Raw genomic sequence first — 54659 nt, forward strand, 5'->3', positions numbered from 1 at the left:
CTCGCCACCATGCACAAGCAGCAAGCCAATCTCTTCCACGCACTCACCCTGACTTTCCAAGGGAAGACTCCTCAGCCTCGGTTCGCCTGAACCACGTCCCACCCAAAATGGGGACCTGAGCAGTTACCATTTCTCAAGGGCACGTCGCTGACCTGGCGATAGGTCTCTGTCAGCCAACGCTGGCCGACCCGGCGGCGAACGATGACGGTGCGCACGTCGCCTGTGCGTGCCAGATCGTTCACCCACTCATACAACAACGAGTGCGAAGTGGGTTTGCAGACCAGAATGAACTCGAATCCACGCGCCAGCAGATCGCGGCAATACGGCTCATGGCAGTACAGATCGTCACCGAGAATCGTGACGTCCCAGGCCGCATAGCGCGCCCCCTCTCGCTCCAGCCAACGCCTCGAGGCGTTGATTTCACCGTCTTGTTTCTCATCACCGTCCTGGGGAACGATGAACTCCGGAGGTCAGGGGATGACTTTGTCTCGTCCGGGACAGACCAGAACCGGCTTAATCGCCGTGTGGGAATAAGGGGGGCAGTCCCCATGAGCACGCGTTGAGCATCTCGTACAGTGGAGATTTCGCGAGGAAAAATGCTCCACTCCATCGAGCGCCAGCAGCAGGCGCTGCCCCGTCGCCCGGTAGCGATCCATGATCCCCGCCTGTTGCAAGCCGTCAAAAATGAAGGGGAACAACGGGTAGGCTGACGATGGCGCCACCGCGTCCAGGAGGCTACGAATGGGATTGTCACAGGGAATCCGATACACCCCGAACAGCGTTGGCGCGTTGCTTTTTCCGAGTGTTTCCTGCATCGTCCGCGGGAAGTCCAGGAAGGAAGGGCTCTGCATGAAAAAAACCGAAAACGCACTCAGCGCTGCATCGCTCAAGCTGTACGGGGTGTTCTTTCCCCGTCGCCGATCCTCAAATCCATCAAACGTGGCCCGGATCTGCCCCGCCACCGCGCTGCCCGTTAGAACCGACAGGCTCTTTGAATCGCCATAGCGTCCTCTCCATAGCGTCCTCTCATAGCGTCCTCTTCCAAAGCTTCAAACCGCACCATTTAGCGGATCCGCTTCAAAATGAGAACTGCTGAAGCCCCGAAGTTTTCCAGCATCTGCATTGCCAACCGTACTCTCTCCACAGAATCTGTGGATAAGCATGCCACTAGCCTGTTGGTGAAACGGCCAAGTGCTTATCCAGGAAGATGTTTTTTGCCTGCCGGGAAAGCGGGCAGCGCGCAGGCCAGTGACGATCGCTCCGCATCGGCCAACGGGGGAGGCCCTGCCTGCCACATTGGCTGCGCAAGACGCCGACTGCCCTGTAGAATTCCCACATGTCAGACCTTCTCTCCAACAGCGCCGACCTGCCCACACCGCTGCCGGCCATTCCCGTTTCCCTGCTCAATCGCCTCGCCCGCGAGCGACTCGAAGCGGTTTTTCCCCTCTGCTGGGTGGCTGGAGAGGTATCCAACCTCAGCCACGCATCTTCCGGACATGTCTACTTCTCGCTCAAGGACAGCGTCGCGCAGGTCCGTTGTGTCATGTTCCGCAGCCGTGCGCAACTGCTCGGTTGGCGATTGGAGAACGGTCAGCACATCGAAGCGCGCGTGCTGGTGACGCTCTACGAGGCTCGCGGCGATTTCCAGCTCAACGTCGAAGCGGCTCGTCGCGCTGGTGTCGGCAACCTCTACGAACAATTTCTTCGCCTCAAGGACAAGCTGGCGCGCGAAGGCCTGTTCGACAGCACCGTCAAGCGCCCCCTGCCAGCGTTCCCACGCTGCATCGGCATCGTCACCTCGCTGCAGGCGGCGGCGCTGCGCGATGTCCTGAGCACGCTCAAACGCCGCGCCGGCCAGGTCGGCATCGTCATCTACCCGACACCGGTACAGGGTGACGGCGCGGCCGTCCAGATCGCCGCAGCCATACGCTGTGCTGGCGAGCGTCGGGAATGCGAGGTGCTGATCGTCTGTCGAGGGGGAGGCAGTATCGAAGACCTCTGGGCCTTCAACGACGAGGCCGTGGCACGGGCGATGCGTGCCTGCCCGCTGCCGGTGATCAGCGGGGTCGGTCATGAAACAGACTTCACCATTGCCGATTTTGCTGCTGATCAACGTGCGCCAACCCCCACCGCTGCCGCCGAGCTGGCGGCACCCGAACAGCTCGCACTGCTCGCCCACCTCGCCACCTGTCGACTTGCCCTGCGCCGCCAGATCAATCAGAACCTCGACCAGCGAGGCCAGCACCTGGACTGGCTTGCGCACCGACTGCAGCGCCCGTCGCAGTACCTGGCCCGCCACCGGGACAATCTGCAGCAGTTGCAGCGCCGTCTCGGCACCGGCCTGCTGCAGGCCAGCATGCAGGCACGGGCGACGCTGGCCTGCATTACCCGTCGCCTGCTCTTGATCCGCCCTGATCTGGCACGCCCAGCCGGCCACCTCGAAGCGCTGGCAACGCGGATGCGCAGCGCCTGGCAGGTGACCGTGCAGGCCAACTGCGCCGACCTCACCCGCCTGGCGGCCGGTCTCGCACACCTCAATCCGGCGGCGGTACTCGACCGCGGTTACTGCGTTGTCAGCAACGGACAGGGACAGATCGTTCGCGAGAGCAAAATCCTGGAACCTGGGCAGCAGATCGCTGTCTTCTTCCACCGTGGACGCGCCGAGGCGGCGGTACTGACCGTTTCCGAAGACGATGGCATGGCTCTCGCAGCACCGGCCATTGCCAGCGCCACCAGCCCCGACTAGAATCCGGCAGCCAGGCAGAATGCAGAAAGAAACTTTCGCGACAGGTTGACACGTCGTCCTTATTTCGCCCCATAACGAGCCTTACGGAGAACATCCATGGAACATCAGTTACCGCCACTCCCCTTTGCCATCGACGCCCTTGCTCCGCACATGTCGCAGGAAACCCTGGAATACCACTACGGCAAGCACCACCAGGCCTACGTGACCAACCTCAACAACCTCATCAAGGGGAGTGAATACGAGGCACTCGACCTCGAAGCGATCGTCAGGAAGGCCCCGGCAGGCGGAATTTACAATAACTCGGCGCAGGTCTGGAACCACACCTTTTTCTGGAATTGCCTGACACCCAATGGCGGCGGTGCACCGACTGGCGCCCTGGCCGCCGCCATTGACGCCAAATGGGGTTCCTTCGCGGATTTCGCGAAGGCCTTCCAGGCTTCCGCCGTTGGCAACTTCGGGTCGGGCTGGACCTGGCTGGTCAGAAAAACCGATGGCTCGGTGGACATCGTCAACATGGGCGCAGCCGGCACGCCGCTGACTACCGGCGACCAGGCCCTGCTGTGTGTCGACGTCTGGGAGCATGCCTACTACATCGACTATCGCAACCTGCGCCCGAAGTTCGTTGAAACCTTTCTCGGCAGCCTCGCCAACTGGCGCTTCGCCGAGCAAAACTTCGCCAGCTAGTCACCATGGTGTCGCGGTCGTACTGACATTGGCGCCACGCCGCAGCGTCGGAGAAGCCGCGACTTGGAAGTGGTGAATACATCTGCTGTGCGGCCGATCTGCAGCATTGCTCGCTCACTCCTCGCCTATCTACTGGTTAGAACGCGCGGATCATCTGGACACGCATATGAAGCGACTGATCCTTCTCGTAATTGTCGCCGTCATTGGTTGGCAAGGGTACGTCAAGTACCAGCATTCGCGGATCAACACGCTAGCCGATCAGAGCACGATGGACAGTACACAAGGCAGGGCAGGGTTTTCGCACAGCGACGCTACCGCCCACAGCGAGGCTACCGCCTCATCCCAGTTCAAATGCGACGGCCGGACCCATTGTGCTCAGATGACCTCATGTGCGGAGGCGACTTATTTCTTGAGGAATTGCCCTGGCACAAAGATGGACGGAAACAATGATGGTATTCCGTGTGAAAAACAGTGGTGTAGATGAGCATCAGTAGCCGCTTGTTGGGCTGAGGAACGAAGCCCAACAAGCGGCGCTGATCCCAGGGACAGGGTACCGCAGAGCCGCCGGTACCCCCTTCATCATATCGGGCTGGGGCTGACCGTGACACGATGACACGTGCTACCGCCATTCGTGGAAATCCCCTTATGCAGGCATCAAGCCATCGCTGCAAGCTGTTTTTTCAGAGACGCTTGCGGCCGGTGATCATTGCGCGCACCAGATTTTCCCGGTGCAAAAGACTTTCCCAAACAACGCCGATCAAGTGGCCGGCGATCAGCAGCAGCGTGCCGTTGGTGGCCACTTCATGGGCTTCCTTGATGGCGTCGATCAGGTCGTCACTGCTCCCGGTGAACCCTCCCGCCAGCGGTCCCAGCCCCTTGTCGGCGCCGTACAGCGCCAGGCCGGTGACGACGGTCGCCGTCAAGGCCAGCAGCATGGCGACGATCATCGCCCCGCCGGCGGGGTTGTGTCCGAGGTGACGTGGGGCACGCAGCGTCAGCACCCCATAAAGATAAGCGAGGATTTCGCCGGGGCGATGGACGAAGTCGCTGAAGCGGGCATAACGCGGGCCGACGAAGCCCCAGAGCAGCCGAAACAGCAACAGTCCAGCAAGCACATAGCCCGCCCAGACATGCACGATCTGCAGCAACTCGCCGTCCAATCGGTCCTGGAGACCTTCGAACGGCTCCCCTTCCGAAAGATAAGCCGTGCAGAAACTGAGCAGCAGCGTCCAGTGGAACAGGCGAAGCAGCGGGTCCCAGACAGGGATTTCAGTCAAATCGGTTGGCGTGCTCATGAGGTCGTGTGAACGGCTTCTGACAGCGCTTTCCTGCCGGCAGCAGGAAAGCGCGCGAGTGGATCGGAGAAAACTGACGAAGAGCGACTGCTTACTTGCTTTCTTCGGCAACCAGAGTGCCGGTCTTGATTTCGTAGTGGACTTCCCACTTCTTGCCGTCGTTGCCGTTGATCTTGACTTCCCAAGTCTTCTTGCCCTTCTTGGTGTCTTCATAGGCCTTGGTCACCGTGCCTGGGTGCGCTCTGAGAGCCATTTCGACCGCCTGTTCCTTGCTGATTTCCTGCATCGGGGCAGTGGTGGCGACCGGTGCCGTGGCCGCCGGGGCGGCGGTCTTGCTGTCGGCGGCGAACGTGCTGCCGGCAAGGCTGCTGGCGATGACCAACAGGGCGGCGGCGGTGAATACTCTGGGCTTGTTCATCTGATCGGTCCTTCATGGAAAGTGAAGATTGGTGAAAATGGTGAAAAGTTTCGGTCTGCGATCCCGGTGCTTTGAACGGCACCGCAAACACGGACGCCATCCTATGGCGACATCCTTAATCCAATCTTAGGACCGCTTGTTGAGCTGGCACTCGCCGATCAGCCGGCAGACGCCAGCGGACAACGCCCGGCAAAATCACCCGGCAACCCCGAGGCGGGCGCGCAGTTCGTCCAGTTCCTCGAGCAGGTCCGCCATCAGCGCAGCCAGTTCGGGAACGGCATCGAAGTCGCGTTCGAGTTGCCGCATGCGCCGCGCGCGCAGCAGGCTGTGGCTGGAAAAGCACCATACGCCGGCAACGCTCTCGGCGTGTGGAAACAGCCCGTCCTCGATGTGGCGCAGCAGCCAGCCGGGTTCGACGGTACAGGCTGCCGCCAGTTGTTCGAGGGTCAGCCAGCTACTGTCCATCAGGCTGCCGATCAGGATTTCCTCGTCTCGCATGGCTCAGTTCCTTCCTTGCTGGCGCGGATCGAAAGCGAGTTCCCGTGCCATGGTTTCGTAGAGTGCGCGCGCCCTGGCCGTATCGGCAGGGGGCAGCACCACTTGGATGTCGAGCAGCAGATCACCCGCTTGTGCGCCCGGAATGCCCTTGCCGCGCACCCGCAATTGCCGGCCGCTTTGCGCGCCTTCGGGGATGCGTACCCTGAGGCTGCCCTGCGGCAGGTCTACCGTCACCACCGTGCCCAGGGCGGCCTCCCAGGGCGCCACCGGCAGCGTCAGATGCAGGTCACGGCCCTGTACGCGAAAACGCGGGTGCGGCCTGAAGCGCACTTCCAGCATCAGATCCCCGGCCGGCGCGCCACCGATCCCCGGTGCGCCCTGCCCGACCAGGCGAATCACCTGACCGGCATGCACGCCTTGCGGGATCTTGACGTTCAGCGTGCGGTTCTCCAGCACGACGCGGCCTTGTGCGTCGATGCGCGGCGCGCGCAGCGAAATCTGCCGGGTTGCTCCGGAAAAGGCATCTTCGAGATCGAGCAGTACCTTGGCGTGATGATCCTCGCCGCGTGCCTGGAAGTGCCCACGCTGACCGGTATTGAAAGCGTGTGCAGTGCGCGTACGACCGAACAGTTCGGCAAAGAAGTCGGAGAAATCACCTGCCTCGCCGGGCGAAAATCCCCGCCCCGAGAACTCGAAGCCGGCATCCCAATCGGGCGGCGGCTGAAACTCCTGGCCCGGTTGGTAGCCACGTCCCAACTGATCGTAGGCGGCACGTCTTTCCGGGTCCGAGAGTACCGCGTTCGCCTCGTTGAGTTCCTGCATGCGTGTTTCGGCATTCACTTCCTTGGAAACGTCCGGGTGATACTTGCGCGCCAGTTTTCGGAAGGCCTTCTTGATCTCCTCCGCAGTGGCGTCGCGCGGAACCCCGAGAATCTGGTAGTAGTCCTTGAATTCCATAGATGATCCTCAATCGACAGGAGTGATCGTACAACGGCGACCCATCCTGCTGAAGCGCGGCGAACCAGGAAACGGCATATCGATATTGAAGTCTGTCGAACCGCCCCCAATTGTGCAATGCAGCGCCAGTGGTGGCGCTCTCGCCCATTCATTATATGGAGGATTCAACATGATCCATCGCTCTCTGTTTCCCCGCGACGTGTTTGCGGAACTGGATCGGCTGCAGCGTGAGATGCAGCAGGGTTTTCGTCTTTCTCCGAGCATTCGCGGCATCGCCCGCGGCGGGTTCCCGGCGATGAACGTCGGGGGCACGCCGCAATCCGTTGAAATCTATGCCTTCGCGCCCGGCATCGACGCAGCCAGTCTCGACGTCCAGATCGAGAAAGGCATGCTCATCATCGCCGGCGAGCGCCAGCGGCAAGTTCCCGGCACAGACGCCACGGTGCATATCGACGAGCGTTTCGAGGGTCGCTTCCGGCGCGTGGTGACGCTACCCGATGACATCGATCCCAACCTCGTCGACGCGAAGTACACCGACGGCGTGCTGCGCATCAGCATCGCCCGCAAGCAGTCTGCGCTACCACGCCGGATCACCATTCAATAAGGAGAATCGAAGATGTCCGACAACAGCCAAGTCACGAAACCGAGCCCCAGCGATGAAGCGACCCTGCTCCCGCCGGTCGACGTCATCGAGGACGCTTCGGGAATCACCCTGTATGCCGATCTGCCTGGAGTGCCCAGGGACAAGCTTCATCTGCAGGTGGAAGCCGACACCCTGACGATCGAGGGTGGGATCGACCTGGAAATGCCCGGCGGCATCGAGGCCAGTCACGCCGAAGTCAGCCTGTCCCGCTACCGGCGGGTATTTACCCTGTCGAAGGAACTCGACCCCAACAAGGTCAGCGCCGAGTTCAGAAACGGCGTACTGAAGCTCTCGATTCCCAAGGCAGAGCACGCACAGCCGCGTAAAGTCGAGGTCAGGTTGGCATAAGGGTGAGGTCTTCCCGGGTCATCACTCCACCAGCCTGAGTGAGCGCGGTTGACGACATCCACGTCTTTCAGACCGCACAGGACTCCCAGGTCGGGTCAGCGCAGCGCACCCGACCTGTTTTTCGTCGACCCGACAGGCGCAACGCCGAACGTGCCGGTGACCTGAAGGAGTAGAATTCGCTCCGTGACCACCCTGCTCGTCCTGACCAGTCTGCCCGACCGACCTGCTGCCGAAGCGTTGGCGAACGCTCTCGTCGAGGCGCGGCTGGCGGCCTGCGTGAACATTCTGGCGCCATGCCGGTCGGTCTATCGCTGGCAGGGAACCATCGAGGCGACCGACGAAGTGCCGCTGCTGATCAAGACCAGCAGCGAACGCTACCCGGCACTCGAAATGGCGATTCGCAGCCACCACCCCTACACGCTGCCGGAAGTGATCGCGCTGCCCGTGGTGCAGGGGCTGCCGGCGTACCTCGCCTGGGTGGACAGCGAAACGCGCGCCCCCGACTGAGTGCTGCACGACTCCCGCCATGACCCGCAGGCTGCTCCTCTCACCGTTCTTTTTCGTGCTCACCCTTCTGTTGAGCACGCTGGCAGCCGCCGACGAGTTTCTCGACCCGGCCGTCGCCTTCCAGCCAAGCGCACGCGCGATCGACGGACAAAACATCGAAGTGCGCTTCGCAATCGCCAGGGACTACTATCTCTACCGCGACAAGTTCCGTTTCGTTGCCGAGCCGTCGACGGTTCAGCTCGGCACGGCGATTCTGCCGCCGGGCAAGGAGAAACACGACGAAACCTTCGGCAGGGTCGAGGTGTATTACGATCAGGCGGTCATCCGCCTGCCGGTCGAGCGCAACCCTTCGGGACCACTGCCGCTGATCCTCAAGGTGACTTCGCAGGGCTGTGCCGATGCCGGCATCTGCTATCCGCCGCAGCAGCAGCAGCTCAGCCTGCAACTGCCCGATCAGGCCACTGCGCCGGCAGGACCGCCGCCGGCGACCCTGCCGAGCCAGGGTGTGGCCACCGACGAGTCGGGACGCATCGCGCAGTTGTTCAGGAACGCCGGCTTCTGGGTGCTGTTCGGCAGCTTTTTCGGCTTTGGGCTGCTGCTGTCGCTGACCCCCTGTGTCTTCCCGATGATTCCGATTCTTTCCGGGATCATCGTCGGCTCGGGCCGCGACGGGCATGGCGTGTCGCACGCGCGTGCCTTCCTGCTATCGCTGGCCTACGTCATCGGCATGGCGGTCAGCTACGCCGCGGCCGGGGTCGCGGCCGGGCTGACCGGCACACTGCTGGCGGCAGCGTTGCAGAACCCCTGGGTGCTGGGCGGCTTTGCCGCGATCTTTGTGCTGCTGTCGCTGTCGATGTTCGGCTTCTACGAGCTGCAACTGCCCACCGTTCTGCAAAGCAAGGTCTCGGAAGAAGCCAGACACCTGCATGGCGGCTCGCTGCCCGGCGTCGCGGCGATGGGCGCGCTGTCGGCAATCATCGTCGGCCCCTGCGTCGCTGCACCGCTGGCGGGCGCTCTGCTGTACATCGGCCAGACCGGTGACGCCGCGCTCGGCGGAGCAGCGCTGTTCGCGATGGGCCTCGGCATGGGCGTGCCGCTGCTCGTCGTCGGCATGTCGGCCGGTACGCTGCTGCCGAAGTCCGGCGCGTGGATGGAAGCGATCAAGAAAACCTTTGGCGTGATCCTGCTGGCCACCGCAGTCTGGCTCGTTTCACCCGTGCTTCCGGCGGTCGTGCAGATGCTGGCCTGGGCCCTGCTGCTGATCGTTCCGGCGATCTACCTGCACGCGCTCGACCCCCTGCCAGCGCACGCCAAAGGCTGGCAGCGTTTCTGGAAAGGCATTGGCATTGTCATGCTGCTGTTCGGTGCAGCGATGCTGCTCGGCACACTGGCCGGCTCGCGCGACCCGCTGCAACCCTTGTCGGTATTGCGCGGTAACGCGGCAAGTGGCGAAACCAGGCCATTGGCGTTCACGCGCGTGCGCTCACTGACCGAACTCGAAACCCGTATTGCGGCGGCTGGCCGGCCGGTGCTGCTCGACTTCTATGCCGACTGGTGCGTATCCTGCAAGGAGATGGAACGTTTCACCTTTGCCGATGCGCGCGTCCAGGCGAGGCTTGCGGGCTGGACCTTGCTGCAGGTCGACGTGACGGCCAACTCCGAGGCCGACCAGGCACTACTGCAACGCTTCAAGCTCTACGGTCCACCCGGACTGATCTTTTTCGACCGGCATGGCCGGGAGATCGAAGGCGTTCGCGTCGTCGGCTTCCAGAACGCCGAGGAATTTCTCGGCCTGCTCTCACGTTTGGGCTAACGGTCATGACTTTTCCAGGCACCCCGGACCATCAAGGTCATGGCTGTTTCCCTTCTCCCAAGAGTGGAGAGGAGAGGTTCGTGAGTGGCTGACGCGATTTTCACAGCCCATCGCTGATGCGGCGTCGATATTCACCTTCCTGATCAAGGGATGGACTCTCACCCTCAACCAGCCTCGAGTCGTCGGCGCAGCTTTTCGAGCTGTTTGCGTACGCCGTCGCCAACGGCAATCTGCGGGTTGGAATAGCCGTCGTTCTTGCCGGCCTGTTGCTCGCGCTCGTCGATCAGCGTTCGCGCGGCGGCATGCGCCTGCTCGAACGAACGCGTTGCGTGACGCAGCTGTTCATCGTACACGGCCTTGCCGAAGTAGGTCAGCTCCGACTTGCGGCCACAGCCGTACGAGGTGTGTTCAGCGTCGGCGGCGGTCATCACGAGGGTGCCGTCGCCCTGCAGCGGCTGGATCCAGCTTCCCGAATAGCAGGCCGAGACCGACACCACGCGATGACGTACGCCGGCCTCGTCGAGCCAGGTCTTGAGCAGTTGTGGCGTCACCGCGTCGACGCTCATCGGCCAGAAGTTCGCCGATAACTCGCCGTCCTGGGCACCATGCGAGGTGAGGTGGATAAAGAGAATGTCCTCGTTCCTGTCCATCAGCCGCGCGATGTGCCGGATCGCCCGTTGCAGGTTCAGTGGCGTCGCCCATGGCCATTCGGTACTGGTGTGGACGTGGTTGATGAGTTGCAGCGTGCGTCCCGCGGCGTCGAAGCGCTGCTCCAGCACGTCGGCAACGAGCGCGCTTTCGCGACGGAAGACGTCTTCGTGCGCGTAGGGTGCGAAGGTCAGGACATAGATCTCGATCACGCCCTTGCGTTGCGGCTGAAGTGCTTGCAAGCGTTCGCCGAGCAACTGCGGTTGTCGCTCCATCAGTTCCTGTGTCAGGCGGAGTCGTGCCAGGCGTTGATCCGATGCCGTGGCTGAGGCATCGGCAATCCACATCGTATCGCGTTCGCCTTCGCTTTCGGCAATGGCCAGCGCGAGCAGGATCGTCGCTAGGAGCAGCGATTGCCCCTTGCGCCGGGCGCCACGCCACAGGGTCAGCGTCTGCGCCAGGCCCAGCCAGATCCAGGTGCCGGTCCATAACGCCCAATGTGCCGACGGCATCAGCGAGGCTCCCCCGTCGCCGCTGTGTGCGACGGCGGCCCAGGCGAGGCCGAAGAGGGCCGACAGCCAAGCCCCTTGCGCCATCAGCAGGCAGAAAAGGTGCGCGGCGCTGGGCGCAACGGTGGCGGCGACAGCTTCCGTCCGATGCAGCAGCGCATAACAGACCCAGGCCGTGGCCGCCGGGAGCAGCCATCCGGTCAACAACGGTGACCAGTTGAAACTCGCCGGCCCGACGATCCACAGGCGTTGCACTCCCAGCGTCAGCAGAACGCCGAATGCCAGCAGAACGAGAATGGCCAGCGGGTGCGCATGCAGTCGCTGCCAGCGGGGTTGGAGCAGCAGCGCGGAGCGCATTCCCTCGTGCAGCCAGCGAATGACCGAGACGCCTGGCGGAGCGACGGGTACCGCAGGGGCAGCCAAGGTGGCGTGCGCAAGGGGGTCGGTGTCAGAAAAGAGGAGGCCGTCGTGCATGACCGGCTGCCGGTTGGCGGCTACGTCACAGGCTTCGGAGGGGGAGGACGAAGCCTTCGTAGCGGGGTCGGGTGGTTCGATGGACGCTGGCATGGCTTCTCCCGGAGAGGGCGCAGACGGTCACCTTGGTGAGCTCGCCTCGCGAATAAGCACAGAACATCCCAAGGCACCCCAGAAAGTATACGGGGCGCCCTCAACCAAGGTCAATCCGCGAATTGGCCCATAGGTTAAACTTGCCGCATGCCGTGGTGACACCACCTTCCTTGCTGTCCCTGTCGCCGCACCAGACCTGACGAAGCCCGCGACTGATTTTCGACCTCCTGCCATGCAAAGACTCCTTGCCCTCATCGGCCCCCTGCCATTCATCGCCCTCGCCATGGTTGCGGCAGGTCTCTCTCTCGGGGTTGCTGTGTGGCTGTTTGGCGAGGTTTTCTCACCCTCTCTGCTGACTTGCGCGTCGGCTTGGCGTTATCCGCTGACGGGTCTGGCGCTGGCGGCCAGTTATTTCGCCTACGGCCTGACGCTGCTGATGGTCGCGCCGCTGCTCAATTTTTTGCTCGGCGGGCGGCTGCAACCCTATCGCGGCCCGGCGGTCTCCCTGACCGCGTTGCGCTGGTATGTGCATTGCACGCTGACGCTGGTGGTTCGTTATTCGTTCCTGGAATTCGTGACACCCTCACCTTTCGCACAACTCTACTATCGGCTGATGGGAATGAAGATCGGGCGCAACGTGACCATCAATTCGACCGCCATCGCCGACCCGTCACTGATCGAAATGGCCGACGGAGTGACCATCGGCGGCTCGGCAAGCATCATGGCGCATTATGCGCAGGGCGGCTATCTGGTGATTGCGCCGGTCAGGCTCGGCGCCGGCGCGACCATCGGGCTGCGCGCGATAGTCATGGGCGGCGTCGAGGTCGGCGAAAAGGCCAAAATTCTGGCCGGTTCTTTCGTCCTGCCCAACACCCGCATTCCAGCCGGCGAGACCTGGGCCGGGATTCCCGCCCAGCGTGTCGAGCTGGAGCGCGACGCGGCGGCCGGCAACGGTGCGAACTGAACGTGCTCACCGACCTGCCTGCCTGGGAAACCATCGCGCTGCGGTTGCTGGCGATCGCTGGCAGCCTGCTGGCCTGGTTCTTCACCCAGCGCCTGATCGGCGCCCGCGATCTCGATGGTGCAGGCATCCACGACCAACTGCACCGGCTTACGGCTCGCGGCAACGCCTGGCTGCACGAACATCCGAGTGCGGCCAGGGCAGCCTTGATCGGCAGCTCGCTGGGAATCGATGCAGTGACCCTGTTCGTCCTCGGCTACGCCGTTCTCGGCCCGAGTTTCACTCCTTTCTGGGGCTTGCTGTGCCTGTTCGCCCTGCGCCAGTTGAGTCAGGCAGTGGTCGCGCTGCCGCCACCGCCGGGAATCATCTGGCGCGACCCAGGGTTTCCCTCGCTCTTCGTCACCTACGCGGTCGGCAACGATTTCTTTTTTTCCGGGCATACCGCGCTGGCCGTCTACGGGGCCATCCAGATCGCCACCCTGAACATTCCGGTACTGACTTTTTGCGGAATAGGGCTGGCTCTGCTGCAAATGCTCCTGGTGATCGTGCTGCGCGCGCACTGGACTCTCGACGTGCTGGCGGGACTGTTCGCCGCGCTGATGGTCGGCGTCGCCTTCTGGCCGGGTCTGGCAGCGTGAGGCGGCTGGAATATCCGCTGCCGTCAATGACCCGTGAAGGTCGTCGCGACGGATCACGAACCTCTCCTGGCCCGCTCGCAGGCAAAGCGTCGAGGAATGAAGGAAACAGCCCTGCCCTTGATCACCGGAGGTGTCTGACAAAGCCATGACCGTTGAGTTACCATGGGTCTGCCGATACCAACGGACAACCTCCCGCACAGGAGCATGACGTCTTGCCATACGACAGCCCGCGACTGACCCGGAACAACTTCGATCTACTGCGGCTGTTGTTCGCGGCCACCGTTTGTCTGGTGCACGCTTACGATCTTTCCGGGTACCCGCAACTCGCCTGGCTTGCCCGCGTCTTGTCTCCGGCATCGGCGCTGAAGGGGTTTTTCGTGGTCAGCGGTTTTCTGGTGTTCATGAGCTTTGAACGCTCGTCATCGCTGGCGTCTTATGCGCGCAAGCGCATACGGCGAATCTACCCGGCCTATTTCACCGTCGTCATGCTTTGCGCAGTCGCCCTGCCTGCAGTCGGTTCGCAAGGGATAGAGGGCTATTTTTCCCTGGCCTGGGGCAAATATGTTCTGGCCAACCTCTTCTTCCTGAACTTCCTGCAACCAGGCCTGCCCGGCGTTTTTGAATCCAACCCTCTGGCAGCGGTCAACGGCGCGCTGTGGACGCTCAAGATCGAGGTGATGTTCTACCTGATGGTGCCTTTCTTTGTCTTCCTTTTTCGGCGATTTGCGCGTCTGCCCGTCCTCGTATTGACCTATGGCCTGTCGCTTGCCTATGTCGGTTTGCTGGCCACTGCCGCGGAGCGCACCGGTTCCGGAATCTACCTGGAACTGGCTCGCCAATTGCCGGGGCAACTCTCGTATTTCATGGCGGGGGCTTTCCTCTATTACTTTCTGCCGCTGTTTGAGCGCTACCCGGTCTGGTTTCTCCTTGCCGCAGCCCTGGTGCTTGCGGTCAATACGATTTTTCCCTTACCACTCCTTGAACCCCTGGCGCTTGCCACGGTGGTCGTTTTCTTCGCGCTGTTCCTGTACGTGGGAAATTTCGCCAAGTACGGTGATTTCTCGTATGGCGTCTACATCATCCATTTTCCGGTCATCCAGCTGCTGGTACAGGGCGACTGGCTGCGTGACCGCCCCGGCTGGTTCCTGGCCACCCTGATTCTCCTGACGGGCATGGGCGCCCTGGCCATGTGGCACTTGGTTGAAAAACGCTTTCTGTTGCGCAGCAGCCATTACCTCGCTGGCGATTCGCTCGCTGCCACCGCAGCGAGCGACCCGACACCCGACCAGGGCGCGCCCGTTCGCTAGCGGTCAGGGCATGCAGCATTTCCAGCGTTCGGCAATGATCGGGGCGAAGGCCGAGAAACGCTCTTCCGGAAGGTAAATGAAGAGCCGCTTGAGGAGATCGAGGGCGCTGCCATTGATTCAGTATTCGATCGTGGCGTCGTGAAGCGTTCGCGGCGCTCCCGCAGTTCCGAATGCTCTGGCAGGGAGTGGTCATCCTGAGGGCCCGGCCCAATCGATCATGATCGGATCGTCGAGCGAGACCGCAGCATGAGCAAGGCAGGATGGTTGCATGCAGAAATTCTCTCCGGGCACTGTTCAAAATCGTCGACCTCCCTCCCTTTGCTTGCGAAAGCGTGGATTGGCGAGCCGCAAGGTTGCCTTTCACATGAGCGTGGCAGTCGCTCGGTCGAGTGCCGGGAAGCCACCGCTGGTCAGAAAGTTCTCGAACGCGGCGGCGGCTAGCGGCCGGCTGAATAGAAAACCCTGCATGTCATCGCACTCCAGACCGCTGAGCATTTGCCGCTGGGCTTCGGTTTCAACGCCTTCGGCCAGAATGCGCAAGTCGAAGCTGCTCGCGATGCAGGCAATGGCGTGAATGATCGAGGTTGAACTTTGCTTGTCGGGGTTCAGGTCGCGGACGAAGGACTGGTCGATCTTGATGCTGTTGATCGGAAAACGGCGCAAATAGTTGAGCGACGAGTAGCGGGTCCCGAAATCATCGATCGAAACCCGCAGCCCGCAGTTGCGCAATTGCTTCACCGTGCTGATGTTTTTCTCGGCGTCGTGCATCAGCAGGGTCTCGGTAATCTCGATGTCGAGCGCCGCCGCAGGAATCGCGTAGGTGTCGAGACGCCGCATGATCCGCTCGGGCAGGTCGCCGCGTTCAAGTTCTTTCGGCGAGAGGTTGATCGCCAGTTGCAGACGGGTGAATCCTTTGCTGCGCCAGGACGCCAACTGGCAAAGTGCCCGGTCGATGACCCATTCGCCGAGGGCAACGATCATTCCGGTATCTTCGGCCAGGGGAATGAAGGTGTCCGGCATCATCAGGCCATGGCGCGGGTGATGCCAGCGGATCAAGGCTTCCATTCCGATGGTTCGCCGCTGGCTGAAGCTGACTTGTGGCTGATAATGGAGTTCGAATTGATCGCCGCTTTCCAGCGCCTGCCGCAGGTCGCCCTCCAGCGTGAGGCGCATGCTGTGGCCGCTGTGCATCTCTGGCGCATAGTGCAGGTAGCCGTTCTTGCCGCGTCCCTTGATCTGGTACATGGCGATATCCGCATTGCGCAGAAGCACCTCGGGGGTTTCGCCGTTGTCGGGGTAGAGGGCGATGCCGATGCTGACGGTGGTAAAGAAATCCAGACCGGCCACCTTGAAGGGTCGCTTGAGTTCGGCCAGCATCTTGGCAGCGATGACCGTAGCATCCTCGCCATTCCCCAGATCGGGCAGCAGCACGGTGAATTCGTCGCCCCCCTGGCGAGCCAGGGTATCTCCCGAGCGCAGGCAGCTGCGACTGCGCTCGGCAAAACACTTGAGCAGCTCATCGCCTTCGTGATGGCCATAGGTGTCATTGACCAGCTTGAAACGGTCGATGTCGATGAACATCACCCCCACCCGCTTGTTCTTCCGTTTCGCCTGCTTCAGGGCAACCCCCAGTCGATCCTTGAACAGGATCCGGTTGGGAAGACCGGTCAACAGGTCGTGAAAGGCCTGAAAAGCGATCGTTTCCTCGGCTTTCTTGCGGTCGGTGATGTCCCGTGCCACGCCCGAAGTCCCCCTGAATTGCCGGTCGGTCGGCTCCCCATTGGCAGTATAGATGCCCTGTGCGCTGAGGATAGTCACGATGGTCCGGTTTTCGAAATGGCGCACTCCCCGGGTTTTCGTCTGCAGCCGGATTTCGACGTTGGTGCTTGCACGGTCACCGATTCGCCGTTCGTTGAAAACAAAGCGGGCATGTTCCAGATCGTCCGGGTAAACGATCGTCGAGTAATGCTTGCCCAGGAGTTCTTCACGGGTGTAGCCGAGCATGGCCTGCACGCGGCCGTTGACGAAAATGAAGAGGCCGTCCTTGTCGAGCGTATAGATGAAATCCGGGGACTGTTCCACCAGAAAGCGATGCAAACGTTCGGACTGTTCGAGGCGAACCGTCATCAGGGCGTGTTCCCGCTCGATCCGACGGCGATGCAGGACGCGGGCTACGGTGTCGATGAGTTCCTGGGGATCGCCATGCTTGCGGATGAATTCAAAAGCGCCGTGGCGCATGGCACGGATGGCCGAGTCGATCGACTCGTCGCCACTGAAGACGACCACCGCCGTCGGCACATGCTGGTGCAGCATCCATTCCATGATGTCCAGCCCATTGATGTCGGGCAGATTGAGATCGAGGATCAGGACATCGACGTCGCGCTCCTCAAGACGATGGCAGGCTTCTTGGCCGGTGCCGCACTCCTCGATGAGGCGCCCCTCGCCAGCAAGCAGGTGCCGGTAGACTGCCCGGATCCGATCCTCGTCGTCGACGATCAGGATTTTGCAGGGGGTCTCCTGGATGTCCAGACTTTGTGGCGAAAAGTCGAAATTTGCGATGGCCTTCATGGTTGCTCCCGAGAGGTGTCCGGCGACGAGACGGTCTTCTGCTGTAGCTGGCCACCGCCCAGAGAGGGCGTGCGCTCCGGGATGGGCAACAGCAAGGCGATCATGGTTCCGAAACCTGGCTTGCTGCGGCAGATCACGGGGATTCCCAGGCGCTGTGCCAGTGCGCCGACGATCGACAGCCCGATACCGCGGCTGCCTCTGCTGCGGACGTCGGCTGGGTGATGCAGCGGGCGCATCGCTTCTTCGCTGATGCCAGGCCCGTTGTCCTCGATTTTCAGCTCGGCGAAGTGCCGCCCCTGATGCTGAATGTCGTCAGTCAGCGAAATCCTGCAGCGTTGCCCTCGGGCAAGGGCTTCGGAGGCATTTTTCCACAGGTTGAGGAGAATCTGTTTGAGGCTATTGCGATCGCAGGCAATCCGGACGGTCTGTGCTGGCAGGAGCGTTTCGACGACAATGCCCCGCGAATCGAAAAGCACCTCGCGATAGAGCAGCAGCAGTTCGCGCAGCAACTTGCCGAGGTCGACCGTGTGCTCATCAGCCTGCACCTCGGGAGTATCGCGCATGCGTCGCACGATGCCGGCCACTCGTTCGATTTCTTCGTTCAGGATGTTCAGTTCGTGGCGAACCTCGGCTGCCTGCGGCAGCTTGGCGCTCAGGATTCTGAGATAGCTCTTGATGATGGTCAGCGGGTTGCCCGCTTCGTGCACGATGTGCCTGGCCTGGCGAGTAAAACGCTCGGCAACCGCGTCCTCGATCTGGGCTCGGACATCCTGGGCTGCGCGCCAACTTTCCAGACTGCTGCCGGCAATTCGTCCGAAGTTCGCCAGACCAGGCAAACGGCGACCCAACCGGGCGAACTGGCCTGCACTCAGGCCGGCCACCATGACGCCGACCGTTCCTCCACGCCCGATCATCGGAATGCACAACAGGCCGTTGCTCGCAAAAGCCCGGGCAAACTGCAGGTCCATCAGGGACTTCGCCGCTGGCGGATCACGATCGTACGACGACCGGATCTGCTTGCTGAGCGCCGCCGCTGCCGCCAGGCTTCGCTGTTCCTCGGGAAGAATGCTGACCTGACTGAAAACAGGCGCTTGTTCGGCGATGCCCTGGCCTGTCAACCGGCCGTCCAGCGGATCGCAGAGTAAAAAGGCGAGGTGGTTCAGGTCAAACAGGATGCGCGCCGACGCACGCAAGCCGGAAAACACTTCGGCCGCGCTATCGAGCGCGAACAGATCCTCTTGCAAGGGTTGCATCAGGGCCTGGTTGCCGATGATGTGAGCAATCTGGCTATGGGTATCGGGCACGGATCGGGGGTCCATGCCGAGTACGCGCGGCAGGCTGGTGCTCCTGCCACCGGCCTGCCGTTCCTGGAGCGTCATGCCGAGGGCCTCGGCAAGCATGCACATTCGTTGTGCTGCCTGAGCACGCAAGGTACTCAGGAGGCTACTGCTGGCGTTGCCAAACATCTGCTCGGCGAGTTGCCCGAGTTCCTCGCTCACCTCGTCGTCGCAAGCCAGCGCGTGTGCCAGCCACACCACCTGGGTCAGATGCGTGCCGGTCAGCATCTGCTCGGCCGGCTGGTGGTGAAAGAGGATGCCATCGGCAAACGATGAATCCAGATGCCACTGATCGGCGAGCCAGGTGCCGATTTCGCCATGGTCGACACCAAAGCGTTCTTTTTCCATTTCTGACAAAGCGCTTTCATCGGGACAGGTCGCAAGGAGCTTCAGATAGGGCTCGCCCAGGGCCGAAAGCAGAATGAGTTCCCCGACATCATGCAGCAGGCCCGCCAGATAAGCTTCGTCCGGTTGCTGATAGCGGGTGGCGACCGCCAGGCTGCGGGACAACTCGGCAACCAACAGCGAGTGGGTCCAGAACCCTGACAGATCGACCGCCCGCGTAGCGGTTCGTTCGTCAAACAGACTCTGAACCGACAGGCAGGTCGCGATCGAACGAACCAGACGGGTGCCGAGTGCCAGCAGGCAGCTCTCGATGCTGCGCAGGGGATTGCCGCGCCGGAGCGCGGATGAGTTGGCCGCGGTCAGGACGCGGGTGCACAAGCCGGGATCCTGCTCGACCAGGCTGGCCAGTTCGGCCATGGTCGTGCCGTCATCGTCGACCATCTGCAGGAGTCGCAACAGTATCTGTGGCGGCGATGGCGCACGCCCCGACTCCATGGCATGGCGAATCGGTTCCGGCAAGCTATACATCGTGGTAATGGCCGCAGGGGATCACTAATCGAGCTTCTTGAGATAGTCCTTGGTAAACACCTTGTCCGGCAGATCCCGAAGCTTCATGCTTCCATATTCGAGGACGGACTGTTCGCCGCCGCGCAGAGCATCTTCCATGACCAGTCGGGTGGGCCGTTTTCTCCCTTCCATGGCCTTGAAGTTCTCGTATTTGCAGGTCTTCAGCAGACGGTTGGAAAGTGAATAGAATTCCGCCTTGAACGGCCAGAAGTCCTTGTCCCGGACCCAGTAGAGGACCCGCTGGTAGGTGACGCTGCGGTCGACACCGGTCAGTTCGAGAACATGATATTCCTCGTTGCCGATTTTCTCGCGCCGTAGCAGCCGGGGATTGTAGTCGGCAGCGAAATTGGCACGCGCCAGATCGCCGTTGGCGACCTGACCGGTCAGCCTTTGCGAGAGGGAGAGCCGAATCGGTTGCGAAACGTCGGGCATGAATACCCAGAGGTCCCGACCTTTCATCAACAGGATCTGGCCACGTTCGGACGCCGGTTCGGTGACCATCACGACGCTGTTGGTGTTGCCCTTGGAAAGCACCCGGTACTTGCGTACCTCGGCGCCCTGTCCGCTGCCGGTGGTCGTGATGCTGACGTCCACCTGGAAGCCTTCGGTCGGGAAACGAACCTGGTCGGCCTTTTCAACGATCAGCCGGGCTTCGGCATCGTCGCCCGCGGCCGGCAAAACGGACTCCGCCGCCCGCACCGGCATGGCGCTGGCCAGGACGGCGGCAAACAGGAGTACCCGTGCAGTGTTGACACCAAGATGGCGGATGGTCATGATTTCCATAGTTTTCAACCCATTGTGCTGGCCGTCGACACGGTTGGCAGGAAGTGTCACCGATGAGCATGCTTGAACCCATTGTCCGCATAGAACATGTATACAAGGATTATCTACTTGGCGAACAGAAAGTCCAAGCCCTCAAGGACATTCATTTCAATATCGAGCCCGGTGTCTTCCTGGCAATCGCAGGTCCATCAGGCAGTGGCAAGACCACCTTGCTGAACCTGATCGGCTGTATCGACACGCCGACCAGCGGCAAGATCTACATCCATGGCGAGGACGTGAGTGGGCGGACGCCTGATCAACTGGCCGATCTGCGTGCACGCAAGATCGGTTTCATCTTTCAGACCTTCAATCTGTTACCGGTGTTGTCAGCCGCCGAGAATGTCGAGTATCCCCTGCTGCACCGCAAGGATGTGTCGAGCGCCGAGCGCCGGAAGCGCGTCGCGTATTTCCTGGATGTCGTCGGCCTGTCGAAATACGCGGCGAATCGCCCGAATCAGTTGAGTGGCGGTCAGCGTCAGCGGGTGGCAATTGCCAGGGCGCTGGCGATCCACCCGGCGATTGTCCTGGCGGACGAACCGACGGCGAACCTCGATCGTCAGACCAGCAAGGAAATCCTCTTCCTGATGAAAGAGATCAACCGGAGGCAAGGCACGGCTTTCATCTTTTCGACCCACGATGATCGGGTGATCAACAATGCTCGCCGTCAGATCCGGATCGAGGATGGCGAAGTCGTCACGCTCGGCAAGCGCCCCTCCGGCGGGAAGTGGATTTTCTTGCCCGATCGCAAGCCCGGAACTCCCCTCAACAACGACAACGAGGAATGGTTCAGCCAGTCTGCCGAAAGTTCGGATGCCACCATGGAACATAATGATGAGAACAGCGATGCCGTCCAGAAGAATTAAGGTGAAAGTCGCGTCAGCGACTCACGAATCTCCCCTCCCCACTCGTGGGGGAGAGGGAAACGGTCATGACTTTCATGATCGGGGGTGCCCGGAAAATGCCATGACCGTTAGCTGGCACTGCATTGGTCTCTTCGTTGCTGCTCTGCTGAGTTGGCCGACGGTCGCAGTGAGTGACCCCACGGACAACATTGATCGCCCCGGCGTCGACGTGTCCGACCACTCCGAGACCAGGCCAACGCGCATCATGCTCGCCGCCAAACCGGCCGACGCCCTGCCGACGAGCAGGGAGAGCCTGTTTGGCGACGACGAGCCTGATGCGGCTGCAGACCAACCCACCCGTCGGGAATCCTTGTTCGGTGACGATCAGCCTTCATCGCCGCAGACCACAGGCGCTGCCAAACAGTCGTCAGCGCGCACAGCGGGCTTGAAGGGCTTCATCCAGAACGTGATGGCCTATGACTGGCCCAAGCCTCGACACTGGTCGGAAATGATGACCCGCGTCGATCTGAGCACGCAGGGCGATCTCGGCAACCAGGTCAAATGGAAACTTGGAGCGCGCATCGACTATGACGCGACTTATACCTTCACCGATTTCTATCCGCAGGCGGTGGCGGACAATCAACGTTTCAACGTTCTGCTGCGCGAGAACTATCTCGATATTGGCGCCGGGGACTGGGACTTCCGCCTTGGCCGGCAGCAGATCGTCTGGGGTGAAATGGTCGGGCTGCTGTTTGGCGACGTGGTTTCCGCCAAGGACATGCGGCAGTTCATCCTGCCGACCTTCGATATCCTGCGTATTCCGCAGTGGGCAGCCCGGGCAGAGTATTTCAAGAACGATTTCCACGCCGAACTGGTCTGGATCCCGGTCGCCAGTTACGACAACATCGGCAAACCGGGTTCCGAGTTTTTCGTCTACACACCGCCGCCCCCTCCGGGTGTCGCCACGGTGTTCCGCAACGAAAAATTTCCGGCGCGCGGTCTTGATCATACCAACTACGGACTGCGGCTATCGGTGTTGCGCGATGGCTGGGACGTGGCTGGCTTTGCCTACAGCAGCATGAACGTTGCGCCGACCTTCTACCGATCAATCGTTCCCGACCCCCTGCCAACCGCGATTTACCAGGCCAGGCACGACCGCATCAATCAGTTGGGCGGCACGCTAGGCAAGGATTTCGGTTCGCTGGTCCTGAAGGGCGAAGTAGTGTATACGCGCGGCCGTAAATATGAGGTCACCAATGCGACCGATGCCGACGGGGTCGTACCGCAGAACACGCTGCTCTGGGTCCTTGGTCTGGATTTCAACCAGTTTGCCGATACCCGGATCAACGCGCAGATTTTCCAGAACCATTTCTTCAACCATGATCCGGACATCATTCCCCTGGCCAAGGAATACGGTTTCAGCCTGTTGCTCAACCACAAGTTCAGCGACAAGTTCGAGGCACAGGCGCTGTGGATCGCCAGCCTGAACCGTACCGACTGGCTGCTGCGACCCCGAATGAACTGGCATTTCGAAAAGAACTGGAGCCTGGCGATGGGTGTCGATATCTTCAAGGGGTCCCCGGCAGGATATTTCGGTCGCTATGACGCCAAGGACCGCGTTTATACCGAAATCCTTTACAACTTCTGACCATTCGCTCGCCACGCCCCTGCCTGGCCTGCCCGAATCGACGACTTCGGAGGCCAGCAGCCGTGCTTCCCCGGCAAGCGATACCCGGCTCGATGCCGCCAGGCTTGAACTTGCGCTGGTCGAAGCCTCGCCAAATTACGCTCTGAACGCACCGGCGGGAACTTCCCATGTGGGTATGTCGAGCAGATGCGCGCTCCTGGCTCACTGTTTTTCTCACTCCAGCTTCAGGCCAGCGGTGCACACCCGGTCGCAGAAAATGACTCCAAGCGTCATCGGCTTACGTCGACGTTGAGCCAGAGCTGTGCATCGAATGGCAGCAGTTGTTTGCCGGCGTTCAGCTCCGGTGCCACCTCCTGCGCTCTGCCGACGAGGACCTTCTCGACCGAAATTCCGACTGGGGTGTAAGGCGTGCCGGCAAAGGGTGTGGCGATGCGCGCCAGGAAGGTCGGCCCCGACAGCGTCGCCGATACCCACTGGTTCGGCCCACCCGAGCGTGCCTTGCCCCGGCGGGCATCCCATTGTGGATCGCGCAGTGCCGCCTCGGCAAGGTGGTGCGAGATCCAGGGGAAGGTAAGCGCTCGCCCGAGATACAGGCCGCGGAGCGGGGGCGCGCTCGCCGACCGCGTCGACAACCAGTTGCTGATTACTTCCCGATAGCTCGACTCGGCCACCTCGCAGTGCATGAAGGCGTCCGTATGTGGACGGAATGACGCGGTCTTTCCCCCAGGTCCTTCCTCGATATGTGGCGTGCAAGCCGCTGCCATGGACGGGAGGGCGAGCAGCGCTGCGGTCATGATCCGTCGAGCCAGCCGCGACCGGCGCGCGAATCCTTGACTGATTTCCAGCCGCAGGCGCAGGCCGGAAAGTTGCGCGGGGTCGCAGCCAAGGCCGCCGCGATCGCCACACTGCGGGGTTTGCGTTATGGCAGTCATGATGATTACTGCGGCTTCGAGATCCGGCACGTTGATGATCTGTTGCCAACCAGGCCCGAATTCGGGCGCCATTTCGAGGCCGATGGCGCCTCGCCGGGTAATCCCCGCCGGTTCGCGCGCCCTCCCTACTGATGCATGCGCATCAAGGTGCTCTTGCCGAACAGGCTCTCCACGAGGTCCACCGCCAGCTCTGCGGTCATGTTCCGCCGGTCGAGCGCCGGGTTGAGTTCGACGATGTCGAGCGAGCACAGCCGTCCGGTATCTGCGACCATTTCCATGCATAGTTGCGCCTCGCGATAGGTCGGACCACCACGCACCGTGGTCCCCACCCCAGGCGCGATTTCCGGATCGAGGAAATCGACATCGAGGCTGACGTGCAGGTGCGTTCCCGAACAGATGCCGGTCAATGCTTGCTCCATGGTTCTGCGCATGCCGACTTCGTCGACATAGCGCATGTCGAACACTTCGATGCCGATTTCGGCGAGGAAGCGCTTTTCCCCTGCATCGACACTGCGGATGCCGATCTGGCGAATTTCCTGCGGCGAAATGGCCGGTACATGGCCGCCAATTTCGGTCAATGGGGACGGACCATGCCCGCACAGGCAAGCCACCGGCATGCCATGAATGTTGCCACTTGGCGTCATCGTGGCGGTATTGAAATCGGCGTGTGCGTCGAACCACAACACGCGCAGCTTGTTTCCAGTCTCGCGACAACGACGTGCCACGGCACTGATCGAACCGATGGCAAGGCAGTGGTCGCCGCCGAGAATGATCGGCAGGTTCCCGCCTTTCAGTTCGACATACACCGCATCGTGCAGGCTACGGTTCCACGCCACGACTTCGGACATATGGCGGAAACCATTGACCGCGGGCAGGTCGGGATTGGTCGGCCCACGCAGGTTTCCGCAGTCCTTGACCGCCGAACCAAACTGGCCAATGGCCTTGACGATACCCGCAACACGCAGCGCCTCCGGCCCCATGCTGGCCCCGCGCGTTCCCGCACCGACGTCGGTTGGAACGCCGAGGATGCTCACCGGCAGCTTAACCCCCATCCGCTTGCTCCTTACAAGGCGAACACAGGACTTCGGCATACTTGTGGAACGGAAAATCGGCCACTGACACCAACAGCCTTGGGACTTGGCAGCACTTTTGTTCAGCACCGCTTCGACCCGTTTCGCCGGCCTGTTCCACGCTCACCTCATACCCGGCCATCGCTTCTCTCCTGCGTTTGAGCAACGTCCATGATGGCCTCTCACGAGGGAAACCGGTTTCATTCGACGAACCATGCGAAGATGAAGACAGCCAGCATCGTTACGGCGGTCGCCAGCTTGGCGACCATGGCGACGAGAAAACCGACACCGGCGGCAATGCCGGCGCGCGTCGCAGTGCCGTGGTCGCGGCGTGCGAGGTACTCGCCGCAGACGGCGCCGACGATCGGACCAAGAATCAGCCCCGGCAGCCCGGCAAAAATGCCGAGAATGGCACCGACGCCAGCGCCAGCGATCGCCAGACCGCTGGCGCCTGCCCGCTTGACGCCCCAAACCGACGCGAGAGTTTCGAACAGCCAGGCGGCAAGACCCAGCACCGCCAGTACCACCAGCGTCGGCACACTGACGCGCACGAAATCGTCAAGCCAGGCGGCCAGCAGCATGCCGGCGAAGAGCAGCGGCACGCCGGGCAGCAGCGGCAGAAAGACGCCGAGCAGGCCGAGCAGCATGGCGGCAAAAGCAAGGAACCAGAGCACCTCGGTCATCGCATGACGCCGGTACGGCTCGGGCCTTGCCGGCCGTTGCGCGAGATCGTCGTCACGGGCGATCGTCGGCGTCGACGGTACACGCCTCCTTGCGCCACGACCGAATGACCGTGGTAGTCGTGCTCAAAGCGACAATGACCACCCAAATCTCTGGCAGACCCATGGTTTTCAAGTGGATTGCAGCAGTCAATCACTTTTCCAAAGTGGCTATTCGAGCGTTAACAAAATATCCGGGCACCTATTGTATAGTTATTCGGCACGCTCCGGCATGCGAAGAAACTTAGCCGTGGTCACCTCCGATTGGCAGGCATAGCAACAGCGGGTGACAAGATATCGACATGACAAATAGGAGAAAAAGAATGTACTACCTGAGAAAGATGGCCCTGTTTCTGATTGCCCAAATGTTGTTCATCGGTCTTGCCTTCGCCCAAACCCATGGTACGGCCGCGGAAGCCAAGGGACTTGCGGAAAAGGCGGTTGCATATGTGAAATCAGCGGGTGCCGAAAAGGCGTTTGAAGAGTTTTCGAACAGGGATCCGAAATGGGTGGACAAGGATCTCTATGTCTTCGCCGTAAAAACCGATGGAACCGTGCTAGCCCACGGTGGCAACAAGGCGCTGGTCGGCAAGAGTCTGATTGAGATGAAGGACGCCAACGGCAAATTGTTCATCAAGGAAATGTCGGATCTGGCAAAGGCCAAGGGTAATGGCTGGGTCGACTATCTATTCACCAATCCGCAGACGAAAAAGACCGAACCCAAATCCAGCTTCGTCATTGCGCTACCGGGGTCCGACGGTTTTCTTGGCGTCGGCATCTACAAATAGCAGACTGGTCTGAAATCTCGAATCGCAGACCCGTGCTGCGATTCGAGCGATAGCGGAGGTCGACATGAATTTCCTGGATCGATTGAGTATTGGTGCCAAGCTGTTGCTGGCACCAATGACCATATTGAGCTTGCTGTTGCTGCTGGCAGCAAGTTCCTATTACGCCCTGACGCTGCAGCAAAGTGCCTTGAGCAATATCTTCCAGGTACGCTTTCAGAATTTCAAGCTGGCATCCGAAAGCGCCGCCAAATCCCAGGAAACTTTCGCCGCCAGCTACCAACTCCTCTCTGCGGCAGCGGCAAACTTTCCGGCTGATCGCCTGAAGGAAATGAGCAAGGCACTGGAAATCGCATTGAGTGTGATCGGCACCCAGATCGGGGAAATCGGCAAGGCTGGTTCGCTCACGGCGGAAGAGAAGGAGATCATCGACAAGGTGGCCAAACAGCTGGGCGTCTATCGCAAGGCAGCGATAGATGTCGTCGATGTCTCTCTGACTGATTACAGCATGGGCGCAACGATGATCTCGGTGGTAGAGAAGGAGTTTGTCGCGCTTAGCACGCAGATGACGGCGCTACTCGCTCTGGAGCAGCGCTTGAGCAATGAGGCCTACGAACAAGCCCGTGCGACTTCGGAATGGGTGATCAAACTGCTAATCAGCTTGCTGGTGTTGTCGATCGTGCTTGCCCTCTGGGTCAGCTTCATTGTACGGGCACGGATCGTCGCCACAGTCGGGCAGATCAAGTCTGCAGCGATCAATCTCCAGGGTGGGGATTTGACGCGCCGGGTACAGGCCGCTGGCCGCGACGAAATCGCCCAGACCGCACTGGCCTTCAACGAACTGATCGACAGCTTTCAAAAAGCGGTGCGCCAGGTGCTCGGCGAAGCGAATGCGGTGTCAAATGCGTCGCAGAAACTCTCGGCCAGTTCGCATACTGTGACCAACGGTTCGACACGTCAGGCAGACGCGGCGTCAGCGGTTGCTGCAACCATGGAACAGATGGCGGTCAGTGTGTCCTCGATTGCTGACAACGCGCAGAATGTCAAGGAGACCTCACGTCAGAGCCTTGACAACACACAGGCCGGCAACGCATCGCTGAATCGTCTGCAGCAGGAAGTTGCGAATGTTCGCCAGGCATTCGTCGCCATCAATTCCTCGGTCGGGGAATTTGTCCAGAGCACGCGTTCGATCGCCAACCTGACCCAGCAGGTCAAGGAACTGGCGGATCAGACCAATCTACTCGCACTCAATGCAGCCATCGAGGCGGCGCGCGCAGGTGAACAGGGAAGAGGCTTTGCGGTGGTCGCGGACGAGGTGAGGAAACTCGCTGAGCGTTCTGCTGCGGCAGCCAATAGTATTGATGGTGTCACCAGAACCCTGGAGCAGCAGGCGGTCGTGGTGGAAGTTTCACTGAGCGAAGGGACCAGTTCGCTGAGCCACAGTGACTCTCACTTGCAGGAACTTGAACGCCTCATCGATTCTGCACACCAATCGGTTTCCGATGCCAGTCGCGGAATTGACGAAATCGCCCATGCCGTACACGAACAGAGCGCTGCGAGTGCCGACATTGCGCGAAACCTCGACGAAATCGTTCGCATGGTGGAGGAAAACAATGCAGCGCTCAATCAGGCATCGACAACCACCGAGGAACTCGAAATCCATGCCGGCAATCTGCAAAAGGCAGTAGGGATTTTCCATGCCTGATGGCTGATCGAATGAGTCTCTCCTCCCGGAGGAATAGCAAGCACTGGCCGTGCTGTCGTCGTTACGATGATCCGCTGGCGTCTCGATACGACCGGCGCAGCACTCCAGTGGCCAGCGCGGTACCCAGCACGACGACGACTCCACCCAAAAGCATGCTGGCGTCGAGTCTTTCGCCAAGGAAAACACTGCCCCAGAGAACCCCGAAGAGCGGGATCAGAAAAGTCACGGTCACGGCACGTGAAGCGCCGATGTTGGCAATCAGGCGAAAGAACAGCAGGAAGGCAAGCGCCGTACAGCCCAGACCAAGAACCGTCGCTGCCGCCCACGCCATGCCGCCGGGCGGTACGCTCGGCCAGAACCAGAGCGCGAAAGGCAGCAGGATGATGGCGGCGACAAGTTGCGATCCAGCCGCACTAACCAGAGCGGGAACGCCACCGAGCAACTGCCGGGTCAGGTTGGCGGCCAGGCCATAGGAAAGCGTTGCCAGCAACATCGCGACGATTGCCCAGCCGCTGCCGCCGGGCTTGAAATCGGCCTGACCGGCAGCGAGCAGCAGGACGCCGGCAAAACCGACAACCAGACCGGCCGTGCGCCAGGCACCGAGTTGCTCGCGAAACCAGAGGGCGCCGATCAGTGCGGTGAAGATCGGCACCGTGGCATTGAGAATCGAGGCCAGTCCGGCGGTGATCGACAACATTGCCCAGGCAATCAGCACGAACGGTAGGGCCGAGCCGAACAGGCCCATCACCGCGATGCCCTGCGCGTGCTCGCGCAGCGCCCTGCCCTGCTGACGCAGCAACAACAGGGGCACTAGAAACAGCGCAGCAATCGCAACGCGCAGCCAGATCAGCGCCAGTGGCCCGAAGGCCGGCGCAGCGTAGCGCATGAAGAGAAAGGAACCTCCCCAGAGCGCGGCCAACAGAATCAGATCACCGAAATCACGCAGTCGCATTGAATCGCAAGTCCCCGGATGGCGACCAGAAACGCCAGAGCGAGATCGAGCGGCCGCATGTGTTCAAGCTGAAAGCCGCCTGGCCGCCGCGATGCTGGCCGGGCGGGTGGCCACATCGACCGGCAGCGGGGGGTGCTGACGCCAAACTGGAAAGGTCATGGCCGTTAGTGTGATTGTTTTTTAGAACAAGGACTGCCCGTTGTACCAGCATGCCTCGGCGCTTGGCTCGGTCAGCGCCGTCAGGACGGCGGCCACGAGTTCGTGCGGCGAAGCTGGCAAGTTAAGCTCGCGGTAGGCTTCTGCAGTGCCGAGCATCAGCGCCTCCGATTGTAGAAGAAGGTCGAGATTTTGAGGCAACTCAAGGGCAAAAATCTCACATTTTCGAGCCAAGAGGGAGTGTGCCTTTCGACAAGTTGCCGGCCTGACTTCATAGATCGAACAGAGCTTGTTCACAAGAAAAGGACAGTCTTGCCTCTCCTGGTCCTGCACAGCGCCGGCCTGAGCGAGGTGCGCGCGCAGCCTGTCGACCAACGCAGCGAGCTGCATGGGGGGAAATACGCCGAGCGTTCGCGATATGCGAAGGATTTCAGGCTCTGTCGCTTCCACGCGAACGCGGCAGCAATAGGCACACCCAGCCTTGCACTCCGGAGTTGACCCGGCCTTTGCAGCGCACATGGCAACCCTGTCTACACTCCGATGCAGGTTGGCCACAAATGCAATGGCATGGGACGAGTTCGGAAGCTGACGAAGGGCGAGGACAGCCACGTGACGAACTCGCTGAACAGACTTCAGAAGCGCATTTCTTTCTTCCTCAGTAAGCATGCCCATTGAGTGTCTTGTGAGGTTTGTTATCAGGAGGAGGCTTGTCAAATCAACTCACCGCCAACGCCTCCGAAACACCACGCGCGTGGAACAGGCCCAAGCGTGCCGACGATGAGACCCATGTAGCAGCAAGAAAGAAAAGTTCATTCTCCACACTTGCGAAGCAAGATCCCGGGGGTCCCATTGCTCCCCCGCGAGAGGGAGGGAAGCCTGTTGGTAGCTCCCAACGCTTTCATTCACACCCTTGACCAAGGGAACCTGGAAGAGAGCCGACCGTTACCACTGCAAATGCTGCTGTATTCGGATCGCAGCAGGCCATGGCTTATACTATGGTAGTGCCTGGCTTATTTCAAGGCGCGACCTCTGGGGCCGTCACCGGGATATGACCGTCCCATCACCTCAGAGACATAATTACAAGCACCATCGGGGAGATGACCGTGAAGCCGATTTCCTATACTTGTGCATTGCTGTTGCTGATGCTTGGACTCCCTTCGACCGGCGTCGCGGGCCTCTTTCGTCAATACGCCGATGCGCTTAACGAAACCGTCACACTGGTAAAAACCGGCGAACTCAAGCAGGCTGTGGCAAAGATCGAGAACGTCAATGAGGGCAACGACAAGGACATTCTCTACTTTTTCGAAAAAGGGGAGCTGCTGAGTCTCGGCAGCAACTTCACCAGCAGTCGCGAAACCTGGATGAAAGGCGACGAAATCATTCAAGCGTGGGAAAACGAATTCCGTAGCAATCCATCGAAGATATTTGGTGACATTGGCAGTTTTCTGATCAGCGACAAAACCCGTCGTTACGATGGGCAGGACTACGAAAAGGTACTGCTGTCGACGCGCTTGACCATGAACCACATCATGCTCGGCAATTTCGACCATGCCCGCATCGAGATGAAGAAAACCTATGAACGCGAAAAACTGATCGAGGCTTTCCGTGAGAAGGAATACGACGCGCTCAAGGCTGAGTCGAACAAGCAGGATGCCGGTCAGATCAGCAATCTTGAAAGCTATCCGATGCAGGAGCTCGACACCCCGGAAGTTCGCGAGCTGAAGAACGGTTTCCAGAATGCCTTTGCGCACTATCTGGCCGGCTATTTTTTTGAGGTTACCGACGAGCCCTCGCTCGCCGAGCCGGGTTACCGTAACGCGCTGCAACTGGCGCCTGGCAAAACCATGATCCAGACTGCCCTCAATGATATTGGCAAACACGTGCCTGGTCCTGGCGAGACCGACGTACTATTCGTTTTGGAGACCGGATTTGCACCGCGCATCGACTCGTTGAATATTTCGATCCCCATCATGCGCAAGGGAGGAGTGGTCATCACTCCACTCTCTTTCCCGCTGCTCAAGGTTTCGGAACAGGTGCCAGTACCCTCCTCGCTAGCAGTCGCCGGAGGCCGATATCCGGTCGAGACTCTGACCAATATCGACACCATGGCGCGGCGTCTGCTCAAGGATCAAATGCCAGGAATCATCCTGCGTACGGTCATCCGGGCTGGACTCAAATCGCTCGTCCAGGAACAGGCCAACAAGGCGCACTGGGTCGCCGGGCTGGTCGCCAATGTCGTATCGGCAAGTACCGAACAAGCCGACGACCGCAACTGGCGTACCCTGCCAGAACGGATTTCAATCGCGCGAGCCATGCTCCCGCAGGGCCGGCAAGTCATCGAATTCCAGACGCCGGCTGGCCTATACCGCACTGAAGCCGATCTTTCCGGTCGCTTTACGATTGTGCCGATCCGCATCACCGGGAACGCGGTCTATGTCGGACAACCGCGCCATGCCAAGGACATCGCATCTGGCTTGCTACCCGACAAAACGATTCCCTCTGGCCACCTTGTTCCCTCTGCTCCTGACTCCAGTCGATCTTACGTGACTGCCACCGCACCCGTTGCACCTGCACCCGTGGCGCATACTGCACCAGCCATACAGCCAACCGCCGACCTGGGCAAGCGTGTGCAGGTCGGCGATACGACCTACATCGGCGACTTTCGCTTTGCCCAACCCAGTGGGCTACCCAGTGGCAAGGGGGTCATCGAGTGGCAGAACGGACACCGCTTTGAGGGGCAGCTTGTGAACGGCGTCAAGCAGGGTTATGGTGTTTTCATCGCCCCTGGAAGTTTCCGTTACGAAGGCAATTGGGAGTCCAACAAACAGAACGGCAAGGGAAAAACGATTTTCGACAACGGGGACGTGTACGAAGGCGAAATACTGGACGGTGAATTCCACGGCCAAGGCAGTTACACGACCAAGGATGGCTACCGCTACGAAGGTTCCTGGAAAAAGGGCGTCAAGGAAGGACCGGGAAAACTCACGTTCCCTGATGGCGATTTCTGGGAAGGAATCTTCAGCAATGACCAACGGACGGCCCAGGGGAAAATGACCTTTGCGCCCAAGCCTGACATCGGGGCAAAACCATAAGATACCAACCCGAGGCAATTCCCGCCGAAAAAAATGGCTGGACGGAGATATCCCGTCCAGCCATCCTTCTTGCTAACTGGGTGGCCGTATAAAGACCAGGTGCCAGTTGATTACTTGCCGCCGATAACGCCAGCTTCATTGGCAGCGGTGTTGTTTTTGCCCACTGCAACGGCGGTCGCGTTCTTTTGCGATGCCTGGATTTTGGTGTTGCCCTGAATCTGGGTGCCGCCTTTGATGGCACCGGTCGTGTTCTTGGCGGTGTTACCTTCGCCGACAGCAACCGCTGTTACATTCTCGTTTTTAGCCTTGATGTCGGTATTGCCCTGAATCTGAACGCCCTGGGCATTCGGTGAGGACATGCTGCCCTTCGGGCCAGTCTGGGAGGCCTGGCCGAAAGCAGCGGTAGAGATGACAGCAGAAGCCAGGGCGATGATAGCGAATTGAGTACGCATGTTTGTTTCCTCCATTATGGAAATTTAAACGATGAACTTATGGGTCGGGTGGCGGATTACTTGCCGCCAATGACGCCAGCTTCGTTGGCAGCGGTATTGTTCTTGCCCACTGCGACGGCAGTTGCATTTTTCTGTGAAGCCTGGATCTTGGTGTTCCCTTGAATCTGGGTACCCCCCTTGATGGCGCCGGTCGTATTCTTGGCTTCATTGCCTTCACCGACAGCGACCGCCGTCACGTTCTCGTTTTTAGCCTTGATGTCGGTATTGCCCTGGATCTGCACACCCTGCGGGTTGCTGGAACGCTGGGTTTGTTGAGCGAAAGCCGGGGAAGCAACGATGGCAGCAGCAATCATCATAGAAATCAGACGCATGTGAGTCTCCTTATTCAGTAAAAAAAGTACCGCGAAAGAATCAACCAGTTACTACCTTGAATACGACGCGACGATTTTTCGGATCACGCGCGTCGAGGTTCGGCATCGTTTCGGTCGAGCCCTTGCCGACTGGCACAAAGCGCTTCCGATCGATTCCGTTTCGGGTGGCGATGAAATTCACCACCGCATTGGCGCGATCGCGAGACAGCGCCATGTTCTTGTCAAAATTACCAGCCACGTCGGTGTGTCCTTCAACGATGACGCAGCGATCCGGCGACAACGCCAGGACTTTGGCGATCTGGTTCAAGGTGCCTTCAGAAGCGGCAGAAACCGTTGCACTGCCCGCATTGAACTGGATGGCGAAATCCACCCCCACCGTACGCACATCAGGAGGCAACGAGCCGCAATCCCGCGAGCCTGCTGTCGAAGCAACTTGAGCGGCGGCGGGTTCGGCCGCTGGCGTGGATGGCTGTTGATTGTCAAAAACGATTGCGCGGGTACGCTTTTGTGGCATGCCGGTTTCGGAAGGCATGTTCATCGCGCGCTCGAGCTCCCTGAGTTTCTCTTCATCAGAAGCAGCCTGAGCTACCCCCACGCCGGAGAGCAACATCAAGCCGATCAATACCCTGGAAATGTTGTTATTCATTGTGATCTCACTTGCAAACGTTGATGACTTCTTTGGTTGTTACAACAATGTCGTTTTTGCGACCGCCCCGGTTATCGTTGGGTTGTGTCGTTCCGACATTGACATTACAGGTGCCTTGCTTCTTGCTGCCGACGTTGACGACCTGCTTCTCATCAGTCGGTGTCTTCTGGCCTTTGGCCTGTTCGGACCAGCGTTTAGCCATCGCACTATTGACTTTCTGGTTTCCATGCGCGTCCAGACCCTGAACAGCATAGGCATCGAGCATGCTGAAAGTCATCGAAGAGGCGATGGCAAGACTCATCAGTAGCTTATTTGCAATCATCACTGACCACTCCTCCAATATTGGTACAAGCTTTTCTGTTTCGCCCAATGGCAACCGTCGTCACGTTGCCGGCAGCAACATTCACTTTGGTGCTGGACTTCTGGTCACCCTGAATCACACCAACCCGATTCTTGGCAACGTTGTTGTCTCCAGAGGCAACCGCAGTCATGTTTTTTGTGGTTGCATTGATTTCGGTATTGCCCTGAACTTTGGTCCGCTGATTGGTCTGCGCGAAAGACAAACCGGCGCAAATGATCAAAGTTGTCAAAGCAAGTATGTTGGTCAAACCCAGCATTTTCATTTCATGCCTCCTAATTAGCGCATGGGCAATCGGATGGGCGGACTCCCCCGACGAAATGCCTCTCGCATCGACTGCAATTCCGCATCTGAAACACCAAGCTTGCGGGCACTGAATGATTTGGGATCCGGAGTGAACATCAGATATGCCTGCATTTCGTTGATCAGGAGTTCCTCGTGATTAACCGCATAATTGAAGTTCGTGAGAAACCGCTTGAAGAGTTCCCTCTGGGATTCCGTCAATGTTTCGTGCCAGAAACGCTGACAATACTTGGCGTAATGCGGGTTTGTATAATACTCGCCGTGGGCAAGTTCGTGTAACAGAATCGCATAGCGTGCACCTGGTGAAACCATAGGTTCACCCACTTTCCGGTCCTGGGTCTGCGGTATGGCAAGCACGACAACACCCGGTTTCATGGCCTGGTAAAAACCCCGCCAAAAACGCGCCAGACCCTGTTCAATCAGGAACTCGCGAATCGCAATTTCTTCAGGGTTAAGTTCGATTTTGTCACGTAATGAATAGTTAAAGAACTGCACCAGTTCGGAGATCAGCACATCATGACCAAAAGCAAAGTCGGCCTGTGTGCGGCGTGCGGCTTCAACATAGCGAGCCAGTTCCTGATTGCCGAGCACCTTGGGATAGGCCTCGGTGGTCTGTTGCTCAGTAAATTGGGTAATGCGGTTGAAACTGCGTCCCTGAAAGGTCAAACCTGGAAAATCGAATATGTAAATGTCCGGGTTATCAGACATCTGCCAGACCGTCAGTTCTCCACTGCGGGTCTCGAGAACCTGGGCAAAATCGCCTTGCACGGCATCCAGCGCCCAGGCCGATTGCAGCATGGCCATGAGCACGCTGGCTCCGACCAGTTTCCTGATGCATCCGGCAGTGGTGTCAAATCCAGATTTCACTTGTCTATCCCATTCGGATCGTTCGAGAACCTGTCCCGCGCAGCACCAAAAACTTTGGCATGATTGTCGTAGCGTAGCTCTGGTGCATGTCAACTATCGGCAACTATCGATTTATCGGAAACCCTATTCACGGGGGCTGAGGCGATACGCCTGTGCACGTGATATATTGTTACGAACCTCAACCTGTCGCAACGAGGTTGGCGCACCGATCGAACCCGATACCCACGGATAAACCAGCAAAGCGCCTGTCCGTGGACGATCCTGGTTGTAAACACGCCAGGCGTTGCTTCTCTGCATGAGGTAGCCCGGCTCTGTTTGTGCCAGGGGAACGTAGCGTGACGTTAATCCACCCGGCAGCGGCATCACAGCATTATAATCGACGGAATTATAATCAATGATAATTACCGCCTGTGCTGAAGATACCAGCAAGCCCATGGTAAAAATACCCAGGAGGCTATTTCTCATGAACTGCGACATTGCCATCTTTTCCCCACTTGATAACGTAGGTCTTGCCCGATTTCCTGGAGGTATAGGGTGATTTTCCCTTGGGAACCTTTTCCCCATCCACAAACACATCCCCGTTGATCACGGCAACACCGTCCATCTGTACATCCTGGTCAATGGTTCCCGCCGTGTTGCTGGCAACCGAACCACCCTTTCCTGTCTGAACTTTCACGCCAAGTCCGGAAACGTCAACAGATACTTGCGCTTGCGCAACCATTGCCACACCGAGAATGGCAAGAGTTAGTCCAGCCCACCATTTCATTAATGTCTCCATATTTCACATCTATTAATCGCATAACGCAGCCGGTGAGTGTTCGGTTGACAAGAAAATTCATCGACAACGAACTTTGACTTGCTGCCCATTGCGAAAGATGTGCACGATGCTACCGGACATGGTGTCGTCCCCGATTCTCCCGGAAACATTGTCGACATCATGGCAAGTCACCAGCGGAATACCATCCCGACCGACATGGCTCAAATCAATGTCTTGGGCATTGCCTGTCCCCGTATAGGCACGTGCGCGATTGCGTTGCTCAGTATGGCGCAGTTGACCGCCATCGGAACCAGCAACCCCGGAAGAGGATGATGGGGGCGAAGGATTGTCACTGCCCGATTGATATGCCCTGGCCTTGCTGCGGTTCTCGAATGCTTTCTCTTCTGTTGGTGAGCCACCACGAGGAGCAAGAATCCCGACTCCCTCGTCCTCCGGATTTGCCGGTGCCTCGCCCTGATACCGCACCGCCTTCTCACGCTGCGATTGCGAAGTCGATTTCGAAGGGGTCTTCTCCGGCCCAATGATCAATTCTGCCAACAGCCAGGTCTTCTCCGCCCGGATCTCTGCCGCCATGGCCATGGGTACCAGGATTGGGAGGATCAATGCGCTGTTCAGGAGAAGTCGGTTAACCAGGGAGGACATGGCGATCTCGTCGATTACCGGGTAACCGTGATGTCGATGTAACTGCTCATGGCAGTCGGGTTGCCTTGACGGTACTGGCTCACCACTTCATCAAGCGAGCGAACAGGCAAGGGAGCCAGATCACGGGCACCTTTCAGGGTACCCGGGACGACCAGTTCGCGATCTGCACCGATACAGGCAACCCGCTCCTTGCCAGGTTGATCGAAGCGAATCCTGAAACCGCCACTGGGAAGCCTGACGGTGCTGCCAGAGCGCAAGGTCGGATTGCCAAAGAACTGGTTGGGGAAAATCCGTGCCACGGAACGATTGATATCTTCGTAGTAACAATACACGGTGCCATCGCCCGTCAAGGATAGTGACATGTTCAGGAACTCGCCAACCTTGTAGCTTGGCCTGGAACCTTTGTCGCTTTCGATATTCACCCGGAATGCAGCGGCGGGGACAGCCTGCTGCGGCGGAAGTGCTGCCGGCGCAGGTGCAGGAGTCGGCCGGACAGGCGCAGCCTTGGCCGGTGGTGTGCTGGGTACATAAGCCAGATTGTTCTGGATGTCATCGAGCAGGCTGGCGTAGAGATCGAAGCTGATTCGCCCATCCGCCACCAGATTGTTTTGTGCCTGGTATTCAAGAATGGCGTCCTTCAGCGTGTCATTCATCTTGCCGTCGATCGGGCCACTGTAGCGGTTCATGCTGCCGCCCAGCTTGCGCTGAACAAAAGTGATTCTTTCGTTTTCTTTCAGCGTTTCGTAGGTTTCCAGCGCCTGCTCACGAATCACCGGATTGGTGATGTCCGCATCCAGGCAACGCCAGTAAGGCACCTGGGTGAATTGACCCAGCGTCTCGATCAGGCCGAGTTCAAGCAGGGTCCGCGTCGTTGCACCCAGTCCTTCCGAGCGACTGAAGTCGAGGTTGAACGAGAGGCCAACCTTGCCCAGTTTGCCTCCCGCTTCACCGGACTTGCCGGTCTTGATGATGACCATCGTATTGGAAGTGCTGGTTTGCGGAAGAATCTTCCGGGTGGCCGCATCACCGATACTCATGTCCATGCTGATCAAGTCATAGGAGGCATCGGAAGAGAAACCAAAATCGAAGAAAGCTGCCGCCAGACCGAAGCCACTGTTCTTGCGGATGGTGTTGTCATCCATCTGGGTGATCGAGCCCCGGATGTAGTAATCCGGAATTTTCATCAAGGACTGACCTTTGGTGTCGAAAAGTCGTGCCAGATCGTCACCGCCGCCATGGAAGTCGATAAACTCAAAAGCGTTGCTCTTGACTGTCATTTTGGCGATGGCGGTAATCAGCATTTCCTTGGTGCCTGTGCGCACCTTGCCGGTCTCATCCGGAATGCCGGTCGATGTCACGACGATGCCGTTCTTGCCGTAGGCGAGGAACAATTCATCCATGCATCGCAAGGCCTGGGAAAAATTGGTCACCGTCTTGATGGCCGGGGTCTTTGGAGCGGCAGCGTTGGAAACGGTTGCCGCCGGGTCTTGCGATTTGCCGAGCACGTCCTGCGCCGAAGCAAGGTTGCAGAGCAGTGCCAGAGGAAGCATCGTTAAACCAGGGATCAGTTTCGACATAGTTAAACTTTCTTGATGAAATCGATCGTTCAGCGCAATCGACAAAGATTGCGTCCAATAACATACTCTAACCAAGAGAGGCCTGCCTAACAAGGAAATATTTCACGGTTCGCTCGTGTCAGAGCGACCCAAACGGGTCTTCCGCGATCGGCAAACAGTCTTCGAAAACTGGCTATCCCCGCTACCCAGGGGAGTCGATCGACTGCTGTCGCCAGCCACAGCGGCGCATGGCAAGCGTACTCAGCGTGTCAGCAGCATCAGCATCAGCAGATTGGCGAACATCGAGACGCTGGCAATGATCCGCCAAGTGAGCAGCGGGTTGCGTAGAGCCAGCGGCGTCACGGGAGGTCGGTTGAGCGGTCGGGTGGCGCCGCGTTCAAGCGCCAGCAGGAATTCTTCAGCGGTTTCGAAACGCTGTACCGGGTCTTTCGCAACCGCCTTGAGCAGAATGTTCTCCAGCCAGCCCGGGATGTCCGGACGGTAGCGCGTCGGAGCCAAGGGTTCGCCAAATTTCGGATGCTGGAAAGGTTCGACCTCACCGTAGGGATATTTGCGGGTCAGCAGATGGTAGAGCACGACACCGGCGGCATAGAGGTCATGCGTGGTGCTTGCCCTTCCACCCGAAAAGAGTTCCGGCGCCATGTAGCTCGGTGTGCCAGGGTTGCCGCTGTCGATTTCGTCTTCGGACAAACTGAGCGCAACGCCGAGATCGAGAATGCGCAGGCGGCCGTCACGCCCGAGGTGAATGTTTGCTGGCTTGATGTCACGGTGGGCGACGTCGAGGCGGTGCAGCGCCGAGAGGCCCTTCATCAGACGGATGCCGTGCAGAACGGCATCCGCAACGGTAAAATGCATGTCGGCGTCAAGCATCCGCTGCAGCGTCGCACCCTCGTGCCAAGTCTGCAGGTAGTAAAGGCAACTGCGTCGTTCAGCCGGGAGCAGTTGCGGGAAGAAAGGTGAGACGATACGCCGGGCACGCCATTCCTCCATGATCAATGCTCGAATTTCCTCGGCGTCATCGGCGAGTTCCGGACGCAGCGTCTTGAGCACCAGAGGTTGGCCGGAGAACTGGTCGGTGACACGGTAAAGCAGCGTTGCTCGCGAGTCGTGCAGCACTTCGTCGATGCGCAGACCATCGAAGGTCTGGCCAGGCTTGAAGCGAGGCGGTAAGGGGAGGCGCGACGTACCTTCGAGCGAGTCACGTAGGTTTTCCGCCGGCAGCTCGGCGACGCGCAAGACCACAGCACTGGCATTATCCTGGCTACCCGACGCCAGCGCCAGGCTGGTGAGCGATGCGGCAGCCTGCTGCGCATCGGGATGTGCGATCAGTACGCCACAGATACGCTGCTTGTCGAGAACGCCCCAGACGCCGTCGGAGCAAAGCAAGAAGCAATCTCCCACCTGCAGTTCACCGTCAGCGAAATCGAGATGGAAGTGGCGGTCGAGGCCAACAGCCCTTGATAGAACGTTCCTGAGTTCCGGGTGTTCCCAAACGTGGTCGGTTGTCAAGCGCCGGCAGACGCCATCGCGCAGCAGGTAGAGGCGCGAATCGCCGACATGTGCGCACACGTAACGCCGGCCGCGCAGCACCAGAGTGGTGAGTGTCGTCGCCATGCCGGCGAGTTCGGGCTGCCGGCCAGCTTCGGCCATCACCCAACGGTTAAGCGGGACGACGACCTTTTCCAGCGCACGCGGCACGCTCCAGGTCTCGGGTGTCGCGTAATAGTCAGAGAGCAGGCCACGCACGGTGTACTCGGCAGCCTCGCGCCCGCCCTTGTGGCCGCCGATGCCATCGGCGACGGCGGCGATCAAGCCTTTGTTCTCAAGATCTGCGCCGTGCGGGGTGACCATGCCGCAGAAGTCCTCGTTACGTTCGCGAGGACCGGTCAGCGAGGAATGACCAACGTCGACAGTCAGCGGCATGCGGGCTTGGCTCCGGAAAGGAAAGGGCGGCAGGTCGCAATGTACCGTGCCGCCCGTGCGAAGAAAACCACCGGTTCAGATTTTGGCTGCCGTCAGGTGTGCGGCACCCCAAGTCGTCCGCCAGCGGTTCTTGACCCCCGAGAGGCCGGCGAAAGCCAATAGCGCCAGTGCGGCAAAGATCAGGAAGCCGATCTGATAGCTGCCGGTGATCTGCTTGGCGTAACCGAGCGACGATGCCAGGTAGAAGCCGCCGATACCCCCGGCCATGCCGACCAGACCGGTCATGACGCCAATTTCCTTGCGGAAGCGCTGCGGCACCAACTGGAAAACGGCGCCGTTGCCCATGCCGAGCGCCAGCATCGCGCCGACAAAAGCGAGCAGCGCCATCCACGCCGTCGGCAGGCCCATACTGACAACGCCAAGGAAGGCCGCGGCCAGTACGTACATCACCGACAGGCTCTTGATGCCGCCGATGCGGTCAGCGACGTTGCCGCCAATCGGTCGCACCAGTGATCCGGCAAATACGCAGGCGGCAGTGAAGAAGCCGGCGGTCTTGGCGTCGAGGCCATACTGGATATTGAAGTAGATGGTCAGCGACGAGGCGAGGCCGACAAAACCACCGAAGGTCACCGAGTAGAAGAACATGAACCACCAAGCGTCGGTATCCTTGAGCACTTTCAGGTATTCGGCCAGAGATTTCGGCGCCGGGCACTCGGGCGCGTCCTTGGCGGCGACCAGATAGAAGATGAAGACCAGAACCAGCGGGATTAGCGCCAGACCGAAAACGTTGCTCCAGCCAAAAGCGATCGCCAGGCTCGGTGCGATCAGCGCCGCAAGCGCCGTTCCCGAGTTGCCGGCACCGGCAATCCCGAGTGCCGTTCCCTGATGCTCGGGCGGGTACCAGCGTGAAGCAAGCGGCAGCGCGACCGCGAAAGAGGCACCGGCGACACCGAGGAACACGCCGAGGATCAGCGTCTGTTCGTAGCTGTGGATGCCGAAGTACCAAGCGAAGAACAGTGCAACGATGACGATCACCTGGCCGATGGCACCGGCCAGTTTCGGTTTCAGGTGGTCGACGAGGATGCCCATGAAAATCCGCAGGATGGCACCGGCGAGAACCGGAGTGGCGACCATCATCCCTTTCTGTGCGTGCGTCAGGCCGAGATCCTTGGCGATCTGCACGCCTAGAGGTCCGAGCATGACCCAGACCATGAAGGCCAGGTCGAAATAGAGAAAAGCCGCCAGCAGAGTCGGCCGATGTCCCGCCTTCCAGAATGTCTTGTCCATGCTTTTTATCCCTTCAGTTCAGATCAGATTTGCAGAAAAACCGTTCCGCTGTCGATACGGACAGGGTAACGACGTGAGCAGCCTTCGTCGGGCGCCACCGCTTCGCCAGTATCGAGGCGCAGTTTCCAGCCGTGCAGCGGGCAGGTCACCTGATTGCCATGCACGAGTCCCTGCGACAACGGCCCGCCCTTGTGCGGGCACTGATCGCGCAATGCGAACACCTCACCACCCGAAGTGCGGAAGATGGCAATATTCCCGCTGGTCGAGCGCACCACGCGGCTGCCCATGCGCGGGATTTCGTGAAGCTCACAGATCGATTTCCATTCAGCCATTTCTGTTCTCCAATCCTTCATACCGAAAGCAGTTCATACTCGTTGTGCTCAACGCCGGCGATACGCTCGGCCCAGGGATCCTTGGCGTCCTTCAGCTCGGCCAGCAGGCGCCCGTACAGCGCCTTGCGGTTCTCTTCATCCTCGACGACGCGCTGCTTGGCATGGTCGAGGCCGACACGTTCAAGGTAATGGCAAGTTCGTTCGAGGTAGAAACCTTCTTCGCGGTAGAGCTGCAGGAAGGCGCCGGCGTACTCCATCACCTCTTCATCACTCCTGACCTTGACGAAGAACTGGGCAACCTCGGTCTTGATCCCGCCGTTGCCGCCAACGTACAGTTCGTAGCCCGAGTCGACGCCGATCACGCCGACGTCCTTGATGCCCGCCTCGGCACAGTTGCGCGGACACCCTGAAACTGCGAGCTTGACCTTGTGCGGTGCGTACATGTCGAACAGCATCTTCTCGAGCTTGACGCCCATGGCCATCGCCAGTTGCGTACCGAAGCGGCAGTGCTCCAGACCAACACAGGTCTTGACGGTACGAATCGATTTGCCGTAGGCGTGCCCTGAGGGCATGTCGAGATCCTTCCAGACGCTGATCAGGTCTTCCTTCCTGATCCCGAGCAGGTCGATGCGCTGGCCGCCGGTGACCTTGATCGTCGGTACCTGGTACTTGTCGGCGACATCAGCGATGCGGCGCAACTCGGCCGCTGTGGTCAACCCTCCCCACATCCGCGGCACCACCGAAAAAGTTCCGTTCTTCTGGATGTTGGCATGCGCACGTTCGTTGATCAGGCGTGAACGTGGATCGTCCTTGGCCTCTTTCGGCCAGGTCGAGATCAGGTAGTAGTTCAGCGCCGGACGGCACTTGTCGCAGCCGTCGGGCGTCTGCCATTCGAGGAAACGCATGACCTCATCGATGCTCAGCAGGTGCTGCGCACGAATCGCGTCGCGCACTTCCTGATGCGAGTAATCGGTGCAGCCGCAGACCGCCTTGCGGTTCGAAGCCGCCGGCGTATAGGCTCCGCCGATCGTCGCCGAGAGGATCTGTTCGCAGAGGCCGGCACAGGAGCCGCAGGACGATGCGGCCTTGGTGTGTTTCTTGATGTCATCGAGCGTGAACAGCCCCTTTTCCTTGATCGCCTTGACGATGCTGCCCTTGCTGACCCCGTTGCAACCGCATACTTCGGCGCTGTCGGCCATGGATGCCGCTTTGCTGTGGCCCTGATGGCCGACATCGCCGACATGTGACTGTCCGAATAGCAGATGATCGCGAATCTCATGGATGTCCTGACCGTCGCGCAGCAACTGGAAGTACCAGGGACCATCGGCGGTGTCTCCATAGAGAACACCACCCACCAGTTTGTTATCCTTGATCACCAGTTTCTTGTAAACACCACCGGCCGCATCATTGAGAACGATTTCCTCGCTATCGTGACCGCCAAAAAAGTCCCCGGCCGAGAACAGGTCGATGCCGGTGACCTTGAGTTTGGTCGAGGTCACTGACCCGGTGTAGCGGCTGATCCCGTAATTGCCGAGATGGTTGGCGGCGACCTTGCCCTGCTCGAAAAGCGGCGCGACGAGTCCGTACGCGATCCCGCGGTGTGCAACACATTCGCCGACGGCGTAGACTTTCGGGTCGTAGGTCTGCATGGTGTCGTTGACCACGATACCGCGGTGGCAGTAGATGCCCGCCGATTCGGCCAGCGTCGTATTCGGGCGAATGCCCACAGCCATCACCACCAGATCGGCAGGGATCTGCAGACCATCCTTGAGGCGGATGGCGGCGACGCGCCCGCTCTCGCCGGCGATCAACATTTCGGTCTGTTTGCCCAGCAGAAACTTCAGGCCGCGATCTTCGAGCGATTTTTGCAGCATCCGGCCGGCGGTCTGGTCGAGCTGGCGTTCGAGCAGCCAGTCGGCGAGATGGACCACCGTCACGTTCATCCCTCGCAGTTTGAGTCCGTTGGCTGCTTCAAGACCGAGCAGTCCGCCACCGATCACCACCGCATGTCGGTAGCGGCGCGCGGCGTCGATCATCGCGTCGGTGTCGCCGATGTCGCGATAGGAAATGACCCCTGGCAGATCATTGCCGGGCACCGGCAGGATGAACGGGTTCGAACCGGTCGCCAGCAGCAGTCGGTCATACGGCGCTTCGGTACCGTCTTCGGCGATCACCCGGCGCAGCACTCGGTCAATCCTGCTCACTTTCTTGCCGAGGTGCAATTTGATGCCGTGCTCAGCGTACCAATGGTGATCGTTGAGAATGATGTCCTGGATCGTCATTTCGCCGGCCAGCACCGGCGAGAGCAGAATGCGGTTGTAGTTGGGGTGCGGCTCGGCACCAAAGACAGTGATATCGTACTGATCGGGGGCGATCTTCAGCAATTCATCAAGCGTGCGTACGCCAGCCATCCCGTTGCCGACCATCACCAGATTTTTCTTGCCCATCTTCACGGCTCCCATTGATGCGTCTTGATGACCAACATCAAGCAATAACCGTGCCCGCATCTTCCGCGCTGATTTTTCATGCCTTTTGATAAACTCTTGCGCCACCGCCGATGATGCGACGCACAATTTCAGGGCATGCTGCTGCATTCTGGTGCGGTAATATGGTCGCCGACATGCGGCAGGGGCCATCGGCGAGCATTCGGGGTGGCAGGGTGTGGGCCACGGTGCACGCTTCGGGTGGCCACCAAAAGGTCACTTTTTTCACGTCCGCGCACGACATATCCGGTTAAAATGTTTTTGGGTTGATCTGTATGGTCGGATATGCTGTCCGGCTTGTCGGCACAGCCGGCAGCCATTGAAAAAACCGGGAGGAAATCAATGAATCGAGTCTATGCCGCGGCAGTGCTGACGCTGCTGGTAACGCTGCTGGCCGGCTGCGCCGCCAATCCGATACGGCAATATGACTCCGAGCTCAAGGAAACCGTCAACCTGGTGAAGACCGGCGCCGTCAAGCAGGCGATCGAACAGGTCGAGAAGAACAATACTGCCGGCCCGCTGACCCAGGACAAGGACATTCTCTACTACTTCGAAAAGGGCGAGCTGCTCAACCTCGACAAGGACTATGCCGGCAGTCGCGACACCTGGCTCCAGGCCGATGCCATCATTCAGCAATGGGAAGAGGAATACCGCACCAATCCACAAAAACTGTTCGGTGACATCGGTAGCTACCTGATCAGCGACAAGACGCGTCGCTACGACGGTCAGGACTACGAGAAGGTCATGCTGTCGGCGCTACTTACCCTCGACCATATCCTCCTCGGCAACGCCGATCTGGCGCGTATCGAAATGAAGAAAACCTACGAGCGCGAGCAGTTGATCAAATCTTTCCGCGAGAAGGAATACGACAAGCTCAAGGAAGAGGGAGACAAGCTCAAGGTCGATAACGATCCCAAGCGTCTCAAGGACTATCCGCTCGCCGAACTCGACACACCGGAAGTCCGCGATTTGAAGAACGGCTACCAGAATGCCTTCGCGCACTACCTTGCCGGCTACTTCTTCGAAGTTACCGGCGAGCCTTCGCTGGCCGAGCCGGGCTACCGCAATGCGCTGCAACTTTCACCGAACAAGCTGCTCATCCAGGGTAGCCTGAAAAACGTCGGCAAGCGCAAACCCGGGCCGCGCGAGTCGGACGTGCTCTTCGTCGTCGAATCGGGATTCGCGCCGTCGTGGAAGTCGATCACCCTCCCGATCCCGGTGCCACGCAAGAATGGACTGGTCGTCACGGCACTCTCGTTCCCGACCCTCAAGACGGAGAACCGCGGTTTCGTTCCCCCGGTATTGACGGTTGCCGGCCGCCAGTTGCCGGTCGAGACGCTGAGCAACATCGATACCATGGCGCGTCGGCTGCTCAAGGATCAGATGCCGGCGATCATTCTGCGCACAGTCATCCGTGCTGCGCTAAAAGCCGTCGCCGAAGATCAGGCGAACAAGGCGTCGCCGATCCTCGGACTCGCAGTCGGCGTGGCCTCCGTGGCCACCGAGCAGGCCGACGACCGCAGTTGGCGCACGCTGCCCGAGCGCATTTCGGTAGCGCGCGCGATCTTGCCACACGGTCGACAAACGGTCGAGTTCCAGACCGGCGCCGGCGCTTATCGCACCGAAGTCAACATCGGCAGCCGTTTCACCATCGTTCCCATTCGACTCACCGGTGGTGCCGTCTATGTCGGGCAGCCGAACGTCGCCATCGAAAGCGCTCAGGCGGTCAGTAGCGCGCCCGATGCCCGTCCCCAGGCGCGTGGCGTTCGCGGGAAGCCGGCCAAGGCGGCGGCAACCCAGTAATATCCTGCAGGAGATTCTCATGAGACGCCTCTCCCTTATCGTGGTCAGCCTGATTTTCGCTCTCGCTGCCGCCAGCAACGCGCTGGCTGCGGCTGAACGGCGTGTCGCGCTGGTGATCGGCAACAATGACTATCAGAACATCACCAAACTGGAGAAGGCGGTCAACGATGCCAATTCCGTGGCTCGCGAACTCAAGAAGATCGGCTTCGAAGTGACGGCCTACAACAACGTCGGCCAGAAGAAGATGAACCTGGCGGTCAACGAGTTCGTGCAAAAGATCTCCGGCGGCGGGATCGGAATTTTCTTCTTCGCCGGACATGGCTTGCAGGTCAACAACCAGAACTTCCTGGTGCCGGTCGACATGGATTCCCCGCGCAGCGAAAACGACCTCGCCGACCAGGCGGTGAGCGTACTGGCGATCCAGGACAAGATCGCCGACGCCAAGGCCAAGTTCACCCTGCTCGTTCTCGACGCCTGCCGCGACAATCCCCTGCCGAAGAAAGCCGGCACGCGCTCGATCGGCGCCACGCGTGGTCTGGCGCCACCACAGGCGCCCAACGGTCAGGTCGTTCTCTATTCGGCGGGCGCCAACCAGCAGGCGCTCGACAAGCTGGGCGACAACGACAACAACCCGAACGGCCTGTTCACCCGTGAGTTTCTGCCATCGATCACGCAGCCGGGAATCAGCGCTACCGACGCCATGCGCAAGGTGCGCAGCAAAGTCACCCAGAAGGCGAAGTCGGTCGGTCACGACCAGCAGCCGGCACTCTACGAACAGACCGACGGCGACTTCTATTTCGTCGCCGGCCCGGCAACGGCACCGACACCGGGTAGTCCGACGACGGTGGTGCAGACGGTCGACCCGAAAGCAGTCGAACTGGCATTCTGGGACAGCATCAAGAACAGCAACGCGCCGGAAGATTTTAGCGATTACCTCAGCAAGTATCCGGACGGACAATTTTCCGCACTTGCCAAGCGGCGCTTGGGCGCCACCAACTCGACAGGAACCCGCGGTGGCGACTCCCCGACTGCGGCACCAGCGCCGACCCAACTGGCGCTCAGCCAGCCGCGACCCGCACCGGAAACTGCGCCGAGCATCGCCAGCAAGATCGAGGAACTGGGCAAGATGGTTTCCCTCACGGTGAGCGACCTGCGCGCCACCCGGCGCGACAACCTGCTGCGCATCCAGGTCGAGATCACCAACACCGGCTCCAGCAACCAGCAGCTCTACTATCGCTTCAAGTGGCTCGATCGCGACGGCTTCTCCGTCTGGGACGATGAGCCCTGGAAACCGCTGCTGGTCTATGGCCAACAGAAGCAACTGATCAATGTAGTCGGACCGACCTTCAAGGCAACCGATTTCCGACTCATCCTGCAAAGTCCGAATAACATCAGCAACTAAGTCGTGGTAGCCGACAGCGGTCAGTGCTTCTGCCCCACGGCCATGGCTTTCCCAGGCGCCGCCGATCATGAAAGTCATGACCGTTTCCCGCACCCGGTCCTCTCCCGCTTACGGGAAGGAGGCGGGGCATGAGTCGCTGACACGACTTGCATCGCCAGCCGGCCGGGCATCCCCACCCTACCACCCCATTTCACAACACGACCGATCGCCGGTCGCCTACATCGCCATCAGGAGGTAATGCAATGCAAGGTCAATTCAAGTCCGAAATCCGCTTCACCCTGCTTGCCAGCACACTGGTGCTGGCCCTGGCCGGCTGTACGACGATTTCTTCACCGACAGTCGGTGGCGGCAATGTCAGCTACGGCGACGCCAAGGCCGTCGAAACGGTGACTACCGACCTTGGGTCGACCGACATTCAGATGATCTCGGAAAAAATGACCCAATCGCTGATTCAGCACCCGTTGATCCAGGACCTGATCCGCAAGCGCCAGTTGCTGATGGCCTCGCCAGTGAAGAACAAGACCAGCGAATACTTCGACACCCGTCTGATCACCGACACTATCCTGACGCAATTGCAGAAAAGCGGGGTCCGCTACGCCATTGAGGGCGAGGACATGCAGAACCAGGTCGATGAACTGCGCCGGCAGAACCAGAGCGGTCTCTACGACAAGGGCAAGTCGGTCAAGATGGGCAGAATGCAGGGTGCCAAATTCCGTATCGACGGCAGCATTTCGTCGATCGTGAAGAAGAACGTAGACATCAAGGACGTTTACTACAAAATGAACCTGCGTCTGGTCGAGATCGAAACCGGCATCGTCGAATGGTCCGACGAGAAGGACATCCGCAAGTCAGCCAGACGCTAGTCGCTCACCCAGTCAAGGCCCCAGGAGAACCTGAGATGAATCTCATCAACCTTGCCCGTGCGGGCGTCTTCTCGCTCATCGCGGCCAGCAGCCTCGCGGTTGCCGCACCGCAGCCCAAGGTCGCCGTGACCGACCTCGCTTATGAGGAACGAGTCAGCGAGTATTTTCGCGTTGTTTCGGCTTCCGAGAAGTCATCGTTACGTGCTTCCGGCCGCGAAAGTGAGCGTGAATCGGATTATGGCTATGCACGGCGCAGCAGCGGTTCGCTGAACGCCAAGTCGGAGAAGAACTACTTCGAAGCAGAAGGCACCTACAGCTACATCGATCGCGGCGAGTTACGCAAATTTACCGCAGACATCAAGGGCGAGATGCTCAAGTCAGGCCGCTTCCAGTTGGTGCAGGGCAAGCCTTTCACCGACAGCAAACATATCGAAAGGCTGTACGACATCATCGCACGCGTCAAGCAGGGCATGTATCCAGGTGCCGACTATGTCCTTTTCGGCTCGATCAACAGTCTGGAATTTCGCCAGGAAGCCAATCCGATCGACCACACCAACACCGTCTCGCATACGCTCAGCCTTGAACTGGTCGCTGAATTCAGCCTGATCAGCACGCGCGACTACAAGATCAAGGCGGCTTTCAGCGCGATGGGTACCGGCCAGGACGTCAAGCTGCTGACCAGTCGTGGCGGCCGTGTCGTTCTCAACCGGGGCAAGGTCGTTTCCGAAGTGTCGAAGAGCCTCGGTGAGGATGCTGCCCGTCAGCTCGACGAGCAATTGGGAGGCATCCGCAGTGACGATGTACGCGGCGAAGGCGGCTATCGAATGCGTGAAGAACAAAACCGCGAGGAAGTGATCATTTTTCGCTGAGCACCCCATGCACTCCATTATTCCGACGCTTGCGCCCTCATGCGCCCCTCTGTGGGCGCATCACGGGCCTGGAGAGCGCTTCTGCTGCAACAGACAGAAAGCCAGGGCGTTTTCATGTTCGGCAGAAAGTGTCTGATCCGCACGGGCGAAATGTAAGCGAAAAGCCTTTCGTGAAGCTTCCGGCGTGCTCGGGTCATAGCCGATGGCGGTAAGTGCGAGCGCCAGATCGAAGCCGACCGGAGCGGGCGGCAGGGGTGCCTCACACCACAGGCCAAAACCCTGCTCAGCCAGCCGTTGCCAGGGAAACCAGGCGCTCGGATCATCCTTCCGGGTTGGCGCAACATCGGCATGACCGATGAAATTGGCCCGAGGAATCTTGTAGCGCTTTTGGATATCCGCCAACAGGGTGAGCAAGGCTTCTATCTGAGTATCAGCAAAGGGTTCGTGGCCATTGTTATCGAGTTCGATACCCAGCGACACCGAGTTGATATCGGTGAAGCCGCCCCACCACGATTTGCCGGCATGCCAGGCGCGAGCATGGTCCTCGACAAGCTGGAAGATCGCACCGTCGCGGCCAATCAGATAGTGCGAACTGACCTTACGTTCAGGAGAGGTGAGCGTATGCAGTGCCTGTTCGAGCGTCGGGTTGCCGGTGTGATGAATGATCACCAGATTTGGCCTGCGACCATCGAAGTTGGGCGATGTCTTCCAACTCGCCCTCATTGCCGTTTTCGGCGACAGTGGCGCACAGGCCGCGAGGATGGCCACCATCGCTGCGGCGAGGAGTCGAAGGAGCAGATGATGGCGTCTCAAAACAGGTGGTTTGATCCGAAATGGGGAAAGACGGGGCGCTATTCTCATCGCAAACGAAACGGATGCACAATCGCTGCCGAGCATTGCCTAGCCTATTTGGCCGCGCTCGCCAGTTTGTCTCTGCTCCGGCGAGCGTATTGTATCGGCTGGGCAAATGGCCTGTTGCAGCGGCCTGCTGATCTCGCCAAAGCTCAGCAGAAGCGGTGAAAAGACTTCGCTGACCAATACCGACTGGTTATCGAAGCCAAACTGCGAGCGACGCGCCCAAAGGACGCCCGGAATTGGTTCGGCGAGTTTTAGCGCCGTCACCGCGGGCGCATAAAGGGCATGCCGTCGATCGATGCGCTTGAAGGTCATCGGTCCACGACTGAATCCGGCATGTGCAAAGAGCAGCGCCCCCAATGAACGGCTGCCCAGGCGTGCCAGCCAAAGGGTCAGCGGGCCGCGCGGCCTGCAGGGCAGGACGGTATGCGCGAAGACGACCCTTTGATCATCACAACTCAGCGCTACTTCGCGTATCCAGGCCTGCTCCTCAACCGCCAGACCAAGCGCTCGTGCTTCATCAGCGGTTGGCCTGGCCAGGCCCTGGTGAATGACCCGTAGCGCGAAGCGCCCACGGGCCTGGATACGGGCCGTCAGCGAAGCACGGTCGCGCAGCCAGGGTAGAAAAGCAATATTGTCGGCCGTGCGCAGCAGCTTGTTTCGCCAGCGCCGCGGGTCCACAACAGGCATTCCTGGAAAACCCTTGTGATTTTGATGGAGTTCTACTGTGGAGCCGGGGCCTTCTCGATGCCGCCAATGCGCGCGCCCGGCTTGATGCCCTTGCTCGAAAACCAGCCAAGATTCATTTCCAGCGCGTAGCGTGCCGCTTTCGCGGCGCAGTGATTGTCCTCAGTCTGTGGCTGCATGTTCTCGATGTTCAGAATTCGGCCGTTTTCGTCGAGAAAAGCCACCGACAAGGGCAAGAACGTATTGCGCATCCACATGCAATGGGTTGCCGCCAGGGGGAAAACGAAGAGCATCCCCTGGTTGGCGGCCATGCTGCGGCGATGCATCAACCCCTGCATGCGATGAGGATTGTCTGCCGCCACTTCCGCGTCGATGCGGTAGAAGCCGGCCGTCAACTCGATGCGCGGCATTTCCGCCACAACCGGTGGCGCTGCCAGCAGCAGAGAAAGGGTGGCCAGAAAAGCGAAAGACGGATGCATCGGAAACTCCGGCGGTACGACTGGGCTGAAAAGGCGCGATCGGTCTGGGCAAACGCCGGCTCGCCGTCGCACTGGCGATGAGGGGGCTACTTCTTCCCGGACTTACCCTCGGCTTTCCCGGAATCTTTCTTCGTGGCCAGCGTTGTTCCGGTTGGAACCTGGGCGCTGCGGTTGGCTTTGGCGGTCAGTGGAGGCTTGCTGCCGACTGCCTGCTTTCTGGCTGCTACCGGTTGACTGGCTGAACGCCCAGCCCCCTTGGCCCCTGGACGCGGCCTGTCCACTCTGGATTCGACCGGTTTGACCGCCTTGGCCGCTGGCGACGCGACGTGCTTTGCCGCCGGCTTCGGCGGTGCGTCGGCCGTACCGAAGGTGACTTCGTCATCTTCCTGCTCGGCCGCTTTTGGAATAGCCAGCGCCGTCGCACAGAACACGCACAGGCCCAAGGACAGGAAGCCGTGCAGCAGATGGTTGATGGTTTTTCGCATAGCCGACATTCTCGATGTTCCTGTTCTGGTGATGCTGCGGGCGCCACACCGCGGGCCTACGCCCCCCCCCTCAGAACCGGCCTGCAAGCGGCGGCCAGATGTGCGTGGGCGGATCAGTGACTGGTGCCCTCCGAACGCGATATTTTATTCCAGACGTTATACTTGCCGACGGGTTTCTTCGCCGGGATACGTTTCACTTCCCCGAGCGTCTGCGCGTCGATCACCAGCAACGCCCCATCCATTTCCCACAGACTGGCCAGGGCATAGCGACCATCACGGGTAAACTCGACATGCGCCAGCGTCTGTCCGGGTTCGGCCCTGATCTGTGCCACCACCTCGAGGGTCTGCTTGTCGATCACCTGCAGTATGTTCTTGTTCTCCTTGCTCATCATCGAATCGGTGAAGGCATAGCGACTCTTTTCATGGCTGCGCAGAAAAAAACCGGGGCCGAGGGTCTTGATCTGCTTGATGGTCTGGTAGGTCTTCAAGTCGATGACGCTCACCAGATCCTGATTCAGATTGGGTGATGCCATGACCGTTCGTTCGCGTCCGGCGGGGTCTCGCCATTTCCAGGTGATTCCGGATCCAAGATGCGGCATTCCTGGCAGATCAAGGCTGGCAATTTTCCGACGGACATCAAGCTGGACCACCTGCCCACTGGTCGCCGAGCGCGACGAACCGAGGATCGTGTCGTAGTTCTGGGTAAAAAAGAAATCATCGAGACAGTCTGCGAGCAGTGTCCGCCGCGGCAAGAACATGGCTGGCCTGAACTCGCCCTCCCGGTATTGGTAGTCGTGCACCCAGCCTTCGGCAATTGGCTCGGCGGCCGGATCGTAGCTGATCTCCCAGACTTCGGGCAGATCCTTGAGTGCGGCCACGAAACTCCTGCGCGGAGCCGCATCATAGACCGCCGAAACCCGCGAACTCTTGTCACCAGCGGCATTTTTCACCGGGATGACCTTAACCAGCGAGAGATCGCCGGCATCGAGCACCACCAGGCTGTGCGGCAGGTAGTTGCCGACCAGCACCCACTGACCGTCGCCGGACACGGCGGCGTTGCGCGTATTCAGACCGGCGCGGATCTCGGCGACCACCACCAGATGGTAGAGGTCATATTTGCTGATCCAGCCGTCGCGCGAAGCGAAATAGACGAAGCGGCCGTCCGGCGAAAACTTTGGTCCGCCGTGCAGCGCATAGCGGCTGGGAAAGCGGTGCAGGCGCTCGAAACGGTCGCCGTCGACGAGCGAGACATGATGGTCTCCGGTTTCGACAACGACGAACAGATTCAGCGGGTCGACACCCCTGAGCGCGTGCCCTGGCGTGGCCGGCAGCGCTGCGGCGTTGACATTGACAACATGCGAACTGCGAATCTGTACTTCACCCCAAACCGGCGCTGGGGTTGCCGGACGATAGATCCATTCCACCAGTTGCTGTGCGTCGTCGGTGCTCAGCTTGTCGCCGAAGGCCGGCATCTGCGTCGCCACGCGCCCTTCGCGGATGACTTTGACTGCCTCTTGCTGGCGCAAGCGTTCGAGGTTTTCGGGTAGCAGCGCCGGACCGACGCCGCCGAGTCGGGATTCGCCATGACAGGCGACACAGTGTTCCTGGTACAGGCGTTGCGCACCCGCAGCGCCAGACGGCAAAGAGACACCGACTAGGCATATGGCCAGCGCGGAGCCGGCAACACATTGGCGCCAGTTCATCAGACACTCCGTAGTTTGATGTGAGGAGTGACGGGAATCGGTGCACGGCCGGGGGAGACACCGATTTCCTCGTCTGTCAGATAACAGCCGGGGTCCTCGGCCCAGGCGTCACCGGTCAGTTGCTGCGCGCGCACACGCGTGTTGCCATTGCAGATGTCGAAGTGTCGGCATTCGCCGCAACGTCCCGAAATGCGCCGGGGAAATTGCTTGAGACCCGCCAGCAGCGGGTCTGAGAGATCCCTCCAGATTTCCGAGAAGGGACGCTGGCGAACGTTGCCAAGCGTGTAATGCCACCACATGGTGTCGGGATGCACATTGCCGAGATTATCGATATTGGCCACATTGACCCCTGATGAATTACCCCCCCACTGCACCAGGCGGGCGCGCATTCTCTCCGCCTGCTCGGGAAACCGCTTCTCCACCCAATGCAGAAAGTAAACGCCATCGGCATCATTGTTGCCACTGGTGAATTCCTTGTACAAACCACGCTGCTGGTAATCGAGGCAGGTCGCAAAGAGCAAATCCATGGCCCAGCGAGTCAGCTGGTGCTGGGCATCGTCCTTGCGGTTCTTGTTGCCGCGACCCGCATAGTTGAGATGCGAAAAATAAAAGCGGTCGATGCCTTCCTGCTCGACCAGCTTGAGCAGGTCCGGCAGGTCCTGCGCGTTGTTCTGTGTCATCGTGAAACGGATGCCGATTTTCAAGCCGAGTTCACGGCACAGACGAATGCCACGCAGCGAAGCGTCGAAAGCGCCCGGCATCTGCCGAAAATGGTCGTGGGTCGAGCCGATGCCATCGAGCGAAACGCCGACATAGTCGAAATCGCACTCGGCGATGCGATCGATATTCGCCTTGTCGATCAGGGTACCGTTCGACGACAGGCCGACGTAGAAGCCCATCGCCTTGGCACGGCGGGCGATGTCGAAGATGTCCGGATGCAGCAGCGGCTCGCCGCCGGAGAGAATCAACACCGGCACGCGAAAACGCCTGAGATCGTCCATCACCGCAAAGATCTCGTCGGTCGTCAGCTCACCAGGAAAGTCCCGATCGGTCGAGATCGAATAGCAGTGCTTGCAGGTGAGATTGCAGCGACGAATGAGATTCCATATCACCACCGGCGCTGGCGGGTTCTGCCTGGGACCGGGCGGCCTGGGTGTCCACAACTCCTGCATGTACTGCGAGATCCGAAACATCGGGCCATCCCCAAATCCGCGTATTAGAAAACAGCTCCATGGCGATGGCCTTGACGTGCATCAAGCTTCGATTTGTCAATTTGCCACCGCACGTCGGTAATCATTCACTCCCCCTACACGGTTGCCGGGATGGCGGGGATGGCGGGGAGCTGCAAGCCTTTGCGAGCGGCTGCGATGACGGTGCCGAGGTACTGCCAGGCGGATGCTCCGCGACGGCGACAG

Annotated in this window: 53 protein-coding genes and 1 pseudogene; 20 read left to right on the forward strand and 34 right to left on the reverse strand. The window is 59.8% G+C overall.

What is annotated here, in order from left to right; genetic code table 11:
• Nucleotides 1–470 precede the first annotated feature (470 nt).
• Nucleotides 471–851, reverse strand: coding sequence for a hypothetical protein (locus tag V5B39_RS08915; protein ID WP_332342546.1), 381 nt, complete (start codon nucleotides 849–851; stop codon nucleotides 471–473).
• A gap of 485 nt (nucleotides 852–1336) precedes the next feature.
• On the opposite strand from V5B39_RS08915, the gene xseA reads away from it, so the two are divergent.
• From xseA to V5B39_RS08930, 3 genes are all read left to right on the forward strand, one after another.
• Nucleotides 1337–2746: an exodeoxyribonuclease VII large subunit gene (gene xseA, locus V5B39_RS08920; RefSeq protein WP_332342547.1), complete on the forward strand. Its 1410-nt coding sequence runs from the start codon at nucleotides 1337–1339 to the stop codon at nucleotides 2744–2746.
• Between the two features lie 96 nt (nucleotides 2747–2842).
• Nucleotides 2843–3430 (forward strand): superoxide dismutase, encoded by a 588-nt coding sequence (locus V5B39_RS08925; protein WP_332342548.1) that lies wholly within the window; start codon nucleotides 2843–2845, stop codon nucleotides 3428–3430.
• A 166-nt stretch (nucleotides 3431–3596) separates the two neighbouring features.
• Nucleotides 3597–3914, forward strand: coding sequence for an excalibur calcium-binding domain-containing protein (locus V5B39_RS08930; protein WP_434735674.1), 318 nt, complete (start codon nucleotides 3597–3599; stop codon nucleotides 3912–3914).
• A gap of 196 nt (nucleotides 3915–4110) precedes the next feature.
• Here V5B39_RS08930 and V5B39_RS08935 read toward each other — a convergent pair whose 3' ends face one another.
• From V5B39_RS08935 to V5B39_RS08950, 4 genes are all read right to left on the reverse strand, one after another.
• Nucleotides 4111–4725, reverse strand: a complete 615-nt coding sequence (locus V5B39_RS08935; protein WP_332342549.1) for a cytochrome b/b6 domain-containing protein — start codon at nucleotides 4723–4725, stop codon at nucleotides 4111–4113.
• Nucleotides 4726–4816: 91 nt separating this feature from the next.
• Complete coding sequence (locus tag V5B39_RS08940) at nucleotides 4817–5143, reverse strand: PepSY domain-containing protein (RefSeq protein WP_332342550.1); 327 nt, start codon at nucleotides 5141–5143, stop codon at nucleotides 4817–4819.
• Between the two features lie 195 nt (nucleotides 5144–5338).
• Nucleotides 5339–5641: a chaperone modulator CbpM gene (locus V5B39_RS08945; protein ID WP_332342551.1), complete on the reverse strand. Its 303-nt coding sequence runs from the start codon at nucleotides 5639–5641 to the stop codon at nucleotides 5339–5341.
• 3 nt (nucleotides 5642–5644) lie between these two features.
• Nucleotides 5645–6598 (reverse strand): DnaJ C-terminal domain-containing protein, encoded by a 954-nt coding sequence (locus V5B39_RS08950; RefSeq protein WP_332342552.1) that lies wholly within the window; start codon nucleotides 6596–6598, stop codon nucleotides 5645–5647.
• Between the two features lie 169 nt (nucleotides 6599–6767).
• Here V5B39_RS08950 and V5B39_RS08955 point away from each other — a divergent pair, with 169 nt between their 5' ends.
• The 4 genes from V5B39_RS08955 (at nucleotide 6768) to dsbD (ending at nucleotide 9909) form a co-directional block, all read left to right on the forward strand.
• Nucleotides 6768–7202: an Hsp20/alpha crystallin family protein gene (locus tag V5B39_RS08955; RefSeq protein WP_332342553.1), complete on the forward strand. Its 435-nt coding sequence runs from the start codon at nucleotides 6768–6770 to the stop codon at nucleotides 7200–7202.
• A gap of 12 nt (nucleotides 7203–7214) precedes the next feature.
• A complete protein-coding gene (locus tag V5B39_RS08960) occupies nucleotides 7215–7589 on the forward strand; it encodes an Hsp20/alpha crystallin family protein (RefSeq protein ID WP_332342554.1) in 375 nt (124 codons plus the stop codon).
• 174 nt (nucleotides 7590–7763) lie between these two features.
• Nucleotides 7764–8096, forward strand: a complete 333-nt coding sequence (gene cutA / locus V5B39_RS08965) for a divalent-cation tolerance protein CutA (protein ID WP_332342594.1) — start codon at nucleotides 7764–7766, stop codon at nucleotides 8094–8096.
• A 19-nt stretch (nucleotides 8097–8115) separates the two neighbouring features.
• Nucleotides 8116–9909 carry a protein-disulfide reductase DsbD gene (gene dsbD / locus V5B39_RS08970; RefSeq protein WP_332342555.1) on the forward strand — a complete coding sequence of 598 codons (1794 nt, stop codon included), beginning with the start codon at nucleotides 8116–8118 and terminating at the stop codon, nucleotides 9907–9909.
• A gap of 164 nt (nucleotides 9910–10073) precedes the next feature.
• On the opposite strand, the gene V5B39_RS08975 is transcribed toward dsbD, so the two are convergent.
• Nucleotides 10074–11633 carry a C13 family peptidase gene (locus V5B39_RS08975; RefSeq protein WP_332342556.1) on the reverse strand — a complete coding sequence of 520 codons (1560 nt, stop codon included), beginning with the start codon at nucleotides 11631–11633 and terminating at the stop codon, nucleotides 10074–10076.
• 232 nt (nucleotides 11634–11865) lie between these two features.
• Between V5B39_RS08975 and V5B39_RS08980 the strand changes: the two genes are divergently transcribed.
• The 3 genes from V5B39_RS08980 (at nucleotide 11866) to V5B39_RS08990 (ending at nucleotide 14539) form a co-directional block, all read left to right on the forward strand.
• Nucleotides 11866–12597 (forward strand): hypothetical protein, encoded by a 732-nt coding sequence (locus V5B39_RS08980; protein ID WP_332342557.1) that lies wholly within the window; start codon nucleotides 11866–11868, stop codon nucleotides 12595–12597.
• A gap of 2 nt (nucleotides 12598–12599) precedes the next feature.
• Nucleotides 12600–13232 (forward strand): phosphatase PAP2-related protein, encoded by a 633-nt coding sequence (locus V5B39_RS08985; protein WP_332342558.1) that lies wholly within the window; start codon nucleotides 12600–12602, stop codon nucleotides 13230–13232.
• Between the two features lie 212 nt (nucleotides 13233–13444).
• Nucleotides 13445–14539 carry an acyltransferase family protein gene (locus tag V5B39_RS08990; protein WP_332342559.1) on the forward strand — a complete coding sequence of 365 codons (1095 nt, stop codon included), beginning with the start codon at nucleotides 13445–13447 and terminating at the stop codon, nucleotides 14537–14539.
• A 360-nt stretch (nucleotides 14540–14899) separates the two neighbouring features.
• Here the strand turns inward: V5B39_RS08990 and V5B39_RS08995 are convergent, their stop codons facing one another.
• Genes V5B39_RS08995 through V5B39_RS09005 form a run of 3 tightly spaced genes read right to left on the reverse strand, consistent with a single transcriptional unit; the run spans nucleotide 14900 to nucleotide 20139 of the window.
• Nucleotides 14900–17107, reverse strand: a complete 2208-nt coding sequence (locus V5B39_RS08995) for a putative bifunctional diguanylate cyclase/phosphodiesterase (RefSeq protein ID WP_332342560.1) — start codon at nucleotides 17105–17107, stop codon at nucleotides 14900–14902.
• Nucleotides 17104–19317 carry an HDOD domain-containing protein gene (locus V5B39_RS09000; RefSeq protein WP_332342561.1) on the reverse strand — a complete coding sequence of 738 codons (2214 nt, stop codon included), beginning with the start codon at nucleotides 19315–19317 and terminating at the stop codon, nucleotides 17104–17106. Before V5B39_RS09000 ends, V5B39_RS08995 begins: the two co-directional genes overlap by 4 nt.
• Nucleotides 19318–19341: 24 nt before the next feature.
• Nucleotides 19342–20139 (reverse strand): outer membrane lipoprotein-sorting protein, encoded by a 798-nt coding sequence (locus V5B39_RS09005; protein WP_434735675.1) that lies wholly within the window; start codon nucleotides 20137–20139, stop codon nucleotides 19342–19344.
• A gap of 53 nt (nucleotides 20140–20192) precedes the next feature.
• Between V5B39_RS09005 and V5B39_RS09010 the strand changes: the two genes are divergently transcribed.
• The gene (locus tag V5B39_RS09010; protein ID WP_332342562.1) at nucleotides 20193–21041 is read left to right on the forward strand and encodes an ABC transporter ATP-binding protein; all 849 of its coding nucleotides are present in this window, start codon (nucleotides 20193–20195) and stop codon (nucleotides 21039–21041) included.
• Nucleotides 21042–21141: 100 nt separating this feature from the next.
• A complete protein-coding gene (locus tag V5B39_RS09015; RefSeq protein WP_332342563.1) occupies nucleotides 21142–22668 on the forward strand; it encodes a DUF1302 family protein in 1527 nt (508 codons plus the stop codon).
• A 269-nt stretch (nucleotides 22669–22937) separates the two neighbouring features.
• Here the strand turns inward: V5B39_RS09015 and V5B39_RS09020 are convergent, their stop codons facing one another.
• From V5B39_RS09020 to V5B39_RS09030, 3 genes are all read right to left on the reverse strand, one after another.
• Entirely contained in the window at nucleotides 22938–23672 is a 735-nt protein-coding gene (locus V5B39_RS09020; RefSeq protein WP_332342564.1) for a hypothetical protein, read from the reverse strand.
• Between the two features lie 53 nt (nucleotides 23673–23725).
• Nucleotides 23726–24652 (reverse strand): arginase, encoded by a 927-nt coding sequence (rocF, locus tag V5B39_RS09025; protein WP_332342565.1) that lies wholly within the window; start codon nucleotides 24650–24652, stop codon nucleotides 23726–23728.
• A 218-nt stretch (nucleotides 24653–24870) separates the two neighbouring features.
• The gene (locus V5B39_RS09030; protein WP_332342566.1) at nucleotides 24871–25353 is read right to left on the reverse strand and encodes a DUF456 domain-containing protein; all 483 of its coding nucleotides are present in this window, start codon (nucleotides 25351–25353) and stop codon (nucleotides 24871–24873) included.
• 359 nt (nucleotides 25354–25712) lie between these two features.
• Between V5B39_RS09030 and V5B39_RS09035 the strand changes: the two genes are divergently transcribed.
• Nucleotides 25713–26177 carry a cache domain-containing protein gene (locus V5B39_RS09035; RefSeq protein WP_332342567.1) on the forward strand — a complete coding sequence of 155 codons (465 nt, stop codon included), beginning with the start codon at nucleotides 25713–25715 and terminating at the stop codon, nucleotides 26175–26177.
• Nucleotides 26178–26241: 64 nt separating this feature from the next.
• On the forward strand, nucleotides 26242–27879 hold the full coding sequence (locus V5B39_RS09040; RefSeq protein ID WP_332342568.1) for a methyl-accepting chemotaxis protein: 1638 nt from the start codon (nucleotides 26242–26244) through the stop codon (nucleotides 27877–27879).
• 61 nt (nucleotides 27880–27940) lie between these two features.
• Here the strand turns inward: V5B39_RS09040 and V5B39_RS09045 are convergent, their stop codons facing one another.
• The 3 genes and pseudogenes from V5B39_RS09045 to V5B39_RS09055 form a co-directional block, all read right to left on the reverse strand.
• Nucleotides 27941–28831, reverse strand: coding sequence for a DMT family transporter (locus tag V5B39_RS09045; RefSeq protein ID WP_332342569.1), 891 nt, complete (start codon nucleotides 28829–28831; stop codon nucleotides 27941–27943).
• Nucleotides 28832–29011: 180 nt separating this feature from the next.
• Nucleotides 29012–29146: a hypothetical protein gene (locus V5B39_RS09050; protein ID WP_332342596.1), complete on the reverse strand. Its 135-nt coding sequence runs from the start codon at nucleotides 29144–29146 to the stop codon at nucleotides 29012–29014.
• A gap of 93 nt (nucleotides 29147–29239) precedes the next feature.
• Nucleotides 29240–29659, reverse strand: a pseudogene (locus V5B39_RS09055) (YkgJ family cysteine cluster protein); the annotation flags it as partial.
• Between the two features lie 431 nt (nucleotides 29660–30090).
• Between V5B39_RS09055 and V5B39_RS09060 the strand changes: the two are divergent.
• The gene (locus V5B39_RS09060) at nucleotides 30091–32079 is read left to right on the forward strand and encodes a hypothetical protein (protein ID WP_332342570.1); all 1989 of its coding nucleotides are present in this window, start codon (nucleotides 30091–30093) and stop codon (nucleotides 32077–32079) included.
• A gap of 110 nt (nucleotides 32080–32189) precedes the next feature.
• Here V5B39_RS09060 and V5B39_RS09065 read toward each other — a convergent pair whose 3' ends face one another.
• From V5B39_RS09065 to V5B39_RS09080, 4 genes are read right to left on the reverse strand one after another with little or no spacing between them, the layout of a single operon-like run.
• Nucleotides 32190–32531, reverse strand: coding sequence for a hypothetical protein (locus V5B39_RS09065; protein ID WP_034930173.1), 342 nt, complete (start codon nucleotides 32529–32531; stop codon nucleotides 32190–32192).
• Nucleotides 32532–32587: 56 nt separating this feature from the next.
• Complete coding sequence (locus tag V5B39_RS09070) at nucleotides 32588–32902, reverse strand: hypothetical protein (RefSeq protein ID WP_034930171.1); 315 nt, start codon at nucleotides 32900–32902, stop codon at nucleotides 32588–32590.
• A gap of 40 nt (nucleotides 32903–32942) precedes the next feature.
• Nucleotides 32943–33548 carry an OmpA family protein gene (locus tag V5B39_RS09075; protein WP_332342571.1) on the reverse strand — a complete coding sequence of 202 codons (606 nt, stop codon included), beginning with the start codon at nucleotides 33546–33548 and terminating at the stop codon, nucleotides 32943–32945.
• 7 nt (nucleotides 33549–33555) lie between these two features.
• Nucleotides 33556–33813 (reverse strand): hypothetical protein, encoded by a 258-nt coding sequence (locus V5B39_RS09080; RefSeq protein WP_332342572.1) that lies wholly within the window; start codon nucleotides 33811–33813, stop codon nucleotides 33556–33558.
• Here V5B39_RS09080 and V5B39_RS09085 point away from each other — a divergent pair.
• A complete protein-coding gene (locus tag V5B39_RS09085) occupies nucleotides 33812–34189 on the forward strand; it encodes a hypothetical protein (protein WP_332342573.1) in 378 nt (125 codons plus the stop codon). The genes V5B39_RS09080 and V5B39_RS09085 overlap by 2 nt on opposite strands.
• Here the strand turns inward: V5B39_RS09085 and V5B39_RS09090 are convergent.
• The 9 genes from V5B39_RS09090 to nirB all read right to left on the reverse strand — a co-directional run bounded on the left by V5B39_RS09090 (nucleotide 34186) and on the right by nirB (nucleotide 44062).
• Nucleotides 34186–35076, reverse strand: a complete 891-nt coding sequence (locus V5B39_RS09090; protein ID WP_332342574.1) for a hypothetical protein — start codon at nucleotides 35074–35076, stop codon at nucleotides 34186–34188. The genes V5B39_RS09085 and V5B39_RS09090 overlap by 4 nt on opposite strands.
• Nucleotides 35077–35199: 123 nt before the next feature.
• Nucleotides 35200–35553 carry a hypothetical protein gene (locus V5B39_RS09095; protein WP_332342575.1) on the reverse strand — a complete coding sequence of 118 codons (354 nt, stop codon included), beginning with the start codon at nucleotides 35551–35553 and terminating at the stop codon, nucleotides 35200–35202.
• Nucleotides 35531–35842, reverse strand: a complete 312-nt coding sequence (locus V5B39_RS09100) for a hypothetical protein (RefSeq protein WP_332342576.1) — start codon at nucleotides 35840–35842, stop codon at nucleotides 35531–35533. The genes V5B39_RS09095 and V5B39_RS09100 overlap by 23 nt, the downstream gene beginning before the upstream one ends.
• Nucleotides 35843–35911: 69 nt before the next feature.
• Nucleotides 35912–36496 (reverse strand): hypothetical protein, encoded by a 585-nt coding sequence (locus V5B39_RS09105; RefSeq protein ID WP_332342577.1) that lies wholly within the window; start codon nucleotides 36494–36496, stop codon nucleotides 35912–35914.
• A 14-nt stretch (nucleotides 36497–36510) separates the two neighbouring features.
• Nucleotides 36511–38046 (reverse strand): DUF4384 domain-containing protein, encoded by a 1536-nt coding sequence (locus V5B39_RS09110; RefSeq protein WP_332342578.1) that lies wholly within the window; start codon nucleotides 38044–38046, stop codon nucleotides 36511–36513.
• 267 nt (nucleotides 38047–38313) lie between these two features.
• Nucleotides 38314–39996, reverse strand: a complete 1683-nt coding sequence (locus V5B39_RS09115) for a bifunctional protein-serine/threonine kinase/phosphatase (protein WP_332342579.1) — start codon at nucleotides 39994–39996, stop codon at nucleotides 38314–38316.
• A 75-nt stretch (nucleotides 39997–40071) separates the two neighbouring features.
• The gene (locus V5B39_RS09120; protein ID WP_332342580.1) at nucleotides 40072–41283 is read right to left on the reverse strand and encodes a nitrate/nitrite transporter; all 1212 of its coding nucleotides are present in this window, start codon (nucleotides 41281–41283) and stop codon (nucleotides 40072–40074) included.
• Between the two features lie 23 nt (nucleotides 41284–41306).
• Nucleotides 41307–41615: a nitrite reductase small subunit NirD gene (nirD, locus tag V5B39_RS09125; protein ID WP_332342581.1), complete on the reverse strand. Its 309-nt coding sequence runs from the start codon at nucleotides 41613–41615 to the stop codon at nucleotides 41307–41309.
• Nucleotides 41616–41632: 17 nt separating this feature from the next.
• Nucleotides 41633–44062 carry a nitrite reductase large subunit NirB gene (gene nirB / locus V5B39_RS09130; protein ID WP_332342582.1) on the reverse strand — a complete coding sequence of 810 codons (2430 nt, stop codon included), beginning with the start codon at nucleotides 44060–44062 and terminating at the stop codon, nucleotides 41633–41635.
• Between the two features lie 378 nt (nucleotides 44063–44440).
• Here nirB and V5B39_RS09135 point away from each other — a divergent pair, with 378 nt between their 5' ends.
• The 4 genes from V5B39_RS09135 (at nucleotide 44441) to V5B39_RS09150 (ending at nucleotide 49035) form a co-directional block, all read left to right on the forward strand.
• Nucleotides 44441–45901, forward strand: coding sequence for a COG3014 family protein (locus V5B39_RS09135; RefSeq protein WP_332342583.1), 1461 nt, complete (start codon nucleotides 44441–44443; stop codon nucleotides 45899–45901).
• Between the two features lie 19 nt (nucleotides 45902–45920).
• Nucleotides 45921–47303 (forward strand): DUF1425 domain-containing protein, encoded by a 1383-nt coding sequence (locus V5B39_RS09140; protein WP_332342584.1) that lies wholly within the window; start codon nucleotides 45921–45923, stop codon nucleotides 47301–47303.
• A gap of 242 nt (nucleotides 47304–47545) precedes the next feature.
• Nucleotides 47546–48166, forward strand: a complete 621-nt coding sequence (lpoB, locus tag V5B39_RS09145) for a penicillin-binding protein activator LpoB (protein ID WP_332342585.1) — start codon at nucleotides 47546–47548, stop codon at nucleotides 48164–48166.
• Between the two features lie 35 nt (nucleotides 48167–48201).
• Complete coding sequence (locus V5B39_RS09150) at nucleotides 48202–49035, forward strand: penicillin-binding protein activator LpoB (protein ID WP_332342586.1); 834 nt, start codon at nucleotides 48202–48204, stop codon at nucleotides 49033–49035.
• 60 nt (nucleotides 49036–49095) lie between these two features.
• Here V5B39_RS09150 and V5B39_RS09155 read toward each other — a convergent pair whose 3' ends face one another.
• The 6 genes from V5B39_RS09155 to nirJ form a co-directional block, all read right to left on the reverse strand.
• Nucleotides 49096–49932, reverse strand: coding sequence for an N-acetylmuramoyl-L-alanine amidase (locus V5B39_RS09155; RefSeq protein WP_332342587.1), 837 nt, complete (start codon nucleotides 49930–49932; stop codon nucleotides 49096–49098).
• Between the two features lie 3 nt (nucleotides 49933–49935).
• Nucleotides 49936–50580 carry a chorismate--pyruvate lyase family protein gene (locus V5B39_RS09160; protein ID WP_332342588.1) on the reverse strand — a complete coding sequence of 215 codons (645 nt, stop codon included), beginning with the start codon at nucleotides 50578–50580 and terminating at the stop codon, nucleotides 49936–49938.
• A 32-nt stretch (nucleotides 50581–50612) separates the two neighbouring features.
• Nucleotides 50613–51056 carry a DUF192 domain-containing protein gene (locus V5B39_RS09165; protein WP_332342589.1) on the reverse strand — a complete coding sequence of 148 codons (444 nt, stop codon included), beginning with the start codon at nucleotides 51054–51056 and terminating at the stop codon, nucleotides 50613–50615.
• 86 nt (nucleotides 51057–51142) lie between these two features.
• Nucleotides 51143–51550: a hypothetical protein gene (locus tag V5B39_RS09170; RefSeq protein WP_332342590.1), complete on the reverse strand. Its 408-nt coding sequence runs from the start codon at nucleotides 51548–51550 to the stop codon at nucleotides 51143–51145.
• Nucleotides 51551–51654: 104 nt separating this feature from the next.
• The gene (locus V5B39_RS09175) at nucleotides 51655–53244 is read right to left on the reverse strand and encodes a cytochrome D1 domain-containing protein (RefSeq protein ID WP_332342591.1); all 1590 of its coding nucleotides are present in this window, start codon (nucleotides 53242–53244) and stop codon (nucleotides 51655–51657) included.
• Nucleotides 53244–54437: a heme d1 biosynthesis radical SAM protein NirJ gene (nirJ, locus tag V5B39_RS09180; RefSeq protein WP_332342592.1), complete on the reverse strand. Its 1194-nt coding sequence runs from the start codon at nucleotides 54435–54437 to the stop codon at nucleotides 53244–53246. Before nirJ ends, V5B39_RS09175 begins: the two co-directional genes overlap by 1 nt.
• Nucleotides 54438–54659: the final 222 nt, after the last annotated feature.

The sequence above is a fragment of the Accumulibacter sp. genome (assembly GCF_036625275.1).
Lineage (GTDB): Bacteria > Pseudomonadota > Gammaproteobacteria > Burkholderiales > Rhodocyclaceae > Accumulibacter.

Coding starts and splice junctions, on each gene's coding strand:
- V5B39_RS08915 (WP_332342546.1), bottom strand. CDS start 851: ATGCAGAGCCCTTCCTTCCTGGACTTCCCGCGGACGATGCAGGAAACA.
- xseA (WP_332342547.1), top strand. CDS start 1,337: ATGTCAGACCTTCTCTCCAACAGCGCCGACCTGCCCACACCGCTGCCG.
- V5B39_RS08925 (WP_332342548.1), top strand. CDS start 2,843: ATGGAACATCAGTTACCGCCACTCCCCTTTGCCATCGACGCCCTTGCT.
- V5B39_RS08930 (WP_434735674.1), top strand. CDS start 3,597: ATGAAGCGACTGATCCTTCTCGTAATTGTCGCCGTCATTGGTTGGCAA.
- V5B39_RS08935 (WP_332342549.1), bottom strand. CDS start 4,725: ATGAGCACGCCAACCGATTTGACTGAAATCCCTGTCTGGGACCCGCTG.
- V5B39_RS08940 (WP_332342550.1), bottom strand. CDS start 5,143: ATGAACAAGCCCAGAGTATTCACCGCCGCCGCCCTGTTGGTCATCGCC.
- V5B39_RS08945 (WP_332342551.1), bottom strand. CDS start 5,641: ATGCGAGACGAGGAAATCCTGATCGGCAGCCTGATGGACAGTAGCTGG.
- V5B39_RS08950 (WP_332342552.1), bottom strand. CDS start 6,598: ATGGAATTCAAGGACTACTACCAGATTCTCGGGGTTCCGCGCGACGCC.
- V5B39_RS08955 (WP_332342553.1), top strand. CDS start 6,768: ATGATCCATCGCTCTCTGTTTCCCCGCGACGTGTTTGCGGAACTGGAT.
- V5B39_RS08960 (WP_332342554.1), top strand. CDS start 7,215: ATGTCCGACAACAGCCAAGTCACGAAACCGAGCCCCAGCGATGAAGCG.
- dsbD (WP_332342555.1), top strand. CDS start 8,116: ATGACCCGCAGGCTGCTCCTCTCACCGTTCTTTTTCGTGCTCACCCTT.
- V5B39_RS08975 (WP_332342556.1), bottom strand. CDS start 11,633: ATGCCAGCGTCCATCGAACCACCCGACCCCGCTACGAAGGCTTCGTCC.
- V5B39_RS08980 (WP_332342557.1), top strand. CDS start 11,866: ATGCAAAGACTCCTTGCCCTCATCGGCCCCCTGCCATTCATCGCCCTC.
- V5B39_RS08995 (WP_332342560.1), bottom strand. CDS start 17,107: ATGAAGGCCATCGCAAATTTCGACTTTTCGCCACAAAGTCTGGACATC.
- V5B39_RS09000 (WP_332342561.1), bottom strand. CDS start 19,317: ATGTATAGCTTGCCGGAACCGATTCGCCATGCCATGGAGTCGGGGCGT.
- V5B39_RS09005 (WP_434735675.1), bottom strand. CDS start 20,139: ATGGAAATCATGACCATCCGCCATCTTGGTGTCAACACTGCACGGGTA.
- V5B39_RS09010 (WP_332342562.1), top strand. CDS start 20,193: ATGAGCATGCTTGAACCCATTGTCCGCATAGAACATGTATACAAGGAT.
- V5B39_RS09015 (WP_332342563.1), top strand. CDS start 21,142: ATGACCGTTAGCTGGCACTGCATTGGTCTCTTCGTTGCTGCTCTGCTG.
- V5B39_RS09020 (WP_332342564.1), bottom strand. CDS start 23,672: ATGGCGCCCGAATTCGGGCCTGGTTGGCAACAGATCATCAACGTGCCG.
- rocF (WP_332342565.1), bottom strand. CDS start 24,652: ATGGGGGTTAAGCTGCCGGTGAGCATCCTCGGCGTTCCAACCGACGTC.
- V5B39_RS09030 (WP_332342566.1), bottom strand. CDS start 25,353: ATGACCGAGGTGCTCTGGTTCCTTGCTTTTGCCGCCATGCTGCTCGGC.
- V5B39_RS09035 (WP_332342567.1), top strand. CDS start 25,713: ATGTACTACCTGAGAAAGATGGCCCTGTTTCTGATTGCCCAAATGTTG.
- V5B39_RS09040 (WP_332342568.1), top strand. CDS start 26,242: ATGAATTTCCTGGATCGATTGAGTATTGGTGCCAAGCTGTTGCTGGCA.
- V5B39_RS09045 (WP_332342569.1), bottom strand. CDS start 28,831: ATGCGACTGCGTGATTTCGGTGATCTGATTCTGTTGGCCGCGCTCTGG.
- V5B39_RS09050 (WP_332342596.1), bottom strand. CDS start 29,146: ATGCTCGGCACTGCAGAAGCCTACCGCGAGCTTAACTTGCCAGCTTCG.
- V5B39_RS09065 (WP_034930173.1), bottom strand. CDS start 32,531: ATGCGTACTCAATTCGCTATCATCGCCCTGGCTTCTGCTGTCATCTCT.
- V5B39_RS09070 (WP_034930171.1), bottom strand. CDS start 32,902: ATGCGTCTGATTTCTATGATGATTGCTGCTGCCATCGTTGCTTCCCCG.
- V5B39_RS09075 (WP_332342571.1), bottom strand. CDS start 33,548: ATGAATAACAACATTTCCAGGGTATTGATCGGCTTGATGTTGCTCTCC.
- V5B39_RS09085 (WP_332342573.1), top strand. CDS start 33,812: ATGCTGAAAGTCATCGAAGAGGCGATGGCAAGACTCATCAGTAGCTTA.
- V5B39_RS09080 (WP_332342572.1), bottom strand. CDS start 33,813: ATGCTCGATGCCTATGCTGTTCAGGGTCTGGACGCGCATGGAAACCAG.
- V5B39_RS09095 (WP_332342575.1), bottom strand. CDS start 35,553: ATGTCGCAGTTCATGAGAAATAGCCTCCTGGGTATTTTTACCATGGGC.
- V5B39_RS09100 (WP_332342576.1), bottom strand. CDS start 35,842: ATGAAATGGTGGGCTGGACTAACTCTTGCCATTCTCGGTGTGGCAATG.
- V5B39_RS09105 (WP_332342577.1), bottom strand. CDS start 36,496: ATGTCCTCCCTGGTTAACCGACTTCTCCTGAACAGCGCATTGATCCTC.
- V5B39_RS09110 (WP_332342578.1), bottom strand. CDS start 38,046: ATGCTTCCTCTGGCACTGCTCTGCAACCTTGCTTCGGCGCAGGACGTG.
- V5B39_RS09115 (WP_332342579.1), bottom strand. CDS start 39,996: ATGCCGCTGACTGTCGACGTTGGTCATTCCTCGCTGACCGGTCCTCGC.
- V5B39_RS09120 (WP_332342580.1), bottom strand. CDS start 41,283: ATGGACAAGACATTCTGGAAGGCGGGACATCGGCCGACTCTGCTGGCG.
- nirD (WP_332342581.1), bottom strand. CDS start 41,615: ATGGCTGAATGGAAATCGATCTGTGAGCTTCACGAAATCCCGCGCATG.
- nirB (WP_332342582.1), bottom strand. CDS start 44,062: ATGGGCAAGAAAAATCTGGTGATGGTCGGCAACGGGATGGCTGGCGTA.
- V5B39_RS09135 (WP_332342583.1), top strand. CDS start 44,441: ATGAATCGAGTCTATGCCGCGGCAGTGCTGACGCTGCTGGTAACGCTG.
- V5B39_RS09140 (WP_332342584.1), top strand. CDS start 45,921: ATGAGACGCCTCTCCCTTATCGTGGTCAGCCTGATTTTCGCTCTCGCT.
- lpoB (WP_332342585.1), top strand. CDS start 47,546: ATGCAAGGTCAATTCAAGTCCGAAATCCGCTTCACCCTGCTTGCCAGC.
- V5B39_RS09150 (WP_332342586.1), top strand. CDS start 48,202: ATGAATCTCATCAACCTTGCCCGTGCGGGCGTCTTCTCGCTCATCGCG.
- V5B39_RS09155 (WP_332342587.1), bottom strand. CDS start 49,932: ATGCTCGGCAGCGATTGTGCATCCGTTTCGTTTGCGATGAGAATAGCG.
- V5B39_RS09160 (WP_332342588.1), bottom strand. CDS start 50,580: ATGCCTGTTGTGGACCCGCGGCGCTGGCGAAACAAGCTGCTGCGCACG.
- V5B39_RS09165 (WP_332342589.1), bottom strand. CDS start 51,056: ATGCATCCGTCTTTCGCTTTTCTGGCCACCCTTTCTCTGCTGCTGGCA.
- V5B39_RS09170 (WP_332342590.1), bottom strand. CDS start 51,550: ATGTCGGCTATGCGAAAAACCATCAACCATCTGCTGCACGGCTTCCTG.
- V5B39_RS09175 (WP_332342591.1), bottom strand. CDS start 53,244: ATGAACTGGCGCCAATGTGTTGCCGGCTCCGCGCTGGCCATATGCCTA.
- nirJ (WP_332342592.1), bottom strand. CDS start 54,437: ATGTTTCGGATCTCGCAGTACATGCAGGAGTTGTGGACACCCAGGCCG.